The sequence below is a fragment of the Micrococcus sp. GbtcB5 genome, from assembly GCF_019091605.1.
GTDB lineage: Bacteria > Actinomycetota > Actinomycetes > Actinomycetales > Micrococcaceae > Micrococcus > Micrococcus luteus.
In genome coordinates this window covers 1-56,252 of record NZ_JAGXJK010000010.1, presented here as the reverse complement: position 1 = coordinate 56,252, position 56,252 = coordinate 1, and the positions used below count along the sequence as shown (strand labels likewise).

Genomic DNA, 56,252 nt, shown 5'->3' with positions numbered 1-56,252 from the left:
AGCTCACCCAGGTGCAGCTGCTCGTGCTGCGCGCGACCCGGCTCGAGGACGAGGGCCGGCTCACCGGGCCGATGGCGTCCATGGCCAAGTACTCGGCGACGCGCGCCGCGCGGTCCATCGCCGCGAACGCGCGCGACCTGCTCGGTGGCAACGGCATCCTCATCCAGAACGAGGTGGCCCGCCACTTCGCGGACATCGAGGCGATCCACACCTACGAGGGCACCGAGACCGTGCAGGGGCTGATCATCGGCCGCGAGATCACGGGGGTCGGCGCGTTCGTGTGAGATGACGCGAGCGGGGGCGGCGGCGTGAGCCAGAGATTTCTGCTGGTGCGCACGCCCCCCCTGCCGCCGATTCGTCTGGCTCGGCGGCCGATTCGTCTGGCTCACGCAGGCAGAGGGAGCCGCAGGTGGGCGGCGAGGTCGCGCAGCAGGGCGTCGAGGTCCCGCTGGGTGACGACGCTGGCGGTCACGCGCAGCACGATCCACCCCTCGGCCTGCATCCGGCGGTGGCGCTCGATGTCACGGCGCCACTGCTGCGGGTCCGTCCGGTGATGATCGCCCTCGTACTGCACGCAGACACGGGCCTCCCGCCACACCAGGTCTGGCCGGACGGTGGACCCGTCGCTCAGCATCAGCAGCGGATTCACCTCCGGCTCCGGCACACCCGCGTCGGCCAGCGCCAGTCGGAGGAGCGTCTCGGCCCTCGAATCCGCGCCGTCCCTGAGCAGCGGCAGGGCCGCTCGCAGGGTCCGCGTCCCTCGCCTCCCGCGCACCCGCAGCACCTCCGCCTCCAGATCACGCACGGTGCACCGCGGATGCTCGCCGGGGCGACGCCGGCCGGCCGGGCCGTCCGCCCGTTGCAGCAGGCTGTCCCCGGCGGCGACGACGTCGGCCAACGGCAGACCCAGCTGCGCCAGCGCCGCCCAGGTGGCGGCCGGCGTCGTGATCCGCACCCCGGCACGCACCAGCACGGGGTCCTGCGGGTGCAGCTCATGCCCGACGACGCCGCTGCGGCGCGGCGCCCCGCCCTCGGCCCGCGTGCGCGCCAGATGGATGGGGCCGCGCTCCCACTGCCGCGGCAGCCACATCCCCCAGAGGCGAGCGGCGGTGGCGTGGGTGGCCGCGGTGCCGGGGTTCGTCCGCTGGAGGGCGCGGACGACGTCGGCCAGTGAGGGCTGACCCCCGGCGGTGTGCCGCAGCCCGTGGTGCGGGGCGTCGAACCGGGGGCCGCGCAGCTGCGAGGCCGTCAGGCCGGCCTGCAGCCCCGCGGCGACCGGGAAGACGGGGCTGAGGGTGGCGTCGTCGTGCGGAGGAGGGGCGACCATGCCGCCACCTTCTCCTTCCATGGGCGGCCCCGGCGCCGCGACCGCGAGGGCCGTGGAGGGCGAGCCGGGTCGGCGGCCCTGTGCAGGAGCCGCTGAATCGTCTGGCTCACGTCCCCCACGCGTCCGAGCGGCGCCGAGCCAGACGAATCGGTCGTGACAGCCCCCTCAGAACAGCAGAAACGTCTGGCTCGCGCCCGTCGCAGCGTGCTGGCTCCCCCCCGCAGCGTGCCGGCGCACCCAGCACCCCTCAGCCCTTCGGGGCGTAGTACCGGCCGAGGGTCTCGGCCTTGAGCTCGGCGAGCGTGCCATCCTGCATGGCCGCGCGGATCCGGTCCACGAGCGAGACCGTGAACCGCTCGTTGTGGATGGAGAGGAGCGTGTGCGCCACCATCTCCTTCGCCTTGAACAGGTGCCGCAGGTACGCGCGGGAGTAGTGGGCGCACGTATAGCAGTCGCACTCGGGGTCCAGCGGGCCGAAGTCGCGGCGGTACTTCGCCCCGGGCAGGTTGTAGCGCCCGTCGCGGGTGTAGAACGCGCCGGTGCGGGCCACACGGGTGGGGGAGACGCAGTCGAAGGTGTCGGCGCCGTTCTCGACGGCGGTGAACAGGTCATCGGGTTCGGAGATGCCCAGCAGGTGGCGCGGCTTGTCCTCGGGCAGCTCCTGCGCGCACCAGCCCACGATGGTCCCGAGGTTCTCCTTCTCCAGGGCCCCGCCGACGCCGTAGCCGTCGAAGCCGGACGCCACGCCGTCGAGCTCCCCCGCGGCCGGGAACTCGGCCCGCATCGCCGCGAGGTCGCGGCAGGCCTTGCGGCGCAGGTCCTCGTACTGGGCGCCCTGGATCACGCCGAACAGCGCCTGGTACGGCCGCGCCGCGCGGACCCCGGTGAGGCGGGCGTGCTCGTCGAGGCAGCGCTGGGCCCAGCGGCGGGTGCGCTCGAGCGCCTCCTCCTGGTAGCCGCGGGAGTTGTGCAGGGTGGTCAGCTCGTCGAAGGCGAACATGATGTCCGCGCCGAGGTTGTGCTGGATGCCCACGGACACCTCGGGGGTGAACCGGTGTCGGTCCCCGGTGAGGTGGGACTTGAACCAGACGCCGTCGTCGTCGACGTTGGCCAGGCGCTCCTTGCCGGGGGCGACGGCGTCGTCGGCGCCCTGCCCCTCGGGCGCGCCGGGGCCCTTCATGTCGATGACCTTCTTGAATCCCGAGCCGAGGCTCATCACCTGGAAGCCGCCCGAGTCCGTGAAGGTCGGCCCGGGCCAGTTCATGAACGCGCCGAGGCCGCCGGCCTCGTCCAGGAGGTCGTCACCGGGCTGCAGGTACAGGTGATACGCGTTGGCCAGCAGCGCCTGCGCGCCGAGGTCCTTCATCGACTCCGGCAGCACCGCCTTGACCGTGGCCTGCGTGGCCACCGGGATGAACGCCGGCGTCTGGATCCGCCCGTGCGGCGTGGTGATGACGCCCGTGCGGCCCAGCGGGGCGCCGTCGTGCCCGGGGGTCTCCAGGCGGTGGGTCACCTCGAAGCCGAAGTGGTCCGGGTGCGCGGGAACGGCGGGGGGCTGCGGGGTGTCGGGCATGGGATCCAGGGTAGTGGGGGCGTCCAAGCGGGGAGGCGGGGTGGAGCGGCGTGGTCCCGAACGGGATGTCCCTGTCGGGAGTCCTCAGAGGCGAGTACACTGGACATCACGGGACGCGCTTCGGCGTCTTCCGTCCAACCGGACCCCCGCCTTCGAGCGGGGGTTTCGTGTGTCTGCGTTCAAGGGGTCCAGACGTAAGAGTGCTGACGGATCTTGTTCAGCGATCGGCCGATGGCGTTCATTCGGCGAACGGCATCGCGGTGGCGCTCAGTGACATGGCGGCGGCGCTGCTCGAAGTACGTCAGGACGTCCACGGCCTGCAGCAGGCGGCTCTGGTTCGAAGGGCCGAAGTACATCGTGTCCAACAGGTGGTCGAGTGCTCCGTCGGAGAGGCCCTGGACCGAGGCGGCTCGCATGCGTCGGTAGGTCAGACGGCTGTCATCGCGGAGGTGGTGGTCATCGGCGATCACCAGGAGGCCGTCCGCACGCAGGGACGTCCTCCGGTGCACGCGGTTCAAGAGCTGAGCGGACACCACGATGTGCGGTTTGGCGTCTTCCCATCCAGGCCGCTGACGCAGCCTGTCGACGTCGACACCCTGGAAGCCGAACCACGGGGTGTGCGCGGCGATGAGTTCGACGGCGCGTTGGCTGGCCCATGCGCGGACGCCGACGGGGGCGGCAGTCCAGTCGTCCTTGCCGTTAAACACCGCAGGCCATGGAACTCGAGCTGCTCCGGCACCGCCTGCGGGTGGTCGGCTCGGAGCTGTGCATGGAGCTGGTCCAGGTCCCTTGCCTGCCTGTCCCTCAATCAGTCGCTTCAGACTCTTTCCCACTTGTCGCTGAGAGCCGACCCTGGTGGTCGCGGGACCAGCGGTCGCCAGCGGCGTCGGTGAAGGTGAAGGCGGTCACCCGGAACCGTTCGGCGTTGGTCAGCGGCCGGGGGACCACGTCCAGTTCATCCGCCTGGACGCCGTAGCCCCACTCGTTCTTGCTCAGTTCGAAGTAGGTGCGTCCTGGAGGCAGCATGGCGGCGGTGAGATCGGGAACGGGATACTTCGACGCCACCGTGGCCCGTGCCCCGTAGACCGGGACCTGGGAGGAGTTCTCCACGGCGAGGAACCAGCGCCGCGTGGGTGGGGCGCCGAACTCGTCATTGATCCGGGCGGCGACGCACATCCACGCGGCGACCTGGCGTGCCTGTTCCTGCTTTTCGCGCAGGTCCTGCCGCTCGTCGCGGCCCTTCTCGATCTGGCGCAACCGCCACGACTCCACGGCGGACCATGCCGCGGCCAGGAGCGCCAACACGGAGACCACGAGGGCGATGACGTTCGCAGCGTCCATCAGAACATCTCCTCCTGCGCAGTGGAGAAGTCCCGCTTGATCGTCTTGGGAACCTTCCGTTCGGCCGGGGTCGGTTCCGGGAGTTCGTTCGCCGGGATCAGGTCTCCGGCGAGGATCTCGTCCAAGAGGTCTGCCTGGTCGCCACCCAGTGACACGGTCTCGGTCAGCACTCGGAGCAGATCGAGCAGCTCGTCGTTCCACTCGTCTGCCCACTCGGTGGGGCGGATACGGTCCAGCGGGGTGGCTGCCTTGCCGGCGGCGCGGCCGATGCCGGTGGCCGTCCTGGCGCCGAGCCACTTGTCCAGGATGTTCATGCCGGACACGGCGAAGGCCCTGACCTCCGGACTCACGCCGGTGACGACGCCGTCCCCCACCTTTAGCCGCTGGGTTGCAGGGTCGTAGGACACGGCCCGCGGGGAGGCAGGCAAGGCCGTCACGGGGGCTTCCCAACCCAGGCCAGGAATGCGGGGTACGCGGCCGGCGGGGCGGTCTACACCAGTGAACCGCTCCCCGTAGGTCTGCAGCCACAGCAGACGCTTACCCAGCTCCACGGCACGGGCGAACAGGGCCGGGTCGACCGTCAGCGGCACGCGGACGGGGCTGCCTTCGAGGGCTTCGTCGAACCGCTGGACGTAGGCGTCATGGCCGGCGATGCCCATGACGTAGGCGGCCAGGTCTTCCGGCGTGACCTCTCGGCCGTAGCGCTCCCCCAGCAGCGGGAGCAGCCCGCCGGTGACGTTGGGCTGGGCGGCTTCAGCGTCCCGGTAGAGGGGGATGACGTCCTTGCCGCCGTAGGAGCCGACGAAGTAGTGCAGATCTGGCACCGCCGTCGCCACGGTCACGGCGGGGCCACCGCTGATGCGGGCCGTCTTGGGGGAGACAAAGAACAGCTGGCGGTCCGAGAGCGCCTGCCACAAAGCGGGGCGTTCCAAGTTGATCAATCGAGGATCGTCGAAGGTCCACTGGCGGTCGAAGGAGCGCCACGCCACCCGTGTGATCGGCCGGTGCTCAGCGTCGGCGGGCAGCGCCGCCAAGGGGGTCAGGCCGCTCACGGCGGTGTGGATGGTGCGCCCAGAGTGGCCCGTCACATACTTCTCCGCACGGGCGTCCGCGGACGGGTCAGCCAACAGCTCTCGCCACCGCCGTTGCAAGGTGTCCTGATCCGGGGCCACGGGCCAGGCGCGGTTGTACTTGATCCCGGGCTGCTGCCAGGGGAAGAGGTCCGCCAGGGCGGGCATCGCCGCCCAGTCCTCCCCGCCGCTGGCCGGTGCCAAGGGGTCGCCCGCCCCACCGGGCAGGCACTCCCATGTGCCGTCGTCGGGATCCAACCGGGCCACCTCGTCCAGGGCCGCGAACTTCTCCGCGCGCGTGCCCCGGAAGCGCCGGTAGTACACGGACGCTTCCCGGGCGGCCTTGCCGGTGCGCACCAGAGTCACGATCGCCACCGGGGTCTGGATGTCGAAGACGTTCTCCTCCTGGCGTGCCCCGCGGCCCTCGCCGCCAAGGTCCATCACCCAGATCTCACTGGCCGTCCGACGGGCCAGATCGCGCAGACCCACAAAGGCCGGGCCGGTCAGCCACGAGGACGCCGTGATGAAGGAGATGATCGCCTGGTCCCCGGGGTCCTGCTGGAACGCCTTCCAGATGGCCCACCGCCAGAAATACACGTACAGGTTGTACAGCGAGGCCTGGGCGGAGAAGATCACTCCCTGCTCCTGGGCGGGGCCGATCACGTCGTCGAACAGCGCGTCCTCGCCGTCCCCGTGCTCCACCCAGCCGCCGGTGCCGGAGGTCACCCGGTCATAGGGCGGGTTGCCGATGGCCACGGTGATGCGCCGGTCCCGCTTGATCCGGCGGGCCGCCTCGGCGGCCTCGGCGAGGACCCGCGCGTCGCCGAATAGCCCCTCCGCCATGCCCGCCGAGGGGTCCTCCAGGGTGTCCGTCAGGTACACGCCGATCTCCTCCGCCTGGAAGGCGTGACCCTGCGCCTCAGCGAGCCGCTGGCCGATGCGCAGGTGCGCCACCGAGTATGGGCCGGGCAGCAGCTCGAAGGCCAGCAGGTTCTTCGTGAGGTTCTTGGCCACCTGGGCCACCCCCGCCGGGCCGCGTTCCTCCCGGGCCGCTGCCTCCGCGCGGTCGATGACCGCCAGCGGGTAGGTGCCGGAGCCCGTCGCGGGGTCCAGCGTCACCACCGAGGGGGCGCCGAAGCCCAGGGTCTGACCGAAACGTTCCCGCAGCAGCGCGTCCACCACGCGCACCTGGCACTGCACCACACTGATCGGCGTGTAGTAGACACCCGCGCGGTTACGGGCGGCCGGGTCGTAGCGCTGGAGGAAGTCCTCGTAAAACCACAGCCACGGCTCACCACGGGAGTCCGTGGAGCGCTCGATGGCGGCCACGTCCATGCTGGACACCAGCCGCATGATGGCCCCGACCTCCGGGGCGATGTACTCCATGAGCGCCGGGATGCCGATGATCGGTCCGAGGGACGCCGCCAGAACATTGCGGTGGGCCGTCTCCAGGGCGTGCTTGGCCTCCTCGAGCGTCACCACGCCGTCGGCGTTCCGGTCCGCTTGGCCGGAGAGACCGGCGATGGCCATGGAGTAGGCCACGACCTGGGCGACGTCGCCGGCGAACTGGGCGTCCGTGGTCGTGTGATGCACCGTGTGGTCCCAGGCCGCCTTCGCCTCCCGCACCGAGCGGTAGTTGTTGGACAGGCCTTCCTGGAGGCGCTCTCGAAGGAAGCGGGCCAGCGGGGCCAGGCGGTCCGCGAGCTGGCTCACTCGGGTGATCGGCCGGGGCTGGGCCAGGGTGAACTGTTCCAGGACGGTGCGCAGGCGGTCTGCGTCCCAGCCTGCGACGCCGTCGACGGGCAGGAACGCGGTGTCCACAGGGGAGCCGGAGACATAGAGGGCGATCTCGTCTCCGTTCGAGACGAGCAGCGCGTCCAGCTGGGAGAGCAGGTCCCACTGGCCCTTCTCCCGGCCGCGCCACTTCTCTCCGATGACCGTGTGGCCGGGTGCCTTGAGTTCCACCCATCCGCAGGGGCGACCGTCGATCAGGGCGGCGAAGTCCGGGCGCACGCCGTCGAGCTGGGCCTCTCGCAGCAGGCTGAGGTCCCCAATCCCGGTGACGGAGGAGAACGCGCGCAGGAACTCGGAGACCGGGACCGTCAGCTGCGCCTCCGGCTCGGCGGAGACCCCGCTCGTGGAGGCGAGCCGCACGTCACGGGCGTACGTCTCAGCGAGCTGGGCGAGGGGTGCGTCGATCATGTGTCCTGCCTTGCAGTGAAGAGGGTGGCGCGAGTCACTCTATCCAGACGGGGCGTGCTCGACTGGGCTGACACCGCGGAGGCCGGCCGCGCCCCGCTCGTGGCGAGAAATCTGGTCGGGCTCGCCGGCGCCCTCGTCCTCCTCGCCGTCAGTCGCCGGGACACGCCCTCGGTCCGCCAGCTGGACCCGGCCGCCCCGGCTCAGCCCAGCACCTCCCGCGCCACCGCGCTCGCCACCACCAGGTCCTGCCAGGGCATGCCGGTGGTGACGAACAGGGCGGGCGCGCCCTCCCGACGACGCGCGGTCCCGGCCACGAGCTCGGCCAGCGTCACCGTGTCCTCGATCCCGGCCAGCGCGCCGGAGTCGATCGCGAGGGTCACGTCCCCGGCCTCGCGGGCGGCCGAGTCCCGCGACTCCACCGCCACGGTCGCGCGGCGGGCCAGGGCGTCGTCGGTCTCGCGGGCGTCCGTGGTGTGCGAGCCCATCGCCACGACCGTCGCGTGCTCCGGCACGAGCGTCCCGTCGAACAGCGGGGCCGTCGCGGCCGTGCACGTCACCACGACGTCCGCCTCCGCCACGGCCTCCGGGCCCGCGGCGCTCGCGGTCACGCCCAGCTCCGCTTCGATGCGCGCGGCCAGGGCGGCGGCCCGGTCGGCGTCGCGGCCCACCACGGACACCCGTTCCAGCCCGAACACGTCCTGGAAGGTGAGCGCGTGCTCCCACGCCTGCACGCCCGTGCCGACCACGACCAGGTGCCGGGGCGAGGCGTCCGCGAGCAGCCGCACCCCGAGCGCGGACACCGCGGAGGTGCGCAGGCCCGTCAGCTCGACGCCGTCCAGCACGGCCCGCGGTGCCTGGCCGGGGGTGCCCGGGGCGCCGAACAGCACGTAGACGCCCTGGATGACGGGCAGTCCGCGCTCGGGGTTGTCCGGCGTGAGGGTGAGCAGCTTGGTGTCGACCTCGGTCCCGCGCGTCGAGGGCATCTGCAGCAGCTGCCCGGCGGCGGTGGACACGCGGGTGCGGGGGGCGTCGGCCTCCGGGTCCAGGCCGGCGGCGAGGGCCGCCTCCAGCGCGTCGACGGCGGCGCGCGGGCTCAGGGCGGCGCGCACGGCGGGGCCGTCGATCCAGGGCAGGGAAGCGGTGGCGCGGTGCGTGTCCATGCAGCCACGCTACGGGGTGGGCCGGGCGGCTCAGCCGAACAGCGTGCGGAAGTTCGCCAGGATCCGGCGGGGGTGCTCGGGGTCGACGGCGGCCAGCCCCGCCACCGTGGGCTCGTACTCGCCCGGGGCGAAGTACCCGTGCTCGCGGTAGATCTCAAGGCGCTCGAGGATACCGGCCTGGTCCAGCTCCGGGTGGAACTGGGTGGCGTACTGGCGGGTGCCGAGCCGGAACATCTGCACGGGACAGTCGGCGCCCGCGGCGAGCAGCACCGCGCCGGGCGGCAGCGCGCTCATCGCCTCCTTGTGGCCCACGTACGCCGCGAACGTGCGCGGCACCCCGGCCAGCACCGGATCCGCGACACCCTCGTCGGTGAGCGTGACCTCGACGGGCGCGGCCGATTCGCCGTACGCGTTGTCCACGACGCCGCCGGCGTGCCGGCCCAGCGTGCCGACGCCGTAGCAGCAGCCGAGGAACGGCAGGTCGCGGCGCCGGACGACGTCGAGCATCCGGCCCAGCTCCGCCTCCACGGCGCGCTGCACGGGGGACTTGGTCTCCTCGGGATCGGAGCCCGTGAACGGGCTGCCGGGCAGGATCACGGCGGCGACGTCCGCGAGCTCCGCCTCCCAGTCCAGGCCGTGCGTGGCCACGTCCGGGCGCTGCACGACGCGGTCCAGGCGCAGCACCCGCAGCCGGCCCTCCGGATAGCCGCCCAGTCGCTGGACGGCCTCGACCTCGGCGGCCGCGGCGTCGTCTTCGGGGCGCGTCTGGACGAGGAGGAACGGCCGCGGATGCGGGCTCGGGATGGCGCCGGTCGGGGTGGTCATCTCGGCAGACTAGCGGGGCATCGGGCCGGGAGGGCGTGACGGCGTCGCGGGGCGTCGTCGGGGGCGGGTCGCGGTCAGCGGTCGGCCCAGGGGCGGGCGTCGGAGGCCCACGGCAGGGGACGGACGCGTTCCTCGGGCAGCGGGTCCGCGGCCAGCCGGCCGTAGAGGTGCACGTCGAGCCGCCGCCCGCCCGTGCGGAGGCGGCCGCGCTGCGTGCCTTCGTGACGGAGCCCAGCGGCCCGGGCGACGGCCCCCGCCGTCGGGCTGTCCGCCCGGTGGGCCAGTTCGATCCGTTCGAGCCCGCCCTCGGCCAGTTCGGCGTCCGCCACGGTGGTCGCCGCCCGCGACATGATCGCGTCCCCGCGCCAGCCCTGATGCAGCCAGGCGGTGAGCGCGCCGGTGCCGTGCGCCTCGTCGCGCACGACGGCGACCAGGCCGATCAGCGTGTCCGTCCCGCGCTCCACCACGGCGACGGCGTCCGTCCCCTCCGCCTGGACCAGTCCGTCGACGTAGGCGCGGGCGGAGGCGTCGTCGGTGACCTCTGCGGGATCGGCCATGCCGACGGTGCCCGCGTGGAAGGCCGCCAGGACGGCGGGCGCGTCCGTGGCGCGGAGGGGGCGGAGCTGGGCGGGTGCGGAGCCGGTCATGCCGGGAGCATAACCCCGGCAGGGGCTGGAGAGTGAGGTGCGCCACACGAGCCGGACCCCGGAGGGCGTGTCACCGGGGACGGGGCCGGCTCTCGACGCCCGTCCCGCGGCTGGGCCTCACCGGCGCGTGGCTGCCTTCGCCTCGAGCTCGTCGGCGAGGGTGCGCAGCGCGCCGAGCTCCCGGGCGATCCGGGAATCCAGGTCGGCGTCCGTGAGCGTCTCCGAGCCGCCGCGGGCACGCAGGTAGAGCAGCTGGCCGAACCGGGCCCGGCGCCACTGATACTCGGCCTCGGCGTCGCGGGCCTGCAGGGCGCGGGAGATCTCCCGGTCGTAGAGCGGCGGCTCGTTGAGCTGACGCTGGCGCACTTCGAGCACGCGGGACGCCCGGCCCGGCTCGGAGGGGACCTCGTCCGCCTCGAGCAGGCGCCGACCGAGGTTGGCGGCGGCGATGTGCTCGCCCTCCTCGCGCAGGATCAGCGACGCCAGGGACAGCGCGGCCTGGATGGACTTCCACCGCCCCACGGCCCCGTCCCACGGCAGGTTCGTCAGCAGGCCCAGGGTGGCGAGCGTGCCCTCGGTGTCCTCGTGCAGCAGGTAGAGCCGCTCGGCCATGCCGAACACGTCCTCCAGCTGGGAGCCGGAGCGCAGGTTCAACCCGTGGGAGAGCCGGGCCGCGGTGGCGGTCAGCTCGGTGTCGTCGAGGTGGCGCTTGCCGACGGCGACGATCCGCTCCTCGGGGGACCCCGCGTCCACGGGGGAGAAGGTGGTGTCCGGGACGGCCCTGCGCTCCTCCGGGCGGTCCGTGCGGACCCGGATCACGGAGCCGTGGGCGATCTTGACCTCCCGGCCGCCCTCGAGGGTGGCGATCACGAGCGCGGGGGTGCCGAAGTCGTCCCGCATCACCCGGGTCGAGGCCACGGGCGGGGCGGGCTCGCCGCGGCGGGTCAGGAAGCTGTCCCCGGGCTGCACGTCCTGGGACTTCAGATGGCGGAGGTAGCCGCCGACGACCGGTGCCATGCTCAGCGCCCCCATCCCACGTGGGCGAGGGCCTGGCGCACCAGGTCCCCGCGGCCACCGATGAACTCGGCCTGGATGTCCTCGCCGAGGGCCTCCTCGGGGGTGAGCCAGGTCAGCTCGAGCGCGTTCTGGCGCGGCTGGCACTCACCCGTCACCGGCACCACGTACACCAGGGCCACGGCGTGCTGGCGGTCGTCCGTCAGCCCGGTCTCGGACGGCGCCGGGAAGTACTCGGCGACGGTGCAGGGGACCACCGATGGCGGCAGCTGCGGGAACGCGAGCGGGCCGAGGTCCTTCTCCAGGTGGCGCATCAGCGCGGCGCGGATGGTCTCCCGGTACTGGACGCGTCCGGAGACGAACGTCCGCTGGAACGTGCCGGTCTCGTCCGCCACGTAGAGCAGGCCGATCTCGGTGACGTAGCCGAGGGAGTCCAGCCGCACCGGGATGGCCTCCACATACACCATGGGCAGCCGGCGCCGGGCCTCGTAGAGGTCCTCGTCGGACAGCCAGCCCGGATTCGGGTCGGGGGTGCGCACGCTCATGGTTCTGTTCTACCGGAGTTCCGCGCCGGGGGCACACCGGGTCCCGCGTGTTCCGCTCACCACTTGGCGCGGAAGTACTGCCGGGCCATCGGCACCTGCTCCGAAGGGACGTCGAGCGCGAGGGCGGCCGCGGTCGGCCAGTTCGGGTTCGCCAGGGCGGCGCGGCCCACGCAGACGGCGTCGGCGCGGTCCTCGTCCACCACGGCCGCGACCTCCTCGGCGCCGGTCAGCGAGCCGACGGCGGACACCACGATCCCCTCGGTGCCCTCCTTCACGGCGGTGGCCAGCGGCACCTGATAGCCCGGGCCCTGAGGGCCCTCGTAGGTGTCCCCGATGCCCGCGGAGGACAGGTCGAACCAGTGCACCTGCCCCTGCAGCTCCTGCGCCAGGCGGACGGTCTCCTCGATGCTCCAGCCGCCCTCGACCCAGTCCGAGCCGGAGATGCGGATGCCGAGGACCTTGTCCGCGGGCCACACCTCGCGCACGGCCGCCACGACCTCCTTGAGGAAGCGGGTGCGGCCCTCGAAGTCCCCGCCGTACTCGTCGGTCCGGGTGTTGGTCAGCGGCGAGAGGAACTGGTGGATGAGGTAGCCGTGGGCGGCGTGCAGCTGCACGGCGCCGAAGCCGGCACGGTCGGCGCGCTCGGCGGCGTCGGCGAAGGCCTGGACGGTCTCCCGGATCTCGTCCACCCGCATCGCGTGGGTGCGGATCTCCATGGAGTTGGTGGCCACGCCGGAGGGGGAGAGGGTCTCCCAGGAGTCGGGGCCCTCGAGGATCGGCTGCCCGGCGGGCGCGCCCGGGTGCATGGGGACGGTCGAGGCCTTGGCGCCGGCGTGACCGAGCTGGATGGCGGGCAGGGCGCCCTGGGAGGCGATGAACTCGGCGATCGGCGCCCACGCGTCCCGCTGCTCGTCGTTCCACAGGCCGGTGTCCCACGCGGAGATGCGTCCCTCGGGGGTGACGGCGGTGGCCTCGGCCACCACGATCCCGAAGCCGCCGGCCGCGCGGGCGCCCAGGTGCTGGAAGTGCCAGCCGTGGGGGACGCCGTCGCGCGCCTCGCACGAGTACTGGCACATCGGCGGCAGGATCAGGCGGTTGCGCACGCGCACGCCGTTGATCTCGATCGGTTCGAAGATCGCGGGCACGGCGGGGGCGTCGGTCTGCGGGGTGGCGGTCTGAGTCATGCACCCCACCCTACGAGCGGGTCCGGACACGGGAGGGCTCGCGTCCGCCGCGGGCGGAAGGGCGGGCCGGCCCGTGCGACGAGAGAAGTCGTCACCGCTGCTGCGTCCACCCCTACCCTGGGCCCATGCCCTCCTACCGCGCCCGCCTGCAGATCGGCGACCTCCTGCCCGGCCACCGGCCCGAAGAGGTCATGGACCTGGCCGAGGCCGCCGTCCAGGCCACGCACGTGCTCGCGGCCAAGGACATCGAGGTCGTCGCGCGCGTCCCGCGGATCGTGCTGCGCTTCACGGTGCCCGGCTCGCACCGGGCCGGCGAGGACGCCGAGGCCGCCGAGGTGGCGCGGCGGATGGCGGAGGCGGTGGCCGGCGTCGCCGTGACGGGCCGGCTGGACGTGCTCCGGCGCGACGGCGGCCGGTGGGTCCCGGTGCCCGCTGGGCCCGGGCGCTGAACGGGGACGGGCTCAGGCGCCGGCCGGGTGCGGCCGGCGGGCGGCGTCGCGCTCGATCTGGCGGGCCCAGGAGCGGCGCACGGCCGCGGCGGTGACCAGCAGCAGCGCCCCGAAGGCGGCCGCGAAGCCCACCCACGCGCTCTGCTGTGCCCCGAGCGGGCTGGGCAGCAGGCGGGGCAGGGCGAGGCAGAGCAGGGTCCAGGCCATGCCCAGGGCCACACCCAGGCGGCCGCGCCCCCCGAGCACGAGGCGCAGGGCCGCCAGCAGCAGGGCCAGCAGCACCAGCAGGGCGAGCAGCTCGGTCGGGAACCAGTCGACGTGCACACCCCAGGCGTGGAGGGCGGCGCCCACCGCGGTGGGTGCGCCGGCGAGGAGGGTGCCCAGCAGCACGCCGAACGCGCCGTCCTCGGCCACCCGTGCGACGCGGCGGGCCGCCGGGCGTGCGCCGAGCCGCCGGACCACACGGAGCATGAGGACCAGGGCGAGTAGCCACGGGACGACGTCGAGGCCCCCGGGGGCCAGGACGGCCAGGGGGAACCACAGCGCCAGCGCCAGCAGGGTCCCCGCGACCGCCCCTCGGATGCGGCGGTGCCGCGGGGACGCCCCCTGGCCCCGCCCCCACTGCCGGAGCACGTACATCCCGGTCAGCAGCCACAGCACCGGCCAGATCGCCGGGTGCAGCGGGGACAGCCCGAACACGCTCGCGCCGGGGCCGTGTCGGCCGTCGGCGGTGAGCGGGTACGCGCCGGCGTCGAGCGCGGCGAGCCCCGGGACGCGGCCGGCCAGACCGAGGCCCCACGCACCGGAGAGCACGAACAGCGCCCACACGACGGTCAGCAGCGCCTGGCCGCGTCGGTCCGCAGCGGTCGGTGAGCCGGCCGGCTCCTCGGGCGGAGCGGGGGTGTAGCCGGGGATCAGGGGCAGGGCGCCCGTGACCGGCCCCGCCGGGGAGTGGGCGATGGCCTCGGCCCGGACGGCCTGCGCCTTCGTGGAGAGTCGCTGCCGCCGCCGCCACTCGGGCAGGGCCACCCGGGCTCGGGCGAACAGCTCCTCATCGGTGAGCCGCTCTTCCGGGTCGGACAGCAGCGGCCGGTCGGCGGCGGCCGGGAAGACCTCGGGGCCCTCGAGCTCGCGCGCGGCCCGGGCGAGCGCGCGGGACTCCCGCTCCTCGTGCTCGCGACGGCGGCGGGCGGCGTCCTCCGCCGCACGGCGCTCGGCCTCCCGGGCGCGGTCCTCGAGGAGCCGGGCCTGGGCGAGGGCGCGTTCGGCGTGCAGCACGGTGTGGGCGCGGACGCGGGCGGCCTGGCGACGACGTCGCTCGGCCTCGAGGCGGGCGGCCTCCTCCGCCTCGCGACGGCGCCGCTCGGCCTCCTCGGCCCGACGGCGCCGCTCGGCCTCGACGCGTTCGGCCTCGAGGCGACGGCGTTCGGCCTCGGCCGCCTGCCGACGGCGCTCCGCCTCCGCCTCCGCCTCGAGCCGCAGCCGCTCCCGCTCGGCGAGCGCGGCCTCCTCGCGGGCCCGCCGCTCCGCCTGCACGCGGGCGCGCTCGGCGGCGACCTCCGCCTCCCGGCGGCGCCGTTCCTCCCGCTCCCGGCGGCGGGCCTCCGCCTCGGCGGCGGCACGGGCCTTCTCCTCGGCCGCCACCCGACGGCGCCGCTCGGCTTCACGCCGACGGCGCTGCTTCTCCTCCTCGCGGCGGCGGCGGGCCACCCGCGCGGCCTGGGCCCGGCGGGCCTCCTCGTCGAGGCGGGCCCGCCGGCGCTCCTCGGCCGCAGTGCGGCGGCGTGCGGCCTCCGCGGCCTTCTCCGGGTCCCGCCCCGGGGCGGGGAGGATGCGTTCGACCGTGCCGACGAGCGGGTCGGTGAAACGGGCGAGGTCCGGGCTGCCGAGGCGGTCCAGGATCTCGCTGAGGTCGCGGCGTGGGCGCTGCTGGGCGGGAGCGCCCGGAGTGCGCAGTCGGTCCATGGCGCGGTGCACATCCGCGCGGCGGTCCTCGCGCACGCGGCGCTCGGCGGCGGTCTCGGGTCGGCCCGAGCGCAGGGCGCGCTCGTGACGGCGCAGATCGCGGCGGGAGATCTCCCCGGGCGCGGCCAGGGCGCGGCGGGGGCGCTCGGCGGGGGCACGCGTCGCGTCGTCGTCGGGACGGGGCGCCGAGGCGTCCCGGAGGCGCTCGAGGGCGGCACGGGACTCGGAGGACGCGTCCTGCATGCTCACCCCTTCCGGCCCCGGCGACGGTGGGCCATGATCCCCGCGATCATCAACCCTGCAAGGGTACCGAACACCATGCCGACCACCGCGGACGCCCACCACGGCAGGCCGGTGGCCCGGCCGGTGAGCCAGCCGAGCCCCACCATGGACCCGGACCACGCGAGCGAGCCCGCCCCGGACAGCCACAGGAACACGGGCCAGCGGATCCCGCCGATCCCGGCCGCCGCCATCGACGCCGTCCGTCCGCCCGAGACGAACCGCAGCACGGACAGCCCCGCCAGGCTGCCCGCCGGGCCCACCCGCACCAGCAGAGTCCGGATCCCCCGGTGGATCCGCCGCCACCACGCCCAGCGGTCCAGGCGGTCGGCGAGGCCGTGGCGGAACAGCGCGTAGAGGCCGACGTCCCCGGCCCAGCAGCCCAGCCACGCCGCCAGCACCGCGGCCACGGGGGAGACCCGGCCCTCGGCCGCGAGCGCCCCCGAGCCGATGACCACCACCTCCGACGGGACGGGCGGGATCGGGGCGTCCAGGGCCACGAGGAGCGCGGTGAGCGGGTGGAACCACGCTCCGAGCGCGTCCATCAGGGCGGCCGGGTCCCCGCCCGTCACCGCGGTCGCTCCTGCAGCTCAGCGGGGGAGGTGAACTCCCGCTCCTCGCCCGTCACCGGGTCCGTGAAGCGCAGCGACCGGGAGAGCAGCTGCAGGGGACGCGTGACGTCGTCCGGGGCGAGGTCGAGCAGGTCCGGGTAGAACGGGTCGAACGCGATGCCCAGGCCCAGGGCGGCCAGGTGGATGCGCAGCTGGTGGGTGCGGCCCGTGCGCGGGGTGAGCCGCAGGTGCGCCACGCGCCGCCCCGCCAGCGTCCCGGCGGAGACGCCGACGCCCAGCAGCTCCACGCGGGACTCCGCGTTCGCCCCGGCGTGGGGCCGGTTCGACCGCCGGGTCCGCACCGGCGCGCCCGCGCGCCGCCCGGAGGCCGCCGCGGGGATCTCCTCCACCACGGAGCGCAGGACCCCCTTGTCCTTGCGGATCCGGCTGCGCACGGTCAGCGGGAATCGCCCCAGGACGGGGTCGGCCGGGGCGCCGGGGCCGCGGGCGCCGTCGTCGGGGGCGTCCGGCAGGAGCGCCACGGCCTCGTAGGTCTTGGCCACGGCACGCCGCTCGAAGAGCAGGTGGTAGGCGCCGCGGGTGGCCGGGTTCGCGGAGAACATCACGACGCCGGCCGTCGCCCGGTCGAGCCGGTGCAGGGGCACGAGGTCGTCGAGGCCGAGCTCGTTGCGCAGCCGCACCAGCGCGGTCTCCTGGACGAAGCGGCCGCCCGGGGTGGTGGGCAGGAAGTGCGGCTTGTGGATGACCACGAGGTGCTCGTCGCGGTGCAGGAGCGTGTGCGTCACGGGCAGCGGGGCCTCGTCGGGGACGTCCCGGTAGTACCAGAGGTCGTCGTGCACGCCGAGCGGCGTGTCCGCCGGGATGGGGGCGCCGTCCGCGGCCACGACCTGCCCGGAGGCGAAGCGCCGCCGGATGCCGTCCGGGTCCACGTGGCCGAAGCGGTCCAGGACGTACTCCTGGACGGACGCCCAGGGTCCGGAGGCGGGCAGGCGCAGGCGGGTCGCGTTGACGCCGTTACGCAGGGGAAGGGGGGAGGGGACGGCCACGTTCCCGATTCTCCCAGGAGGGGAGGACAGGGAAGCGCGGCCGTCGTCGCGGGCGGCTACGGCGTCGCGGAGTGCGACTCGGGGGAGGCCGGCTCGGCCAGCGTGGTCGCCAGGTCCCGCTTGCGGATCTTGCCGGTGGCGGTCTTGGGGAGGCTGTCCACCACGACCACCTCGCGCGGGTACTTGTACGCCGCCAGGGAGACCTTGGCGTGCTCGATGACCCCCGCCGGGGTCACGCTCATGCCCGGCCGGGTGCTCACGACCGCCACCACCTCGCTGCCGAGGGAGGGGTGCGGACGCCCCACCACGGCCACCTCGGAGACCGCCGGGTGCGTGGCGATGACCTCCTCCACCTCGCGGGGGTACACGTTGTACCCGCCGCGGAGGATGAGCTCCTTCTTGCGGTCCACCACGTAGATGAACCCGTCCTCGTCCCGGTACCCCATGTCCCCGGTGCGCAGCCACCCGTCCACGAGGGTGGCCGCCGTGGCCTCGGGGTTGCGGTAGTAGCCCTTCATGATGGTGGGGCCGCGGAAGAGCAGCTCCCCCACCTGGTCCTCCCCGGGGCCGAGCAGGTGTCCCTCCGCGTCCACCACGCGGCACTCGGTGCCCCACAGCGGCTTGCCGATGGACATGACGCGGCGCTCCTCCCGGGAGACGTTCACCGCCACCGAGCTGGTCGACTCGGAGAGGCCGTACCCCTCCAGGATGGTCGCCCGCGGGAACTTCGCCTCGAAGCGCCGCAGCACCTCCTGGGGCAGGGCCGAGCCTCCGGAGACCACCTGGCTCACGGACGAGAGGTCCCGCCCGGTGTCGGGGTCCTCCACCATGCCGATCAGCATGGTCGGCACGGCGGAGATGCGGGTGATCCCGTGGCGCTCCACCAGGTCGAGCGCGGCGGCGGCGTCGAAGCGGGGGAGCAGGACCATGGTGCAGGCGTGGCGGACGCAGATGTTCAGCACGCTCGTGAGCCCGTACACGTGGAAGAAGGGCAGCACGGCCAGGACCACGTCGTCGGGCCGGATCGGGATGCGCGCGCCGGAGACCGTCGTGTTCATGTAGATGCCGAAGTGGGTGAGCTCGGCGCCTTTGGGGGGGGCCGGTCGTGCCGCTCGTGTAGATGATCACCGCGGTGTCGTCGGCCTGGGTGGGGGCCATGTCCACCGAGGGGCCGGGGGCCAGCAGCTCCGCGAAGTCCCGGGTCCCCGCGGGCCGCTCCCCGGCGCCCGTGGAGACCACGTACACCGTCGGACCGCCGTCGGACCCGCCCGCCTGGGCCGCGCCCTTGACCGCCGCCTCGGCCGCCGTATCCACGGTGATGAGCACGGCCGTGTCCGAGTCGGACAGGTGATGGGCGATCTCGCGCGGCGTCAGCAGGGGGTTGAGGGGGACCATGACGAAGCCGGCACGGACGAGGCCGAAGTAGGCGAACAGGAACTGCGGGATGTCCGGGAGCTGCACCGCCACCGAGGTGCCCGGGGCCAGGCCCAGCCCGCTGAGGTTCGCGGCCACCAGGTCGGCGGCGGCGTCCACCTCCGCGTAGATCCAGGCACGGTCGCCCAGGATCACGCAGGGGCGGTCCGGGTGCTCGGCGGCGCTCTCGCGCAGGAGCACGGAGATGTTGAACGTCATGACGCGTCCTTTCCCGGGCGGAGGAGGAAGAGCGAGTCCGACACGCAGGCCGGCTTCGCCACTCCCTCGATCTCCACGGTGGTGGTCACCATGGCCAGCGCCCCCTGGGGGCCGCGGTCCAGGCGGGTGAGCTCGGCGCCGGCGCGGATGCGCGCGCCGACGGGGGTCGGATGGGGGAAGCGGACCCGGTCCGATCCGTAGTTGACGACCATGGCCATCCCCTCCACCCGGTAGATCTCCCGCACCATCGAGGGCAGCAGCGCGAGGGTGAGGAAGCCGTGGGCGACCGTCGAGCCGAAGGGTCCCCGGGCCGCCCGCTCGGGGTCCACGTGGATCCACTGGTGGTCGTCGGTCGTGTCCGCGAACAGGTCCACCTGCTCCTGGGTGACGGTGCGCCAGCGGCTGTGGCCCAGGTGGGTGCCCACGGCCCGCTCGAACTCGTCCAGTCCGTCGAAGGTCTGCATGGCGTTCTCCTCGTGGGGGGCTCAGGCCTTGGGTCCGCCGGCCACGTAGAGGACCTGGCCCGAGATGAAGGAGGCCTCCTGGCGGGCGAAGAAGGAGGCCGCGGCGGCGATGTCCTCGGGGGTGCCGGTGCGGGCGACGGGGATCTGCTCCGCCGCCTTGGCCACGTACGTCTCGTAGGGGACGCCGATCCGCTCGGCGGTGGCCCGGGTCATGTCCGTCTCGATCAGGCCCGGCGCGATGGCGTTCACCGTGATCCCGAAGCGGCCCAGCTCGATAGCGACGGACTTGGTGAAGCCCTGGATCCCGGCCTTGGCCGCGGCGTAGTTCGCCTGCCCCCGGTTGCCCAGCGCGGACGTGGAGGAGATGTTCACGATCCGCCCCCACCCCTGCTCCGTCATATGGCGCTGGGCGGCGCGGGTCATGAGGAAGTGCCCGCGCAGGTGCACGTCCATCACCGTGTCCCAGTCCTGGGCGCTCATCTTGAACAGCAGGTTGTCCCGGAGCACGCCCGCGTTGTTGATCAGCACGGCGGGCGCACCCAGCTCGGCGACGACGGCGTCCATCACCTGGGCGACCGACTCCTCCCGGGCGACGTCGGCGGCGAAGGCGCGGGCCGTCCCGCCGGCCTCCTCGATCTGCCCGACGACGTCGGCGCACGCCTCGGCCGAGAGGTCGACGGCGGCGACGGCGAAGCCGTCCTCCGCCATGCGTCGGGCCAGGGCGGCGCCGATGCCGCGCGCGGCTCCGGTGACGACGGCGATGCGGGGCTCGGTCATGGGGTTCCTCCGGGAGGGTCGGTGCGGGTGCGGGTGCGGACGGGGCGGGAAGGACTCAGGACAGGCGCTCGATGACCATCGCCATGCCCTGGCCGCCGCCGACGCACATGGTCTCGAGGCCGATGTGCTTGTCGTGCTCGCGCAGCGAGTTCAGCAGGGTGGCGGTGATCCGGGCTCCGGTCATACCCCAGGGATGGCCCAGCGCGATTGCCCCGCCGTTGACGTTGAGCTTGTCCAGGGGGATCCCCAGGTCCTCGGCGGAGGGGAGCACCTGCGCCGCGAACGCCTCGTTGATCTCCACGAGGTCGACGTCGTCGATGCTCATCCCGGCCCGCGCCAGCGCCTGCCGGGACGCCTCCACGGGGCCCAGGCCCATGATCTCGGGAGAGAGGGCGGAGAGGCCCGTGGACACGATCCGGGCGAGCGGGGTCAGCCCCAGCTCGGCGGCGCGAGTGTCGCTCATGACGACGAGCGCCGCGGCGCCGTCGTTGAGGGGGCAGGCGTTGCCGGCGGTGACGGTGCCGTCGGGCCGGAAGACGGGGTTCAGCTGGGAAACGGCCTCGAGCGTGGTGCCCGCGCGCGGGCTGTCGTCCCGGGTGACCCGGATGCCGTCGGGCAGGACGAGCGGGGAGATCTCCCGGTCCCAGAAGCCGGAGGCCTGGGACTTCTCCGTGAGCTGCTGGGAGCGCACGGCGTACTCGTCCTGGGCCTGGCGGGAGACGCCACGCAGCTGCGCCACGTTCTCAGCCGTCTGGCCCATGGCGATGTAGACGTCCGGCAGCTCGCCCTCCTCGGCGGGGTCCGTCCACACGGGGGCGTCGCCCTCGGCCCGGCGGGCCGAGCGCTCCCACGCGGAGCGGAACGCCGGGTTGCGGGTGTCCTCGTCGGAGGCGCCGCGGTCCAGCCGGCTGGCCGACTCGACGCCGGCGGAGACGAACACGTCCCCCTCCCCGGCGCGGATGGCGTGGAACGCCATGCGGGTGGACTGCAGGCTGGATGAGCAGAAGCGGGTGATGGTGGTGCCGGGCACGGAGGGCAGGCCGGCCAAGACCGCGACCACGCGGCCGAGGTTGCCGCCCTGCTCCCCGCCGGGGGCGCCGCAGCCCAGGATGAGGTCCTCGACCTCGGCGCGGTCCAGCTCGGGGACCCGGTCCAGGGCGGCGGTGACCATCTGGGCGGCCATGTCGTCGGCGCGCAGGTCGCGGAGGGACCCCTTGCGGGCGCGGCCGATGGGGGAGCGGACGGCGGAGACGATGACGGCTTCAGGCATGGTGGTGCTCCTTCGGGAAGGGGGGCGGGGAGAGGGCGGGGAGGTCTCAGGCGAAGGCCGACACGCCGGTGATGGCGCGGCCGACGATCAGCGACTGCATGGAGTCGGTGCCCTCGTAAGTGTAGACGACCTCCATGTCCGTCAGATGGCGGGCGACGTGGTTCTCCAGCAGCAGCCCGTTCCCTCCCAGGATGTCCCGGGCCATGGAGGTCACCCGGCGGGCCTGGCGCGCGGCCGACATCTTCGCGAGCGAGGCCATCGGGCCGGTCAGGCGACCCTGGTCCTGCAGCTCCAGGAGGCGGAAGCACGTGAGCTTGATGTTGGTGACGTCGGCCAGCATGGTGGCCAGCTGCCCCTGGACCAGCTGGTGGCCGGCGATCGGCTTGCCGAACTGGACGCGCTGCCCGGCGTAGGCGACGGCGGCCTCGTACGCGGCGACGGCGTGGCCGAGCGTCTCGACGGCCACGCCGCCGCGGGTCGTGCTCAGGACGCGGTTGACGTCCTTGAAGGAGGAGCAACCGGGGAGCCGGTCCGCCTCGGGGATGCGCAGGCCGGAGATCACGATGTCCGGCTGGAGGATCGCGCGCTTGCCGATCTTGCCGGTGATCACGGTCGGCTCGAAGCCGGCGGGGAACTCCGTGTCCGGCTCCCGCTCCAGCACGAACGCCTTCACCTGGCCGTCGGCCACGTCGCGGGCGTAGATGACGATGACGTGGGCGTAGGAGGCGTTGCCGATCCAGCGCTTCGCGCCGTCGAGCACCCAGGTGTCGCCCTCTCGGCGGGCGGTGGTCTCGAGGGCCACCGAGTCGGACCCGTGGTCGGGCTCGGTGAGCGCGAAGGCGCCGATCATCTCCATCCGGGCCATCCGGGGCAGCCAGCGCTCCTTCTGCTCGTCCGAGCCGAAAGCGTTGATCGAGCCCATCGCCAGCCCGGAGTGCACCCCGAAGAAGGTGTTGAAGGATCCGTCCCCGCGGGCCAGCTCCATCGACACCAGGGCTCCGGCCATGCGGCTCATGCCGGGGCAGCCGTACCCCTCGATGACGGTGCCCGCCACGTTCAGCTCCGCCAGCTTGGGCACGAGCTCGAACGGGAACTCGGCGCGCTCCCAGTAGTCGTTGATGACGGGCATGAGCTCGGCGTCGACGAACGCGCGGACGCGGTCGCGCACCTCGCGCTGCTCCTCCGTCAGCTCGTCGTCGAGGAGGTAGATGTCGTGGTCGGGCAGGACGCCCGAGCGGGTCTCGCTCATGTCGGCTCCTCTGGGGGGGCTCGGGTGGGATGGGTCCGGGTGCGGACGAGGTCTCCGCCCACCGTATGACCGGCGCCACAGTGGCACTATGGGCACGGAGCACAGAGTCGGTTGTGCAGCCAGGACACGAGTCCCGCCCGGCCGGACGCCGCCGGCGGGGGCGGCGAGGAGGACGGCATGGTGCAGGAGGCAGGGGTCCCCGAGGAGTCCGGGGACGCGGAGCGCCGTCTGCGGGAGGCCTGGTCGGCGCTGCTGGAGGACGCCGACCGGATCGCCGACGAGATCGCCGCCGCCACGCTGGGCGGCGACCAGGGCGGGGCGTGGTCCACGCCGGAGCTGCGGGCCAGGCTGCGTCGTAGCACGCGGGAGCACGTCCGTCGGGGCCTGCGGGGCCTGGCCGGCGTGCCCTCCGGGGAGGGCGCGGGAGGGCGCCTGGTCGACACGTGGCGGGCCACCGGCGTCGAGCGCGCCCGCCAGGGGGTGCCCCTGGAGACCGTGATCTCCACCTACACCTCGGGCAACCGGCTGCTCTGGGAGGAGCTGGGACGGCGGGTCCGCGAGGGCAGGCTCGACATCACGACCGAGGAGCTCCTCGAGGCGGGGCGCCGGCTGTGGGAGGACCTGAGCGTCACGGGCGAGGTCCTCAGCGCCGCCTACCGGCGGGAGACCGCGCGCCTCACCCTGCGCGACCTGCGCCGTCAGGAGGACTGCCTGGCCGGGCTGCTGGAGGGGAAGGGCGCGGACCCCGTCTACGCGGAGCAGGCCGAGGAGATCCTGGGCGTCCGGGCGACCGCCCCCCTCGCCTGCGTCGTCGCCCTCGCCGAGGACCCGGGGAGCGACGTGCTCCATCACCCCGAGGACCGCATGGGGCGACTCGGGGCGACGTCCCGCTGGGCTGTGCGCGAGGGGGCGCTCTACGGTGTCGTCGAGCCTCCCTCGACGGACGAGGAATGGCTCACGGAGGCGCTGGGCCCGCTGGTCGAGGGCCAGGTGGGAGTGGCCTGGGCCCGGCAGGGGATCCCCGAGACGGCGGCGGCGTTCCGGCTGGCGACGCGGGCGGCGCACACGCTCCCGCCGGGCGAGCGGCGGCTCGCCTGGGCCTCCCATCGGCTGCCGGAGGTGCTGCTGGAGTCCAGCCCGGAGGTCGCCGCGCTGCTGGTGGAGGAGGTGCTGGGACCGCTCCGGGCGCTGCCCGCGGACCAGCGCGCCACTCTGATGGAGACCCTGCGGGCGCTGCTGCGCCGCTCGGGCTCCGCGACCCTCGCCGCGGAGGACCTGATCTGCCACCGCAACACCGTCATCTACCGCACCAAGCGCCTGGTGGAGCTGACGGGGTGCAGCCTGCAGGACCCGCGGGGACGCCTGATGCTGGAGCTGGCCGTGCTCGCCGCAGACCGGGCCGGCGGGCCGGTCCGGAGGGCGCGGCCGATCAGTCCCTGACGGGGGCGCCCGAACCGGTGGTCTCGTCCGAGGAGGCGGGCCCGCGCTCGCCCGGCTCGAGGACCACGACCTCGTCGGCCGGCTCCGCGCGCCCCGTGGCGCCCTCGGCCGGGATGGCGGCGCCGACGTCGGCGATCACCGTGTCCAGCACCGCGCCCGAGGGCACCGTGCACTCGCCCAGCAGGATGCTCCCGCGCACCACGGCGCCGGCCTCGACCACCACGCTGGGGCCCACGACCGAGTCGGTCACCTCGCCCTCGATCCGGCAGCCCGGGCTGAGCAGCGAGCCGGAGACGCGGGCGTCCGGGGCCACCCACGCCGGCGGCGCCTGGTGGGGGTTGGTGATCAGCGGCCAGCCCTCGGCGGCGACGTCCAGGCCGGTGCCGTCGAGGATCTCCCGGTGGGCGCGGACGTACGCGTCCAGGGTGCCGATGTCCCGCCAGTACCCGACGAGGCGGTGCTCCCGCACGCGTCCCCGCGCCACGAACGCCGGGATGATGCTCTCCCCGTAGTCGCCGAGGGAGGAGCCCACGGGGTCGCCGTCCTCATCGGTCTCGCCCTCGTCCTTGGTGGCCGCCTCGTCCTCGCCCGCCACGAGGTCGCCGACCACCTCGGAGAGCGCGGCGACGTCGAACACGAACACCTCGGTGGCCACGAGTGTGCCCGCCGGGTCCTCCGGCTTGTAGGCGTAGTCGGTCACGGCGCCGTCGTCGTCCACCTGGACGACGCCGAAGCGCGAGGGGTCCTCGTCCGTCTCGGTGGTGACCACGGTGAGCTCGGCGCCGGAGCGGGTGTGCTCGGCCAGCACGGGGCGCAGGTCCAGCTGGTACAGGTGATCGGCGGAGAGCACGACGACGGTCTCGGCGCCGAACTGCTCCAGCAGCGGCAGCTGCTGGGCGATCGCGTGGCCGTTGCCGCGGGCGAAGCCCTCCTCGGCGCGGCCCTGCGCGGGGGGCAGGAGCCGCAGGCCGTGGCGGGTGCCGTCGAGATCCCACGGCCGGCCGCCGGCCAGGTGCTGGTTGAGCGTGAAGGGGCGGTACTGCTCCACGACCCACACGTCCCGCAGGCGCGAGTGGGCCAGGTTGGACAGGACGACGTCGATCAGCCGGTACTGGCCCGCCAGCGGCACCATCGGCTTGGCGCGGGCCGCGGTGAGCGGCATGAGGCGGCCGCCGGTGCCGCCGGCCAGCACGAGCGCGACGACGGCGCCCTCCGGGTCCTTCGGGAACGGGTCGGCCATGACTTCTCCTCGGGTCGGGGGCGGGTTCAGCGTAGGGAACGGGGACGACACGCGGCCACCGTTGGGGCGCGTCCGGCTCAGCGCTGGCAGTGCGGGCACCACCACAGCCGCCGCGCATCGTCCTCGGGGGAGCCGTAGTCCTCCTGGCGGACGGGGCCGCGGCAGCGCAGGCACGGGGTGCGGTCGTGCCCGTAGACCCAGTACGACGGCGTCCCCCCGCCACGCGCGCCGGGCGTCCGGCCGGGTGCCGTGTCGGGTGACGGACCGGCCGGGACCAGCACCTCGACCCCGAAGGGTCGCGCCGGGTTCGGACGCACGCCCGTGGTCCGGCGCCGGGCGCCCGCGGCGGGGGCGGCGGGCGGGACGTTGGCGCGCAGCAGGTCCCGGGCGAGCAGCACGAGTCCGGCGACGTCGTCGACCTCGCCGATCGGCCGGTGCGGGTCGATGCCGGCCAGCAGGAGGGTCTCGCAGCGGTAGATGTTGCCGATCCCGGAGACGAGCCGCTGGTCGAGCAGGGCCAGGCCGACCGGCCGCTCGGGCCGGGCCGTGAGCCGCCGCACGCCCTCGGCGAGCAGCGCGGCGCCCTCGTCGGGCGTGTCCCAGGCCGGGTCCAGCAGGTCGGGGCCGAGATGGCCGAGGACGGTGGCCTCGTCGGCGGTGGGCACGAGGGTGAGCAGGCCCAGCTGGGCGCCGAGCACGCGGTGCTCCGCCGTCTCCAGCACCGCCCGCACCTGCCAGGCGGGGGCGCCCCACCGCGCGTCGAGGGCCGAGACGAGCCAGCGCCCCTCCATCTTCAGGTGCGAGATGAGCGTGAGCGGCCGGGCCCCGGGGCGGGCCGCGGGCGGGGTCAGCCGCATCAGCAGGTACTTGGCGCGCGGCAGGACCTCGGCCACCGTCCAGCCGATCAGGTCCGCGGTCGCGTGGCGGGGCACGCGCAGATCCGCGTGCGTCAGGGGCCGGCCCTCGAGCACGGGGCGGATCCGGTGCGCGACGCGGACGAGGGAGTCGCCTTCAGGCACGGGCCGTCACCGGCTCAGGCCGCGTTGAGCTGCCAGGTCACGCCGAAGCGGTCCCCGACCCACGCGAAGCGGCGGGAGAAGCCGTAGTCGTCGGGCGGCATGTAGTCACGGCCGCCGCCGGCGAGGAGCGCGTCGTGGATCGCGTCCACCGCGGTGGCGTCCGGCAGCTCGACGAACAGGCTGATGGCCGGGGTGAATGAGAAGCCGTGCGGGGTGAAGGAGTCGAAGAAGCGCAGCCGCTGGCCGGCGATCTCGAGCTCGCCGTGCAGGACCTTGCCCGCCCATGCGGCGCCGCGCGGGGAGGAGTCGTCGAAGAGGTTGCGGCGGACCTCGGTGACCGGCAGGTATTCCACGAACGCGGTGAGGTAGGCGTCCATGGCCGCACCGGCGTCACCCTCGAACAGGAGGAACGGGGTGACGGAGGGGTCCGAGGGGTGCGGCAGGGCGTCCTCGAGGGCCTCGGGGGCCGGGGAGGTGCCCGTGGGGGCGGTGCCCCCGTCCTCGGGCGGGGCGGCGTCGATGCTCATGGGCCGAACCTACCCCCGGGCCCCGCCTCCGCGACAGGGCCACCCCGGGCAACGCGGGTTGAGTTGTCGCGGGTGTTCGACGGCGGGACCCGTGACAACTCAACCCGCGTTGCGGACGGGCGGACGGGCGTGGGTTCTCAGTTCCGGAACCGGATGCCCGACGGGCTCGAGTAGAACCCCGCGGCCAGCAGCGCCTCGGCCAGCGGCGTGCCAAGCACGGGCCCGCCGTTGACCTTCTCCAGGCTCAGCCGCTCGGTCCGGCCGGTCCGCAGCGCCCACACGAGCGCCTCCGCCGCGGCCCGCAGCTCACCCGGCTCCTCCGTGAACGCGAGCAGCGTGCGCCCGCCGCGCTCCATGTAGAGCGCCAGCCGCCCCGCGATCAGCACGACGACGGCGCCCGCCTTCCGACCCGGGCGGTGGCCCGTGGGCACGACGCCGTCCGGCCCGGCCGGCACGGATGGCCAGTCCAGCGCGGCGCCGTAGGGATTCGCCGGATCCGTCGCGGCCAGGGCGAGGGCGAGGGGGGCGGCGTCGACGGCGGCGTCCTCCTCGTCCCGCTGGAACCCGCGCAGCCGATCCACCACCGCGCCGGTGGAGAACTGCGCGCCGCCCAGCCCGTCGACGAAGTGGCCGCGGCGCACCTGGCCCGCATCCTCCATCCGGGTGAGCAGCCGGTACTGCCCCGCGAACCCGCCGGGGACCTCCTCGGCCACCACGGAGCCGCGCGTGATCACGCCGTACCGGTCCAGCAGCAGCTCGGCGGTCGCGTGGGCGCGGATCGTGGGGTCCTGCTCAGCGGCGGGCAGCAGGGACCAGCGGCCGGCCGAGCGGGCCTGCTCCGCGGCCGAGAGCCCGACGGTCCCCGCCGTGAGGCCGGCCGAGCCCCGGGCGCCGCCCTCGGGCGAGGTGAGCCCCGCGTACCGGCCACGCCCGCGCACCCCGGCCAGCCGCCCGCCGAGCCCGCGCCCGGCCGCCGCCCCCGCGGCCCCGCCCGTCCGCGCGGTGCGGGCCCGCGGCGTCTGCCGGCCGGTGCGGTGCGCGGTCTTGCCGAGCGAGAGCAGGCCGCGGACGGGGGCGAACGTGTCGTTGCCGACCCGGCCGTCCCACACCAGGCCCCACAGCGCGCCCAGCACCGCGGGGCCGCGGGCCAGGTCGGCCGGGTCGCGGTGCGGGTCGGGGCCGCCCGCCCCGCCTGCGCCACCCGCGTCGCCGCCCGCCGCCTGCACCGCCCGCACCCGCTCCACGAGCTGGGGGAAGAACCAGGCCCCGCCGCCGGCGAGCACCTCGAGCACGGCCGCGCGCAGGGCGGCGTCGGCCGGCGTCTCCTCCGCGGGCTCGGGCCGGCGCAGCGTGAGGTCCACGGCGTCGGCGGGGTGCAGGGCCACCCAGCCGTCGTTGCCGGTGGCCTCCCCGACGCCCGACCACACGTATTCGCCCGTGGCCAGCAGCTCGTCGAGCAGGGCGGGGGCGTAGTCCCGCACGCGGGCGGGCAGCACGAGGGACTCCCACGCGCTCGCGGGCAGGGGCGTGCCGGCCAGCTGGTCCAGGACGGTGGCCACCCCGTCCACGCCCTCGAGCGTGGCCGGCGGCCGCCAGGCCCCGTCGCGCCCCGCCCGCGGCCGCAGGTGCTGCCAGTCGGCGAGGAACCGGGCGTAGGCGGCCTGGTCCACCGGCTCGACCTCGGCGCGCAGCGCGGCGAGGGAGCGCATGCGGATCCGCCGCAGCACCTCGGCGTCGCACCACTCGGCGTCCAGGCCGGTGGCCCCGGGAGTGCCCTCCGGCCGGAACGCGCCCGTGCTCACGCGGCGCTCGGTGGCCAGGCGCTGCAGCACCGAGAGCACGACGGCGCCCCCCAGCCCCAGCGCGGCCCCCGCCTCGGCGGCGGTGAAGGGGCCGTGGGTGCGGGCGTAGCGGCCCACGAGGTCCCCGAGCGGGTCGTCGACCGGATCGAGGAATGCGGTGGGCACTCCGTGCGGGATCGGCGTGCCGAGCGCGTCCCGCAGGCGGGCGGCGTCCTCGACGGCGGCAAACCGCTCGACCCCGTCCTGGCGCAGGCGGAATGCGCGGCCGGCGCGCTCGAGCTCCACCAGCATCCCGGCGACGGCGGCCTCGTCCGCGGCCTCCTCCGCCTCCCCCTCGGCCCGTGTGCGCCGCGCGGCCTCCGCCACGGACAGCGGTCCCAGCAGGCGCAGCAGGTCCGCCACGCCCTCGACTCCGCGGGCGCGCCGGTCGGGCGCGAGCCGCTGCAGCTGGGCCTCGACCTCCGCGATGACCCCGGCGTCGAGCAGCTCGCGCAGCTCCTCCGTGCCCAGCAGCTCGGACAGCAGCGCGGGGTCGAGGGAGAGCGCGGCGGCGCGGCGCTCGGCCAGCGGGGAGTCGCCCTCGTAGATGAACTGCGCGATGTAGCCGAACAGGATGGACTGGCTGAACGGCGAGGGCGCCGTCGTCGTGACCTCCACGAGCCGGACGGCCCGCGAGGACACCCGCCCCGCGAGCTCCTTGAGCGCAGGGAGGTCGTAGACGTCCTGGAGCACCTCGCGCACGGTCTCCAGGATCACGGGGAACCGCGGGTGCTTCCGTGCCACGTCCAGCAGCTGCGCGGACCGCTGCCGCTGCTGCCACAAGGGGGTCCGCCGCCCGGGATCACGGCGCGGCAGCAGCAGGGACCGGGCCGCGTTCTCCCGGAACCGGGCGGCGAACAGCGCGGACCCGCCGACCTCCGCCGTGACGATCTCGTCCAGCTCCTCGGCCGTGAACTCGAACAGCTCCGCGCCCGGCGGCTCGGCGTCCATCAGCGGGATGCGCAGCACGATCCCGTCGTCGGCGGCCATCGCCGCGCCCGAGCCGGTCTCCAGCCCGTACCGCTGCGCCAGCCGCGCCCCCACCGCGAGCGCCCACGGGGCGTGCACCGCCATGCCGTAGGGGGAGTGCAGCACGACGCGCCAGTCGCCGAGCTCGTCCGTGAACCGCTCCACCACGAGCGTCTGCTCGGTGGGCAGCACACCGGTGGCCTCGCGCTGGTCCTTCAGGTAGGCCAGCAGGTTGTCCTGCGCCCACGGGTCCAGGCCCGCGGCCTCCAGGCGGGTGCGGCCGGCCTCGGGGTCCGCGTCCAGCTCGCGGCGGAAGCGCCCGACGGCGTCGCCCAGCTCCGCCGGCCGGCCCGCGGCGTCGCCCCGCCAGAACGGGAGCTTGCCGGGCTGCCCGTACGCGGGCAGCACCAGGACGCGGTCCGCGGTGATGTCCACGATGCGCCAGCTTGTGGCGCCCAGCAGGATGACGTCCCCCACACGGGACTCGTAGACCATCTCCTCGTCGAGCTCGCCGACCCGGCGTCCGCCGGAGCGGGCCGAGCCCGCGGACGCGGTGCCCGCCGACTCGGCCGTGTCCCCGGCCGCCGCGCCGCCGGGGGTGCCATCCGCGCCGCCGTCGGAGGCCAGGAACACCCCGAACAGGCCGCGGTCCGGGATGGTGCCGCCCGAGGTGACCGCGAGGCGCTGGGCGCCGGGGCGGGCGGCGAGCGTGCCGTTCTCCCGGTCCCACAGGATGCGCGGGCGCAGCTCGGCGAACTCGTCCGAGGGGTAGCGGCCGGCCAGCAGGTCGAGCACGGACTCGTAGGCGGAGAACGGCAGCGTCGCGAACGGCGCGGACCGGCGCACGAGGTCGAACCACTCCTGTGCGTCCAGGTCCGCGACGGCGACGGCGGCCACGGTCTGCTGGGCGAGGATGTCCAGCGGGTTGGCGGGGATCCGCAGCGACTCGATGCGCCCGGCCGTCATGCGCTCGGCCACGACGGCGGTGTCCACGAGGTCGCCCCGGTGCTTGGGGAAGAACACGCCCCGGGAGACCTCGCCCACCTGGTGGCCGGCGCGGCCCACGCGCTGCAGACCGGAGGCCACCGAGGGCGGCGACTCCACCTGGATCACCTGGTCCACCGCGCCCATGTCGATGCCCAGCTCCAGCGAGCTCGTGGCCACGACGCAGCGGATCTGGCCGGTCTTCAGCGCCTCCTCGACGATGGCGCGCTGCTCCTTGGACACGGAGCCGTGGTGGGCGCGGGCGAAGTCGGAGACGGTGCCCGATCCCGTGCCGGTCTGCCCGGCCACCTGGGCGGGGCCGTGGAAGCCGGTCGGGTCCGGTGTGCGGAAGCCGGGGACGGCGTCCGGGTGCTCGGCCGCGGCGGCCGCCTCGGCGCGGGCCTCCCAGATCTCGTTGAGCCGGCCGGTGAGGCGCTCGGCCAGGCGCCGGGAGTTGGCGAACACGAGCGTGGAACGCCGCTCGGCCACCAGGTCCACGATCCGCTCCTCGACGTGCGGCCAGATGGACCCGCCCGTCACCGCGCCCTCGTCGCCGAGCCCGCCCGTCGAGGAGCCGGGTCCCAGGTCGTGGGCTGCGGCGGGGGAGGAGAGGTCCGTCAGGTCCGGCACCGGCACCGTGACCGTCAGGTCCCAGCGCTTGGCCGAGGCGGGCCGCACCACCGTCACCGGCTGCGTGCCGCCGAGGAACCGGGCCACCTCGGCGGCCGGCTCGACCGTGGCGGACAGGCCGATCCGCTGCACGGGGGCGTCCAGCAGGGCGTCCAGGCGCTCGAGGGAGACGGCCAGGTGGGCGCCGCGCTTGGTCCCGGCCACGGCGTGCACCTCGTCCACGATCACCGTGCGGACCCCGGCCAGCGCCGCGCGGGCCTGCGAGGTGAGCATGAGGTACAGCGACTCGGGCGTGGTGATGAGGATGTCCGGCGGATCCTGCTGCAGGCGCCGTCGCTCGGCCGCCGGGGTGTCTCCGGAGCGCACACCCACCCGGACGCGCGGCACGGGCCTGCCCTGGTGTGCGGCGGTCTGTGTGATGCCCACCAGCGGGGCCCGCAGGTTCCGCTCCACGTCCACGCCGAGCGCCTTCAGCGGCGAGACGTAGAGGACGCGGGTGGCCGCCGTCCCCTCGGCGGCGGGCTCGCGCACGAACGAGTCGAGCGCCCAGAGGAAGGAGGAGAGGGTCTTGCCTGAGCCGGTCGGCGCGATCACCAGTGCGTGCCGCCCGGAGGAGATCGCGTCCCACGCGCCGAGCTGGGCCGGCGTCGGGGCCTCGAACGCGCCCGTGAACCAGGCGCGCGTGGGCTCGGTGAACCGGCCCAGGACGACGTCGGCCGCGGGCGTGGCCGTGCCCGCTGCGGTCTCCGCGGGCCCGCTCATGCGTGGTGGTACGGTCGGCCGGCGGAGATCTCCTGGGCTCGGTAGACCTGCTCCGCCAGGATCAGCCGCACGAGCTGGTGCGGGAAGACGAGCGGGGACAGGGACCAGACGCGGTCCGCGCGGGCGTGGACCCGGGCGTCCACCCCGTACGCGCCTCCGATCACCATCGTCACCGGGGCGCCGACGTCGAACCGGCTCTGCAGGTGCCGCGCCAGACCCGGCGAGTCGAACGCCGTCCCCCGCTCGTCCAGCAGGATCAGGTGCTCGTCCGCGCCGACCGCGCCCAGGATCCGGTCCGACTCCTCCGTGCGCGCCGCCTCCTCCTGCCGCGCGGAGTGCGGCAGCAGACGCCACGAGAGGTCGTAGGGCCTCTTGAGGCGCCGCTCGTAGCGGTCGATCCCGTCGACGACCCACGCCTCATGCTTCTTGCCGATGGCCAGCACCCGAACAGACATGGCCCCATGATCGCACCGGCCGCGGACACGGTACGGGGGTCGGCCCCCGCCGCTCGGTTACGCTCGCCGGGGCGGGGTGCCTGGCTCCGCACGGGAAGGGGCCCATGACGTCGACCGCACGGTCCCCGCGGGTGTCCCGCCGCGCCGCGCTCGGCCTCGGGGTCGGCGCCCTCGCGGTGGGTGGGGTGGCCGTCGTCACCGACCTGGCCGGCGCGACCGCCGGGCCGCTGGGCGCCAACGCGCCGGCCCTGTACGACATGCGCAGCTCCACCGGGCACACGTACGCGGCCCTGCCCGGGCGCGCCGGACGCATCGACGTGTACCGGCCGCCGGGCCAGGGCCCGTTCCCGGTCCTCGTGTGGAACGCGGGCTCCGGCTGGCGCAGCGATCGCGGCTACAGCGACGGTGTCGACGTCGCCCGCGGCCTGGTCCCGCACGGCTACGCCGTCGCCGCGTTCTCGGTGCGCAGCTCCAGGCAGGGCACGTTCCCCGCCCAGGTGGAGGACGCGACGGCGGCGGTCCGCTGGGTGCGGCGCAACGCCCCGGGCCTGCAGCTGGACGCGGGGCGGGTGGCCGTGGCCGGCTCGTCGTCGGGCGGTTGGAACGCCCTCATGGCCGGCCTCACGGGCGGACAGGACCTGGACCGCGAGCAGGTGCCGCTGCCCGGCCGGGAGGTGCCCGACGGCGGCCACGCGATCCCGGAGGAGGACCGCGTCCAGGCGATCGTGGACTTCTTCGGCCCCACGGACTTCCTGACGATGAACCGCCAGATGCTCCCGGGCGCGTGCGCGGACTACAACCGCGCGAACCGGCTGGAGCACTGCCACCTCGACGACCGCAGCACCAAGTCGGACATGCTGGGGGTGCCGGTCCTGGCCTCGGGCGGCCTGACCCGGCTGGCCTCCCCGATCGCGCACCTGCGCCCGGACTCGCCGCCCCTGCTGGTCGTCCACGGGCGCAAGGACGTCACGGTGCCGTGGGGGCAGAGCCTCGAGCTGTACCGGGCCGCCGAGGCCGCCGGACTGCGCACCGCGTTCTACTCGGTGGCCGAGGGTGGCCACGACCTGGGCATGATGACCGCGAAGACCCGCAGCGCGGAGGTGCTCCGCAGCGGTGTGCCGGCCAGCGCCGTGCACGCCACCATCTCGTGGTCCGCGGTGGCCTCGTTCCTGGACGCCGTCCTGCCGCGCTGAGGCGGCGGCCGGCCCTGCCCCGGCATGGCGAAAGCCCGGGAGCACGAGGCTCCCGGGCTTCACATCTGGCGGTGACGGTGGGATTTGAACCCACGGTACGGGGTTACCGTACACAGCATTTCGAGTGCTGCACCTTCGGCCGCTCGGACACGTCACCAGACCAGGACACCCTACCCGAGCCGTGGCGGCGCGCCCAAACCGGCCGCCCGCCGTCGTCGGGCACGGGCGCGTTCAGTCGCGCTGGGCGGCGAAGAACCCCCGCAGCAGCGCCGCGCTCTCCTCGGCGCGGACGCCGGCGCGGACCTGCACCTGGTGGTTGAAGCGGGGGTCGCGGACCACATCCAGCACCGAGCCGCACGCGCCCGCCTTCGGGTCCCACGCCCCGAACACGACGCGCGGGATGCGGGCCAGCAGCAGCGCACCGGCGCACATGGGGCAGGGCTCGAGGGTCACCACGAGGGTGCAGTCCGTCAGGCGCCAGCCGTCGCCCGCCCCGGCGGCGGCCCGCAGCTCCGCCCCGCGGCGCAGCGCGAGGACCTCGGCGTGGGCGGTGGGGTCGTGGTGCTGCTCGCGCTCGTTCCCGACGACGGCCAGGACGGCCCCGTCGCCGGCCACGAGGGCGGCTCCGATCGGCACGTCGCCGGCCGCTCCGGCCACGCGGGCGGCCCGGAGTGCCAGGCCCATCCACGCGTGCTCCTGCTCGGCCGTGGGCGCGGGGGAGGGGACGGGGGCGGACACGCGGCCAGCCTAGCGGCGGTGTCGGCGCCCCCGCGGGCGCGGGGACGGGCGCAGGGGCGCGCGTGGGCGGTACCGTGGGCGCCATGCGCGTCCACATCGTCGACCACCCGCTCGTGGCCCACAAGCTCAGCGTCCTGCGGGACAAGAAGACCCCGTCCATGATCTTCCGGCAGCTCACGGAGGAGCTCGTGATGCTGCTCGCCTACGAGGCGACGCGCGACGTGGCCATGGAGGAGGTGCGGATCGAGACCCCGGTGACCGAGACCACCGGCTTCCGGCTGGCCCGGCCGCGTCCGCTGGTCGTGCCGATCCTGCGCGCGGGGCTCGGGATGCTGGAGGGGATGACCAAGATGGCGCCGTCCGCCGAGGTCGGGTTCCTCGGCATGGCCCGCAATGAGGAGACGCTGGACATCGTCACCTACGCGGAGCGGCTGCCGGCCGACCTGTCCGGGCGTCACGTGTTCGTCCTGGACCCCATGCTGGCCACGGGAGGCACGCTGATCGAGGCCATCCGCTTCCTCTACCAGCGCGGCGCGGCGCGGGTCACGTGCCTCTGCCTGCTCGGAGCGCCCGAGGGCATCGAGCGGCTGGAGGCCTCGCTGGGCGACGTCGAGGTGGACCTGTACCTGGCCGCCGTCGACGAGCGCCTGGACGAGCGGTCCTACATCGTCCCCGGCCTCGGTGACGCCGGCGACCGGCTCTACGGCCTGGCGGAATGACCTGATCGGACCTCCGCGTCCGCCGCGAGACGACCACGGTTCCCGCCCCCACCGGGCGGGGACCGTGGTCGTCTCACGGGAGCGTCTCCGGCGGGGACGTCAAGCGGAGCCGCGAATGTGTCGTCCATTTAGTGGACGTCATGGCCCGCTGTGACCCGTCATTATGGCGTCATATGGAATGCCTGGAAGTCGCCTGCATAAATATTCCGCATACGCACTGGTCCTGCGGTGCACTCTCCCCTGTCGAACAATGAAAAGAGTCCCGCGGGTGAGCCGAGTGGCGGCGCGACGCTATTCCGGCCCGCGAATAGTGACGTTGAACACATTCAGGACTCTTCTTCTCAAATAGTGAGACAAAAGCGCGAACGTTACTTGCCAGTCCCCTCGGTGAAGTCACATTCTTGTCATGTGACGCCTCGTCCGCCGCATCGACCGAGCGGTGGAGGGGCCATGAGCCGAAAGAGGAGTGGTGGCCATGGGTCAGTCCGCCGGATACGTGCACATCTCCGTCCGCAACGCGCAGCGCCGGGCCGACGGCATGTCCCGCCGAGGCCAGGCCCGCGCAGGCCTGCGGCTGGCAGGTGGCACCGACGCCCCCGACTCCCAGACGGCACCGACGCCGGTCCTGGCGCCGAACGGCATCCCGGGTCCCCAGGCGGTGGCCCGGGAGAACGAGGCCCGCGGGTTCGTCATCTACGTGGGCATGGACGAGCTGGCCGCCTCGGCCGCCGGCACCTCCCTCACGCGGCTGGCCAACGAGCTGCGCCACTACGTGGAGTCCCTCGTCCCCGGGGCGGAGTCGCACGCCGCCGTCGCCCTGGCCCCCGCCGGGGCCGAGGGCCGCGACCTCGAGGTCGTGCGCCAGGTGCTCGGCGATCCGACCGTGCAGGGCGGTGCCAGTCCCGACCTGGCACAGGCGCCGGCCCCCGTGTCCACGCGCCAGCCCGGTGTGCTGATCGACCTGTCCCGGCGCGAGGTGCAGCTGGACGGCGAGTCGCTGAACCTCACCTTCAAGGAGTTCGAGCTCCTGAACTACCTCGTGGAGAACGGTGAGCGCACCGTCGGCCGCGAGGAGCTGCTCGACGCCCTGTGGCGCAACGCCGACGAGGTGCCCAACGAGCGCACCATCGACGTGCACATCCGCCGACTGCGCGCCAAGCTCGGCCGCCTCGCGAACACCGTGCGCACCGTGCGCGGCCAGGGCTACCGCTTCTACCGCCACCCCGAGGTGGTCGTGTGGGCGGCGCCGGAGTACTGCATCTGACCCGCGCCCGCCCGTGTCCGGCGACGGCCCCCGCTCACCCGAGCGGGGGCCGTCGCCGTAGCCTGGCCGCATGAGCACCGCCGACGCGAAGACCCTGATCGTCCTCCGGCACGCCAAGGCCGGCTGGCCCGACGCGGCCGACGACCATGCCCGCCCGCTCGCCGAGCGAGGCCACGCCCAGGCGCCCGCCGCCGGCGACTGGCTCCGCGAGCACGACCTCGTCCCGGACGCCGTCGTGTGCTCCGATGCGCTGCGCACCCGTCAGACGTGCGTGTGGGTGTGCGAGCGCCTGGGCGAGCTGGCACCCACGCCCTACCTGGACCCGCGGCTCTACGGCGCCGACGCGGCGCGGGCCCTGGCCGTCGTCAACGAGACGGAGGAGACCACGCGACGGCTGCTGGTGGTGGGCCACATGCCGTGGGTGCAGGAGCTGGGCATGCGGCTGATGAGCCTGGACTCGGACCAGGACGCGGCGCTGCGCATGAGCGAGCACTACCCGACGCTCGGGATGCAGGTGTTCCGGGTGGAGAAGCCGTGGGCCGAGCTCGACGGCCGCGACGCCGCCCTGACGCACTTCGTGGTTCCGGGGCGCTGACCTCCGCGGCGGCGCGCGTGGCAGAGGCGCGCCGACATGACGAAGGCCCCGCTCCAGCAGGAGCGGGGCCTTCCGATCGTGCGCCCAAAGGGATTCGAACCCCTGACCTTCTGTTCCGTAGACAGACGCTCTATCCAGCTGAGCTATGGGCGCATCATCCGATCCGCCGGAGCGGCTCGAACTCGTAGAACACTACAGGACCTCGCCGGCGAAGTGCAAATCGACGGTCTGCGGCGGTCTGTGTCGGGGGTGTGGCGGGGGCGCGGCCATGATAGCCGGGCTCGGGTACCATGGCAGGACCGTGCGGCCACAACGATGTGGTGCGCGCTTCGGCGGTGCACGCATCGGAGTGGACGGGACGGAACGGCCCCGGACCCCAATGGGAGGACTCTCCACCATGGCTGACAACGCCACCACCTCGTTCGCGGATCGCGCCCTGGCGGACGCGCCCACGGACTACGCCCAGCTGCGCGAGTGGGTCGCTCAGATCGCAGAGCTGACGCAGCCGGACTCCGTCCAGTGGGTCGACGGCTCCGAGGAGGAGCGCGACCGCCTCGCGGACGAGCTCGTGGCGGCGGGCACCCTGACCCGCCTGGCCGAGGACAGGTTCCCCCACTCCTTCGCCGCGTTCTCCGATCCCGCCGACGTCGCCCGTGTGGAGGACCGCACCTTCATCTGCTCCGAGAAGGAGGAGGACGCCGGCTTCACCAACAACTGGATGGACCCGGCGAAGATGCACGGGATCCTCGACGACGCGTTCACCGGCGCCATGCGCGGCCGCACCATGTACGTGATCCCGTTCGTGATGGGCCACCTCGACGCCGAGGACCCGAAGTACGGCGTGGAGATCACCGACTCCGCCTACGTGGTCCTGTCGATGCGCATCATGGCCCGCATCGGCCAGGACGTGCTGGACAAGATGTCCCGCGAGCAGGCCTTCTACGTGCCGGCCGTGCACTCCGTGGGCGCCCCGCTGGAGCCGGGCGAGCAGGACGTGCCGTGGCCGTGCAACGAGACCAAGTGGATCGTGCACTTCCCCGAGGAGCGCTCCATCTGGTCCTTCGGCTCCGGCTACGGCGGCAACGCCCTGCTCGGCAAGAAGTGCTACGCGCTGCGCATCGCCTCCGTGATGGCCCGGGACGAGGCCTGGCTCGCCGAGCACATGCTGATCCTCAAGCTGACCAACCCCGAGGGCCGGTCCTACCACATCACCGGCGCCTTCCCCTCGGCCTGCGGCAAGACCAACCTCGCCCTCATCGACCCCACGATCGAGGGCTGGAAGGCCGAGACCCTGGGCGACGACATCACCTGGATCCGCGCCGGCAAGGACGGCGAGTTCCGCGTGATCAACCCGGAGACCGGCTACTTCGGCGTCGCCCCCGGCACCGGCTGGTCCACCAACCCGAACGCCATGCGCGCGATCTCCAAGGGCAACTCCATCTTCACCAACGTCGCCCTCACCGACGACGGCGGCGTGTGGTGGGAGGGCATGACGGACGAGGTCCCCGAGCACCTCACCGACTGGCGCGGCAACGACTGGACGCCCGAGTCCGGCACCCCGGCCGCCCACCCGAACTCCCGGTTCTGCACGCCCATCGAGCAGACGGACATGCTGGCCGACGAGTACCGCGACCCGCGGGGCGTGAAGCTGGACGCCATCCTGTTCGGCGGCCGCCGCAAGACCACCGTGCCGCTGGTGACCGAGGCCTTCGACTGGGAGGACGGCATCCTCAAGGGCGCCACCCTCTCCTCGGAGACCACCGCGGCCGCCGCCGGCGCCGTGGGCGTCGTGCGCCGCGACCCGATGGCCATGCTGCCGTTCCTCGGCTACGACGCCGGCGACTACCTGGCCCATTGGGTCAGGGAGTCCGGCAAGGCCGACCCGGAGAAGCTGCCGCGCATCTACCTGGTCAACTGGTTCCGCCGCAACCGCGACGGCGGCTTCGCCTGGCCCGGCTTCGGCGAGAACTCCCGCGTCCTGAAGTGGGTCGTGGAGCGCCTCGAGGGCAAGGCCGAGGCCGAGGAGACCCCGATCGGCTTCACCCCCACCCCCGAGTCCCTCGACCTGACCGGCCTGGACGTGTCCGACGCGGACCTCGAGGACGCCCTCAAGGTGGACCGTGAGGAGTGGGCCGAGGAGAACGAGCTCATCGAGCAGTGGCTCGGCCGGTTCGGCGAGTCCCTGCCCCAGGCCATCCGCGATCGCTTCGAGGCCCAGAAGCGGCGGTTCGCCCAGGCCTGACCGGCCCGGCCGACCACGACGGCCCCCCACCTCCGCGCTGAGGTGGGGGGCCGTCGTCGCGCCCGGGGTGACGCCGGGGTGGGTGAGCCGTCTCCCACTGCCGCCGGATTTCCTGCGCTCTTGCTCTGACGTGGACGTCCTTTCAGAATCTCGTTCGGTTTCCTCCCAGGAAACGAGGCGTATAAATGTGCCCGTGCGTGGGCCGTTCCGACCCCGCCGGGCACACCTCATGAAGGAGCACACATGCATCTGCAGCCCAAGGACCTCGAGAAGCTCCTGGTGGTGGTGGCCGCCGACCTGGCGCGCCGTCGCCAGCAGCGCGGCCTCAAGCTGAACCATCCGGAGGCGATCGCGATCATCACCTATGAGCTGATGGAGGGCGCGCGCGACGGCCGCAGCGTCGCCGACCTCATGAGCTGGGGCAGCACCATCCTCACCGTCGACGACGTCCAGGAGGGCGTGGCCGACATGATCTCGATGGTCCAGGTCGAGGCGACCTTCCCCGACGGCACCAAGCTCGTCACCGTCCACGACCCCATCCGCTGAACCGGACCCAGGAGGAGACCATGAAGCCCGGAGAGTACGTCCTCGCCGACGCCCCCGTCGTCTGCAACCCCGGCCGTGAGGCTGTCGAGCTGTCCGTCACCAACCGGGGCGACCGCCCCGTGCAGGTCGGCTCGCACTTCCACTTCGCCGAGGCCAACCGCGCCCTCGACTTCGACCGTCAGGCCGCCCTCGGCTGCCGCCTGGACATCCCGGCCGGCACCGCCGTGCGGCTCGAGCCCGGCGACGAGACCACCGTCAAGCTCATCCCCCTCGGCGGCGACCGCGTCGTCTACGGCTTCCGGGACATGGTCGACGGTTCGCTCGACCCCCACGAGGCAGCCGGCCTCCACGCCGCGCCCGCCGCTCCCGCCACCCCGGCCCGTCACGAGTCCGCCGCGGGCGACGCCCCGTCGCCGCTGAAGGAACGCGCCGGCTTCGACAACGAGACCCGCTGAGTCCGCAGAGAGGACACACCATGAGCTTCGAGATCAGCCGAGAGCAGTATGCGAGCCTCTACGGACCCACCACCGGCGACGCGATCCGCCTGGCGGACACCGAGCTGTTCGCCGTCGTCGAGGAGGACCTGACCACGCCCGGCGAGGAGGCCGTCTTCGGCGGCGGCAAGGTCATCCGCGACGGGATGGGCCAGAACAGCCAGCTCGTCCGCGACGTCGGCGTCCCCGACCTGGTGATCACCAACGTCGTGGTCATCGACTGGACCGGCATCTACAAGGCCGACATCGCCGTGCGCGACGCGCACATCGTGGCCATCGGCAAGGCCGGCAACCCACACACCATGGACGGCGTAGACATCGTGATCGGGGTGGCCACCGACGTCATCTCCGGCGAGGGCAAGATCCTCACCGCCGGCGGCATCGATACCCACGTGCACTTCATCAGCCCGGACCAGATCGAGACCGCGCTCTCCTCCGGTCTGACCACCATGATCGGCGGCGGCACCGGTCCCTCCGAGTCGTCGAAGGCCACCACCATCACCCCCGGCGAGTGGAACATCCACACCATGCTCCGCTCGTTCGAGCACTGGCCCATGAACTTCGGCCTGCTCGGCAAGGGCCACGGCTCCTCCATCTCCCCGATGGCCGAGCAGATCCGTGCCGGCGCCATCGGCCTGAAGGTCCACGAGGACTGGGGCGCCACGCCGTCGTCCATCAACACCGCCCTGCAGGTGGCGGACGAGTACGACGTCCAGGTGGCCATCCACACGGACACCCTCAACGAGTCCGGCTTCGTGGAGGACACCCGCGCCGCGATCGACGGCCGCGTGATCCACACGTTCCACACCGAGGGCGCCGGCGGCGGCCACGCCCCGGACATCATCGAGCTGGCGCAGTATCCGAACATCCTGCCCGCCTCCACCAACCCGACCCTGCCGTACACGACGAACACGGTCGAGGAGCATGTGGACATGCTCATGGTGGCGCATCACCTGAACGCGGACCTGCCGGAGGACGTGGCCTTCGCTGACTCCCGCATCCGCCAGGAGACCATCGCGGCCGAGGACGTCCTGCAGGACATGGGCATCTTCTCCATGACCTCCTCCGACTCCCAGGCGATGGGCCGCGTCGGCGAGGTGCTGATCCGCACGTGGCAGGTCGCGGACTCCATGAAGCGTCAGCGCGGCCCGCTGCCCGAGGACGAGGGCACCGCGGGGGACAACCACCGCATCAAGCGCTACGTGTCGAAGTACACCATCAACCCCGCCATCGCCCACGGCATCGCCGATTCGGTCGGCTCCGTGGAGGTCGGCAAGTTCGCCGACCTCGTGCTGTGGGAGCCGCAGTTCTTCGGGGTGAAGCCGGACCTGGTCATCAAGGGCGGGCAGATGGCCTACGGGGTCGTGGGCGACCCCAACGGCTCCATCCCGACGCCACAGCCCCGCTGGTACCGCAGGTCATTCGGCGCGTACGGCCAGGCCGTGCACACCTCTGCCATCACCTTCATGTCCGAGGCGTCCATCCGGGCCGGCGTGCCGCGCGCCCTGGGGCTGCAGAAGACCATCCGCGCCGTGCACGGCATCCGCGACCTCACCAAGGCGGACATGCGCCACAACGGCGAGACGCCCCGCCTCGAGGTGGACCCGGAGACGTACGAGGTCTGCGTGGACGGGGAGCCCGTCACGTGCGAGCCGCAGGACGTCCTGCCCATGGCCCAGCGCTACTTCCTGTTCTGAGAGAGGGGACCGCATGATCGTCACCGAGATCCTCGGCAACGTCCACGACGACGCCGGCGCCGCCCTAGTGGGCGACCGCCACCGGGAGCAGGTGCACCTCGAGGGCTCCGCCCTCGTCAAGCGCATCCAGCGGCTGCGCACCGACCACGGCAACGAGTACGGGCTGCGTCTGCCCGCCGGGTCCCCGGACCTGCGGGACGGCGACATCCTGACCGTGGACGACGAGGGCGAGCGCGGCAACGCCGTGATCGTGCGCGTGCTGTCCACGGACGTGCTGGTGATCTCGGCGCGATCGCTGCGCGAGATGGCGTTCGTGGCGCACAGCCTGGGCAACCGGCACCTGCCGGCCCAGTTCTTCGACGCGGACGGGCCCTTCGGCCGGGACGCGATGGTGGTGCAGTACGACCACACCGTCGAGGACTTCCTGCGCGCCCACGACGTGCCCCACGAGCGGCAGGAACGCGTCATGGACGTGCCCTTCCGCCATGCCGAGCACACCCACTGACATGGCCGGGACCACCCCCACGGCGACGCCGGGCGTCCCGTCCGGCGTCGCCCTCCTGGGGATGCTGCAGCTGACGGACTCCGCGCTGCCCACGGGCGCCTTCAGCCACTCCCTGGGCCTGGAGACCTACATGAGCGACGGCCGGGTCGAGGGCGAGGAGGACTTCGCCGCCTGGCTGGAGATGTTCGTGGAGCAGCAGCTCACGTTCACGGACGCGCTGGCGGTCCGCCTGGTCTACGCGGCGGAGGACTTCGACTCCGTCGCGGACCTGGACGAGCTCGTCACCGCGCAGGCGCTCCCCGCCCAGATCCGCGAGGCGGGGCGCACGATGGGGCGGCGACTGCTGCGCATCGGCGCCCCCGCCTACCCGGGGGACTGGGTCCGCCGCTACCACGAGGGGGTCGAGGCGGGCACGCTCGACGCCCACCAGGCCCTCGTCTGGGGCGTCATCGCCCGGGAGATCGGGGTGCCCGTCGAGGAGGCGGTGGCCGCGCACCTGTACGCCTCCGTCATGTCGCTGACGCAGAACGCCGTCCGCGGCATCCCGCTGGGCCAGGACGCGGGCCAGCGGGTCGTCCGCCGGGCCCAGGAGTGGGTCCTGCGGGCCGTCGAGGTCTCCCGTGGCCTCCACCCCGACGACCTCGGGGCCATCGCCCCGGGGCTGGAGATCGCCCAGATGCGGCACGAGCGGCAGCGCGCCCGCATGTTCATGAGCTGAGCGGCCCGCGCACCGCACCGGGCCGTGCCCCGCGCGGGGCACGGCCCGGCACCACCGACACACACAGAAGGAGAACACCATGGATCCCGTGATCATCGGCATCGGAGGCCCCGTGGGGGCCGGCAAGACCCAGCTCGTGGAGCGCCTCACCCGCGCGATGAGCGAGGAGATCTCGATGGCCGCCATCACCAACGACATCTACACGATCGAGGACGCCAAGATCCTCTCCCGCACCTCGGTGCTCCCGGAGGAGCGGATCGTGGGCATCGAGACGGGCGGCTGCCCCCACACCGCCATCCGCGAGGACACCTCCATGAACGAGGCGGCCATCGAGCAGCTCAAGGCCCGTTTCCCGGACCTGCAGGTGATCTTCGTGGAGTCCGGCGGCGACAACCTCTCGGCGACCTTCAGCCCGGAGCTCGTCGACTTCTCGATCTACATCATCGACGTCGCCCAGGGTGAGAAGATCCCGCGCAAGGCCGGCCAGGGCATGATCAAGTCGGACCTGTTCATCGTCAACAAGACGGACCTGGCCCCGTACGTGGGCGCCGACCTGTCCGTCATGGAGTCCGATTCGAAGGTGTTCCGCAAGGACCGCCCGTTCGCCTTCACGAACCTCAAGACCGACGAGGGCCTGGACGTCGTCATGGACTGGATCCGCAACGACGTGCTGATGGCAGACCTTGGCTGAGGGCCTCACCGGCGAGCTGCGCCTGCGCGTCGCCGTCCGCGGCGGCCGCTCCGTGGCTGCCCGGCAGTTCCACCAGGGGGCGCTGCGCGTGCTGCGCCCCCATTACCTGGACCGGTCCGGGCAGGTCTCCTACACCGTGATCAACCCCGGCGGCGCCTACTTCGGCGCCGACCGGTACGGGATCGAGGTCGACGTCGAGGAGGACGCCTCCCTGCTGCTGACCACGCAGTCCGCCACGAAGGTCTACCGCACCCCGCAGGGCCCCGCCCGGCAGGACATGACCCTGCGGCTGGGACCCGGCGCCGTCCTCGAGTACGTGCCCGACCAGCTGATCGTGTACCGGGGCGGGTCCTATCTGCAGGACACCCGCGTGGTGATGGACCCCTCCGCCTCCGTGCTGCTGGCCGAGGTGATCACCCCCGGGTGGTCTCCCACCGCCGAGCCGTTCCGCTACGACCGGCTCGGCATGCGCACGGAGGTGACCGTCGATCCCGGCGGGGACCCCCGCCGGCTCGTCGTGGACCAGCTCCGGCTCCACCCCGCGGAGGGTCAGGGCCTGACCGGGATGGGCATGCTCGAGGGCCACTCCCACACCGGGCAGCTGCTGGTCGCTGACCGTCGGCTGGGCGCGGACCTCGTCGCCGAGCTCACGGAGGTCGTCGACGCCTCGGACACGGTCTCCGGCATCACCCGGGCGGGCACGGGCCGCGCCCACGGGGTGGACTGCGTGAGCGTGCGCTCCCTCGCCGCCTCCACCGCCCGCATCACCGCCCTGCACCACGCGCTCGCGGACCTGCTCCGTGCCCGCTGGCGGGACCAGTCCCCGCTCGCCCTGCGCAAGTACTGACCCACCCCATCATCCGTGCCCGCCGAGGAGGAGGACCCCCTATGAGCCATGCCGTCCCGACCGCCGTGACGCCCCACAGCACAGCCGCCCCAGAGCGACCGCTCCGGGTGCGGGTGGCGGCCGTCTACGCAGTGGTGGTGGCGCTCCACGTCCTCGCCGCGGCGCTGCTGCTGGGCGGGTACGGCGGAGCGTCGCCCTCGCCCGTGCTCCTGGCCGCGCTCGTCACCGCCTACGGGGCGGGGCTCAAGCACAGCTACGACTGGGACCATATCTCCGCGATCGACAACTCGACGCGCAAGTTCGTCTCCGAGGGCGGCAGCCCGGCCGGCGTGGGCCTGGCGTTCAGCCTGGGCCACTCCCTCGTGGTGACGCTCGCGGCGGTCCTGGCCGTCGCCGGGGCGGGGCTCATGCAGGGGGCCTTCGCCGACGGGTCGCCGGCGAACCGGGTGCTCGGACTGATCGGCACCGGCGTGTCCGGTGGCTACCTGCTGCTGCTCGGCGTGTACAACGGCGTCTCGGCGCTGCGGCTGCGTCGGGCGTCCGCAGTACGGCATCCGGGCCCGGCGGAGGAGCCCACGGGTCTGGTCACGCGCCTCCTGCGGGCCCCGCTGCGCCGTGTGCGCTCCCCGCGGGACATCTTCGTCATCGGGTTCCTCTTCGGCCTGGGCTTCGACACGGCCACGACCATCGGCCTGCTGCTGCTGGCCGTGTCCGTCTCCGCCGCCGGCATCCCCCTGGTGACCCTGCTGGCGCTGCCGGTGGCGTTCACCGCCGCCATGACGCTCTGCGACACCACCAACGGGTTGGGCATGATGCGGCTCTACTCGAGCGCTCTGCAGCAGTCCGAGCGCCGACGCCGCTTCAACCTCGTCGTCACCTCCGTGTCCGCGGTCTCGGCCCTGTTCATCGCGGTGCTCACCCTCGGCGCGTTCGTCCATGAGCTGCTGGGTCTGACGGACCCGGTGACGACCTGGCTGGCGGAGGTGGACCTCGGCCACGCGGGACTGGCGCTCGTCGGCGTCTTCGCTCTCATCTGGCTGTGCGCCGCCCTGCTCGAGCACCGGCACGGCCGGGTCCGCCCCGTGGGGGATGCGGCATGACGACGTCGACCACGGCCCCGTCCCGATCCCCCCGTGCGCCGCGCCCCCTCGGGACGGCCCTCCGCACGGTGCTGCGCGGGGTGTCCCAGATCTTCTTCCTGGAGAACTCCCTGAGCGGCGCGCTGATCCTGGGCGCCCTGGCGCTGATGCACCCCTGGGCGGCGGTGACGACGGCACTGGGCTCCGCCATGCAGGCGCTGTGCTCGGCCGTCCGGCACCCCGACGAGACCGAGGACGACCTGCGGGCCCGGGCGGTCGTGCTCGGTGACGAGGCGCGGCACGGGATCATGGGCTACAACGGCGCGCTCGTGGGGGCCGCCGCGGCGCTCGTCTTCGCGCCCACCCCCCTCACAGCCGTGCTGGCCACGGTGGTCGGCGCCGCGGCCTGCGTCCCCGTGCACGTGCTCGTGGCCCGGCTCTTCGCGACCCGGCCCCTGCGCTCCGCGGGACTCCCGGTGTCCACCGCCCCGTTCTGCCTGACCGCGGGCATGCTGACCCTCCTCACGGCCGACCTCGCCGGGCCCTCCGCCCCGCTGACCTCATCCGGGTCCCCGTGGCCCGGTCTCGGCCTGGGGCTGCTCAACAGCTTCGCGGAGGTGGTCCTGGCGGACGGCGCCCTCCCGGGCGCGCTGATCCTGGCGGCCCTCTTCGTGGGGTCCTGGCGGGTGGGGCTCTACGGGCTGTTCGGCGCGGTGGCCTCCTTCGCCGCGGCCCGTCTCATCGTGGGGCACGAGCTCACGGACGTGTCCACGGGCCTGTGGGGGTACAACTCCGTGCTCGTCGCCATCGCGCTCGGCGCGGTGGTCCAGGGGCTCGGCGGCTGGCGACGGCGGGTGCCGCTCGTCGTCGTCGGCGTGGCGCTGAGCCTGGCCTTCCAGCACGTGCTGGTGGAGACCGCGATCCCGGTGTTCACCTGGCCTTTCCTGCTGGGCATGTGGGCCACGCTGCTGCTGGTCGCCGGGGCGCGGCGGGCGGCCGGCCGGGGCTGAGACCCGACGTCCGGAGGAGGGCCGGATCAGGCGGCGAGCCAGAGGTCCGGGCCGAAGATCTCGTAGCGGATGGACGTCGCGGGCACGCCGGCGTCGATCAGCTTCGAGCGGGTGGACTGCATGAACGCGAGCGGGCCGCAGAGGATGACCTCGGCGCCGGAGGGGAGCTCGATCTCGGAGGGGTCCATGCGGCCCTCGTGGACGGTGATGCCCTCGGGCGCCTGCTCCGGGGCCACGCCGAGCCACAGGTGGGCCTGGGCGTTCGGCAGCGCGGAGAGCGACTCCGTGAGCTGCCCGAGCAGGGCCACGGACTCCAGGGAGGCATCGGCGTGCAGGACGACGACCTCACGGTCGGACCCCTGTTCGGCCAGCGAGCTCAGGATGGAGGCGGCCGGCGTGATGCCGATGCCGGCGGTCGCCAGGACCAGGGGAGCGGTGGAGTCCTCGTACTCGAGGGTGATGTCGCCGTAGGGGTTGGACAGCTCGATGACGTCGCCGACCTCCACGTTCTGGATGAGCACGGGCGAGACCTCGCCGCCCTCGTCCAGCTTCACGGTGATGACGCGCTCGGTGGCGGACCCGGCCTTCTCGGAGAGGGAGTACTGGCGGCACTGGCGCAGGCCGTCCTCGACCTTCAGTCGTACGGACACGTAGCCGCCGGCCTTGCCGCGGGTCTGCGGGGTGTCGTCGGCCGGCTCGAAGCGGAAGGTGACGGCCGCGTTGCCGGTGGGCTCCTTCGCGACGACCTTCCAATCCGTCCACATCCTGTCGTTGGCCTGCTGGGCGTAGAGGCCCTTCTCGATCTTGATGAGGGCGTCGGCCATGAGCCAGTAGACCTCGGTCCAGGCGTCGGCCACCGCGGGGGTGACGGCGTCGCCGAGCACCTCGCCGATGGCCCAGAAGAGGTTCTCGTAGACGATCGGGTACTGCTCCTCGACGATGCCGAGGGCGGTGTGCTTGTGGGCGATGCGGGACAGGACGGCCTCGGGCAGGGTGCCCGGGTTCTCGAGCAGGTGCACCGCGAACTTCACGATGGATCCGGCGAGGGCCTGGGCCTGCTCGCCGTTGCGCTGGTTGGCGCGGGAGAAGACGCCGTCGAGGAGCTCGGGGTGGGCCTCGAACATGTGGGCGTAGAACAGGGGCGTGATCTCCGGCATGTGCTCGGCGACGACGGCGGCGGTGGCCTCGATGACGGGGCGGGACTTCTCGGACAGCACGGGGGTCTCCGTCTCCTCGGTGGGGAATCTTGCGCCGATTTTGCCAGATTACACCCGGCCGTCGCCGCCGGGAACTCGCCCCCGGCCCGTTCCGTCAGCGCGCCACGGGGATCTCCGGCAGGCCCAGCAGCACGGGCCCGCCGACAGGCCCAGCGCTCACCAGATCCCGGATCCGCACGGTGTCGAGCTCGGCGAGGAAGGCCTCGCGTGCGCGGTGCAGGGCGCCGCGCAGGCGGCAGTCGCCGGCGTAGGGGCACGCCACCCCGGAGTCGCGCCCGGCGCAGTCGATCACCTCGTCGCGGCTGCTCAGCGAGCGCACGAGCTCGCCCACACGCTGGTCCAGACCGGCCGCGGCGATCATGGCCCCGCCGTGCCGACCGCGCAGCACCTCGATGGTCCCGCGGCGGCGCAGCTCGGCGACCGCCTTGATCACGTGGTTGTAGGGCACCTGGATCCGGTCCGCGATCTGCTGGCTGGTGAGCCGTTCGCCCTCGGCGGCCGCGAGCGTCATCAGCACCCGCAGGCAGACGTCGGTGTAGGCGCTCAGCTTCATCCCCCCATCATCCCACCGGTGCACGGCCCCGCCGCGCCTGCGGTGTCCGGGCCGGTTGGCATACTGACGCCATGGACGCCACCTCGCACCCCGACGCCGGCCCCCGCCTCCCCGAGACCTCCGCACCGGGGGGCGACGCCGCGCTGCACGAGGAGGCCCTGGCCGTCCTGCGTCGGCTCGTGGACCGGCCGGACGCGCGATTCAAGGACGGGCAGTTCGAGGCGATCGAGGCGCTCGTGGCCCACCGCCGCCGCGCCCTGGTGGTGCAGCGCACCGGCTGGGGCAAGTCCGCCGTGTACTTCGTGGCCTCCCTGCTGCTGCGCGCCCGCGGCGCAGGGCCCACCCTGATCGTCTCCCCGCTGCTCGCGCTCATGCGGGACCAGGTCGCGGCCGCGGCCCGGGCGGGCGTGCGCGCGGTGTCCGTGAGCTCGGCGAACGCCACGGAGTGGGACGAGGTCCGCGCTCGGCTCGCGGCGGACGAGGTGGACGTGCTGCTGATCTCGCCCGAGCGCCTCACGAACCCCCGGTTCCGGGACGAGCAGCTGCCGGACCTCGTGGCGCGCATGGGCCTGCTCGTGGTGGACGAGGCCCACTGCATCTCCGACTGGGGCCACGACTTCCGGCCGGACTACCGCCGCATCCGGGACCTGATCGGGCTGCTTCCCGCCGAGGGGCCGCGCGCGGTGCCCGTGCTGGCCACCACCGCCACGGCCAACGCCCGTGTGGTGGCGGACGTGGTGGAGCAGCTCGGCGTCGCCTCCGAGCAGGACGTGTTCGTGCTCCGCGGCCCCCTGGCCCGCGCCTCGCTGCGCCTGGGCGTGCTGCGCATGCCCAGCCCGGCCGCGCGCCTGGCCTGGCTCCTCGACCACCTCGAGGACCTGCCGGGCTCCGGGATCGTCTACGCCCTCACCGTCTCCGCCGCCGAGGACACGGCGCGCGCCCTGCGCGAGGCGGGGCACGAGGTGGTCGCCTACACGGGCCGCACAGACCCGGAGCGTCGCGCCGAGATCGAGGAGGACCTCAAGGCCAACCGGGTGAAGGCCGTCGTGGCCACCTCGGCGCTCGGCATGGGCTTCGACAAGCCGGATCTGACGTTCGTGGTGCACCTCGGTGCGCCGGGCTCGCCCGTGGCGTACTACCAGCAGGTCGGCCGCGCCGGCCGTGGGACGGACCACGCGGACGTGCTCCTGCTGCCCGGGCCCGAGGACCGTCGCATCTGGGAGTACTTCGCCACCGCCTCCATGCCGGACGAGGAGCAGGCGCGCGCCGTGCTGGGGGCGCTCGCGGACCACGGCGGGGCCCTCTCCGTGGCGGCGCTCGAGCCGGACGTGCGGATCAAGCGCACCTCCCTGGAGCTGCTGCTCAAGGTCCTCGCCGTGGACGGGGCGGTCGAGCGGGTGGGCGGCGGCTGGCGCGCCACCGGGCGGGAGTGGACGTACGACGCCGAGCGGTACGCCCGCGTGGCCGAGGCCCGCCGGGCCGAGGAGCGGCTCATGCTCGACTACCAGACCACGGACCGGTGCCGCATGGAGTTCCTGGCCCGCACCCTGGACGACCCCACCGCCGCGCCGTGCGGCCGCTGCGACGTCTGCGCCGGCCCCTGGTACCCCACGGGATCGGACGGGGCGGCGCGTGAGCGCGCGGAGGCCGCCCTGCGCCGCACCGGTGTGCCGATCGAGCCCCGTCGCATGTGGCCCTCGGGCATGGACCGGCTGGGCGTGCCCGTCAAGGGGCGCATCGCGCCCGAGTCGCAGGCCGAGGAGGGTCGCGCGCTCGCCCGCCTGACGGACCTCGGGTGGGGCACCGTCCTGCGGGACCTGCTGGACCGGGAGGACGCCCCGGTGCCGGAGGAGGTCCTGCGGGGCGCCGTCGACGTCCTGGCCGGCTGGGGGTGGCGGACGCGGCCGATCGCCGTCGTCGCGATGCCCTCACGCACGCGCCCGCAGCTGGTGGGGTCGTTCGCCGAGGGGATCGCCCGGATCGGCCGGCTGCCGTTCCTCGGCTCGCTCGAGCACGCGCGCGGCGGCCCCACGGCCGGGCCGGGCGGCAACAGCGCCTACCGGCTCGGGTCCGTGTACGGCCGGTTCGCCGTCCCCGAGGCGATGGCGCAGATGCTGCGCACCGCCCCGGACGCCGGCCGCCACGGCCCCGTGCTGCTGGTCGACGACCTCGTCGACTCGCGGTGGTCGCTCGCCGAGGCCGCGCGGGTGCTGCGCGAGGCCGGCGCCCAGGGGGTGCTGCCGCTCGTCCTCGCCCAGGCCGGATGAGCCGCCGAGGTCAGCGCTCCGCGCGGACGATCGCCAGCACGGCGTCGCGGAGCGCCTCCATGGTGGCGGCCGTGCGGGCCTCGCCGTTGTAGCGCAGGAACGGCTCCGTGTTGGACGGGCGGAGGTTGAACCACCACGTGCCGTCCTGGGCGGCGACCGTGGTGCCGTCCATGCGGGTCACCGTGGTGGCCACCCCGGCGAAGTCCTCGTGTACGGCCCGGCCCTCGCCGACGCCCTCGCCCACGGCGGGGGCGAACTGCGCCACCACCGCGGCCACGGCGGCGTCCTTGTCCGCGACCTGCGAGTTGATCTCTCCGGAGGCCACGTACGGCTCGTACTCCTCGGCCAGCTCGGACAGCGGCTGCTCCTGGCCGCCCAGGGCCGCCAGCACGTGCATGGCCGCGAGCATGCCGGTGTCCGCGTTGAAGAAGTCGCGGAAGTAGTAGTGCGCGGAGTGCTCACCCCCGAAGACGGCGGACTCGGCGGCCATGACCGCCTTGATGAAGGAGTGGCCCACGCGGGTCTCCACGGCCCGGCCCCCGTCGGCCGCCACGAGCTCGGGGACGGCGCGGGAGGTGATCAGGTTGTGGATGACCACGGGGGTCTGCTCACCGTCGGCCTTCGCGCGGGCGATCTCGCGGCGGGCCACCAGGGCGGTGACCGCGGAGGGGGAGACCGGGGCGCCCTGCTCGTCGATCACGAAGCAGCGGTCGGCGTCGCCGTCGAAGGCCAGGCCGATGTCCGCGCCGTGCTCCACGACGGCGGCCTGCAGGTCCCGCAGGTTCTCCGGCTCCAGAGGATTGGCCGGGTGGTTCGGGAAGGTGCCGTCCAGTTCGAAGTAGAGCGGCTCGATCTCCAGCGGCAGGGCGGCCAGCTCGGCGTCGCCGAGGACGGCCGGGGTGGTCTTGCCCGCCATGCCGTTGCCCGCGTCCACCACGACCTTCAGGCGGCGCACCCCCGTCAGGTCCACGAGCGAGCGCAGGTACGCGGCGTAGCCGGGGAGGATGTCCTCCTCCGTCACGGTGCCGGTGGTCTCGGCCGCGGGGATCTCACCGGCGTCGAGGTACGCCTGGGCCGCGTCGCGGATCTCGAACAGCCCGGTGTCCGAGGAGACCGGCACGGCGCCGGCCTGGGCCATCTTCATGCCGTTGTACTCGGCCGGGTTGTGCGAGGCGGTGAACACCACGCCCGCGGCCTGCTTCACGCCCGCCGCGTAGTAGAGCATGTCCGTGGAGATCAGCCCCAGGGTGACGACGTCGGCGCCGCGGCGCGTGGCGCCCTCGGCGAAGGCCGTCATGAACGCGGGCGAGGAGGGGCGCATGTCCCCGCCGACCAGCACGGTCTGACCGGCCAGGCCCAGCACGTCCACGAAGGCCGCGCCCACCGCGCGGACGCTCTCCGCCGTGATGGACTCGCCCACGATGCCGCGGACGTCGTACGCCTTGAAGGAGTCGTGCAGGTCGAGGGAGGGGGTCGAGGTAGTCACCCGACCGATCGTAGTGGACAGCCTGGATACAGTGAGGGCGTGCCCCCGACCACTCCGCCCCCGAGCGCGGGGCCCCCGGCCGTCCCGCCGTCGGGACCCGCGCCGGCCGCTCCCGGGGAGCCCGCGTACCGCAGGCTGCTGATCGGGCTGTTCCTGGCGGGGGTGGCCACGTTCGCCCAGCTCTACTCCCCGCAGGGCCTGCTGCCGCTGGTCAGCGACGACCTGGGCGTCCCCGCGGACCGTGCCGCCCTGCTCGTCTCCGCCAGCACACTCGGCCTCGCCCTGTCGGTGGTGCCGTGGTCCGTGGCCGGGGACCGGTGGGGCCGCCGACGCGCCATGGTGGTCTCGATGGTCTCCGCCAGTGCGTGCGCGCTCACGGGCGTCCTCGCACCCACGTTCGAGGCCATGCTGGGCCTGCGCCTGCTCGAGGGCATGGCGCACGGGGGTGTCGCGGGACTCGCCGTGGCGCTGCTGGCGGAGGAGGTGGTCCCGCACGCGGTCGCGGCGGCCGCCGGCACCTACATCGCCGGCACCACCCTCGGCGGGCTCTCCGGCCGGCTCCTCGCCCTGCCCGTCGCGGAGGCGTCCTCGTGGCGCGGCGGGATGCTGGCCGTCACCGTGGTCGGGGTGCTGTGCACGGTCGGCTTCCTGGCGATCACGCCGCGTGCCCGACGTTTCACGCCGTCGCCCACCTCCCCGGCGACGCTCGTGCGCATCGTGCGCGGTCACCTGCGCTCGCCGGAGCTCGTCGCCGTCTACCTGCAGGGGGCGCTGCTGATGGGCGGGTTCGTGGCGCTGTACAACTTCGTGGGGTACCGCCTGCTCGACCCGCCGTTCTCCTGGACGCCGACGGCGGCCGGCCTCGTCTTCCTCGCCTATCTCGCGGGCACGTGGTCGTCGCCGCGCGCGGGTCGGCTGGCCGCGCGGGTGGGCCGGCTGCCCGTCCTGGCCGGCGCGACGGCGGCCATGGCGGCGGGCGTCGCCCTCACGTCGGTCCCGCATCCGGCGGTGCTGGTGCCCGCCCTCGTGCTCGTGACGGGCGCGTTCTTCGCCGCCCACGCCGTGGCCTCCGCGTGGTCTGGGACGGCCGCCCCCACGGGCCGCGCCCAGTCGACCTCCCTGTACAACTTCGCGTACTACGCCGGCTCGAGCCTCTTCGGCTGGCTGGGCGGCGTGTTCCACGAATCCCATGGGTGGCCGGGGACGGTGCTGATGGTCCTGGCCCTGGTGCTGACCGCCCTGGCGAGCGCCGTCGTCGTGCTGCGCGGGCGCGGGACGGCCCCGGCGCGCTGAGCCGGGGCCGTCGTGGGGGCGGGTGTCAGCGGGCCGACCCGCGGGTCACCAGCCGAGGGCCTCGGCATCCGTGCCGGTGGCGGACCGGGCCTGGTCGCGCCAGGCGGCGAGGACCTCCGGGTCCTGCAGCTCGAGCCACGCGATCATCTGCTGGTAGGTCACGCAGTAGGTGTCCTCCTCGACGCAGACCTCGCGCATGACCTTCTCCACAGCCGGGTTGAACGCGTTGAGACCCCAGTCGTTGAAGTGGTTGCCGAAGACCAGCGGGGCGCGGTTGCCCGCGAACGCCGAGTCGTACATGTAGCGGTAGGTGCGGTACTGGAAGTCGGTGAGTCGGGCGACGTCCTCCGGGATGTCCTTGCCGCCGTTGCCGGAGATCCAGAAGTTGTAGTCCATCGCCATCACGAACGGGCTGGCCGCGTCCTTCTCGGCGAGCACGGGGGACCAGGTCATCGGCATCTCGAACTCCCAGATCCCGTCCTCCTGGTAGGGCCAGGCGACGCCGGAGGCGGCCGCGGCACGCGACGTGTCGTACTCGAGTCCGTTGTCCTTCCACATCGGGACGAGCTGGTCCCACTCCCCGTCGAGGCAGGGCAGACGTCCGCCCTTGACGTCGTCGGGGGTGACCTCCAGCGCCGGCAGGGAGCTGCCCGGGTTGTAGGCGCCGGGGTCGGAGAGGATGTCCGTGAACGAGCCGTACTCCTGCTTCCATTCGGCCGTGGACCAGTGGTCTGCGCCGTACCTCGTGGGCGCGCACAGGTGACCCGCGTAGTGGGTGCCGATCTCGTGGCCGGCGGCGTGGGCCGTGTTGATGTTCTCGATGCGCTGCGCCACCTCGGCCTCGTCGCCGCCGAACTCCGTGCCCACGTAGCCGGGCTCGTTGCCGGGCGCCGTGTAGTTCTCCCGGTTGGCGGTCTCGATGAGGTTGATCGCGGACTGGAACACCGTGAACTTCGCGTCGGAGTCCGCCGCCGCGTCCAGGAAGGTCTTCCAGCGAGCATCCTGACGGCCGCCGTCGAAGGAGAAGAGGACGAACTGCGGCGGGCGCTCCTCCGCCGTGAAGGCCCGCATCGGCACGCCCTCGTGGGAGCGGGCGGCCAGGGCGAGCGCGGGGTCCGCGGGGTCTGCGGCGGCCGACGGCGAGCCCCCACCGGACGACGCCGCAGCCGGCGAGGAGGCCGCATCCGAGGACCGTCCCTGTGACGACGAGGCCTCGGATCCGTCCGCAGATGCGGGCGACGAGACGGCCGCGTCCGTGGCGCCGGAGGACCCGGCCGCCGTCCCCTCGTCCCCCTGCGGGGCGGCACAGCCGGCCAGCACGAGGGCCAGGGCCACCGACGTCCCCCACCAGCGGCGTCGCCGGGGCGAGGGGGTGTCGACGGTGCGGGCGGACCGGCGGGGGAAGGACATGCGGTCTCCTGGCTCGGTCGAGTGGCGGGCGGAGTGTCTCCTCCATGGCCGCCGTGACCAGACACGGAGGACTCCACGTTCCACCGTAGGGGAGGCCCTCGGTGACTCTGGAGCCCCGGCAGAACTGTGACCAGGTTGTGATGTGGCGCCGCGGCTGCCGACATGGCCCTCGCGGGCCACATCTAGACTGGAGGCATGGAATATCTCGTCCCTGTCCTCGCGGTGGTCGTCATCGGCGCCCTCGCGTTCGCCGCCGCCCGGTGGATGTCGGCCGGTCGAGCGCGTCAGGCGGCGGACCAGCGCACGCCGTCCGGTCGCGGGCTGGACATCGGACCGGAGCGGGCGCGTCTGGCAGCGGGGCTGCTGGACGAGGACGCCCATCGGCGCGTGTACGGGCACATCGCCCAGAGCCGCGTGATGGAGGCCGTGCGCGACTACCGCGCCCACACGGGACGCGGCCTGAAGGACGCCGTCATGGACGTGCAGTCCCTCGCCGTGCATCCGCAGGTCTACTCCGAGCCGGTGCAGGAACCGGACGCCACGTCCGCCGGAGTCGCGGGGCCCGTTCCCGGCGGCCATGGGGAGCCCCATCGGGACGACGCGGCCCCGGCCGACACCCCCGGGCCGAAGCGGCCCGGACAGGATTCGAGCGGGCGGGGGGAGCCGGACGCCCAGACGCCCGATCGCGAGACCTCTGACGCCGTGGCCGAGGACGACGCCCGGCAGGACAGCGACCACGCCTCGGCCGCGCCGCGTCCGACGGCGCCGTCCGCCGACGAGTTGACGACCCTGACCGTCCCGGCCGAGTGGACCGCCGCCCCCGCTGAGGAGGAGCTCCCCTTCGAGGTCGAGGTGATGCGGGGGACGGAGTCCGTCCGGCTCTCCTCGCGGGACCTGCCGCCGTGGCTGCGCGACCAGCTCGCCGCCATGGTGCGGGACGGCAACCTCGAGTCCGCCGCCGTCCAGCTGTCCAGCCACTCGGAGCTCTCCGTGCCGGAGGCGTACGAGCTGCTGCGCCGCATGCGCGAGCGTCGCGGGGAGGGCTAGTTGTTGCGGGTCATGAGGTTCTTGGCACGAGGGCCGGACTGAGATGAGACGAGTGGGCCTCTCCCGCAGGATGGAAGTTCCTACACCACCCATCCGCGCAAAGAGACCCACTCATGACTCACGCTAATGCACCCCTGACTCCCACCGGCCGTCTCAGGATGGTCCACCGCCACCTGCACGACG

49 protein-coding genes, 2 tRNA genes and 1 pseudogene (1 of these 52 running past the window's edge) are annotated in these 56,252 nt (G+C 73.7%); 20 read left to right on the top strand and 32 right to left on the bottom strand.

The features are described from left to right. Positions 1–284: the end of an acyl-CoA dehydrogenase family protein gene (locus tag KVS67_RS05240; RefSeq protein ID WP_217564892.1), read on the top strand. 931 nt of this gene lie to the left of the window's left edge; 284 of the gene's 1,215 nt are visible here — the last part of the coding sequence; its start codon lies off the left edge, out of view; its stop codon occupies positions 282–284. 101 nt (positions 285–385) lie between these two features. Here KVS67_RS05240 and KVS67_RS05235 read toward each other — a convergent pair whose 3' ends face one another. The 11 genes from KVS67_RS05235 to KVS67_RS05185 all read right to left on the bottom strand — a co-directional run bounded on the left by KVS67_RS05235 (position 386) and on the right by KVS67_RS05185 (position 12,888). Beyond that, on the bottom strand, positions 386–1,327 hold the full coding sequence (locus KVS67_RS05235) for an endonuclease domain-containing protein (protein ID WP_217564890.1): 942 nt from the start codon (positions 1,325–1,327) through the stop codon (positions 386–388). 247 nt (positions 1,328–1,574) lie between these two features. Further along, complete coding sequence (gene tgt, locus KVS67_RS05230; RefSeq protein ID WP_036316101.1) at positions 1,575–2,900, bottom strand: tRNA guanosine(34) transglycosylase Tgt; 1,326 nt, start codon at positions 2,898–2,900, stop codon at positions 1,575–1,577. Positions 2,901–3,079: 179 nt separating this feature from the next. Continuing rightward, positions 3,080–3,607, bottom strand: a complete 528-nt coding sequence (locus KVS67_RS05225) for a DUF3800 domain-containing protein (protein ID WP_012750724.1) — start codon at positions 3,605–3,607, stop codon at positions 3,080–3,082. A 97-nt stretch (positions 3,608–3,704) separates the two neighbouring features. Further along, positions 3,705–4,241: a hypothetical protein gene (locus KVS67_RS05220; protein ID WP_036316098.1), complete on the bottom strand. Its 537-nt coding sequence runs from the start codon at positions 4,239–4,241 to the stop codon at positions 3,705–3,707. Then, positions 4,241–7,513, bottom strand: coding sequence for a type ISP restriction/modification enzyme (locus KVS67_RS05215; protein ID WP_051995282.1), 3,273 nt, complete (start codon positions 7,511–7,513; stop codon positions 4,241–4,243). Before KVS67_RS05215 ends, KVS67_RS05220 begins: the two co-directional genes overlap by 1 nt. 200 nt (positions 7,514–7,713) lie before the next feature. Further along, a complete protein-coding gene (locus tag KVS67_RS05210) occupies positions 7,714–8,673 on the bottom strand; it encodes an ornithine cyclodeaminase family protein (RefSeq protein WP_036316096.1) in 960 nt (319 codons plus the stop codon). A 30-nt stretch (positions 8,674–8,703) separates the two neighbouring features. Continuing rightward, entirely contained in the window at positions 8,704–9,498 is a 795-nt protein-coding gene (locus KVS67_RS05205) for a glutamine amidotransferase (protein WP_063189935.1), read from the bottom strand. Between the two features lie 74 nt (positions 9,499–9,572). Continuing rightward, positions 9,573–10,145 carry a GNAT family N-acetyltransferase gene (locus KVS67_RS05200; protein WP_063189932.1) on the bottom strand — a complete coding sequence of 191 codons (573 nt, stop codon included), beginning with the start codon at positions 10,143–10,145 and terminating at the stop codon, positions 9,573–9,575. A gap of 117 nt (positions 10,146–10,262) precedes the next feature. Continuing rightward, positions 10,263–11,162 (bottom strand): DUF6707 family protein, encoded by a 900-nt coding sequence (locus tag KVS67_RS05195; RefSeq protein ID WP_230297492.1) that lies wholly within the window; start codon positions 11,160–11,162, stop codon positions 10,263–10,265. Positions 11,163–11,164: 2 nt separating this feature from the next. Further along, the gene (locus tag KVS67_RS05190) at positions 11,165–11,704 is read right to left on the bottom strand and encodes an NUDIX hydrolase family protein (protein WP_036316089.1); all 540 of its coding nucleotides are present in this window, start codon (positions 11,702–11,704) and stop codon (positions 11,165–11,167) included. 56 nt (positions 11,705–11,760) lie between these two features. Further along, positions 11,761–12,888 (bottom strand): NADH:flavin oxidoreductase/NADH oxidase, encoded by a 1,128-nt coding sequence (locus tag KVS67_RS05185; RefSeq protein WP_036339859.1) that lies wholly within the window; start codon positions 12,886–12,888, stop codon positions 11,761–11,763. 125 nt (positions 12,889–13,013) lie between these two features. On the opposite strand from KVS67_RS05185, the gene KVS67_RS05180 reads away from it, so the two are divergent. Continuing rightward, the gene (locus tag KVS67_RS05180; protein WP_063189930.1) at positions 13,014–13,337 is read left to right on the top strand and encodes a hypothetical protein; all 324 of its coding nucleotides are present in this window, start codon (positions 13,014–13,016) and stop codon (positions 13,335–13,337) included. A 12-nt stretch (positions 13,338–13,349) separates the two neighbouring features. Here KVS67_RS05180 and KVS67_RS05175 read toward each other — a convergent pair whose 3' ends face one another. The 9 genes and pseudogenes from KVS67_RS05175 to KVS67_RS05135 all read right to left on the bottom strand — a co-directional run bounded on the left by KVS67_RS05175 (position 13,350) and on the right by KVS67_RS05135 (position 22,591). Beyond that, on the bottom strand, positions 13,350–15,545 hold the full coding sequence (locus KVS67_RS05175) for a hypothetical protein (protein WP_063189928.1): 2,196 nt from the start codon (positions 15,543–15,545) through the stop codon (positions 13,350–13,352). A gap of 2 nt (positions 15,546–15,547) precedes the next feature. Then, positions 15,548–16,153 carry a DedA family protein gene (locus KVS67_RS05170; RefSeq protein WP_036316081.1) on the bottom strand — a complete coding sequence of 202 codons (606 nt, stop codon included), beginning with the start codon at positions 16,151–16,153 and terminating at the stop codon, positions 15,548–15,550. Beyond that, positions 16,150–17,199 carry a pseudouridine synthase gene (locus KVS67_RS05165; protein WP_063189926.1) on the bottom strand — a complete coding sequence of 350 codons (1,050 nt, stop codon included), beginning with the start codon at positions 17,197–17,199 and terminating at the stop codon, positions 16,150–16,152. The genes KVS67_RS05170 and KVS67_RS05165 overlap by 4 nt, the downstream gene beginning before the upstream one ends. A gap of 56 nt (positions 17,200–17,255) precedes the next feature. Then, entirely contained in the window at positions 17,256–18,257 is a 1,002-nt protein-coding gene (locus KVS67_RS05160) for an AMP-binding protein (RefSeq protein WP_196488485.1), read from the bottom strand. Between the two features lie 97 nt (positions 18,258–18,354). Beyond that, positions 18,355–18,831: pseudogene (locus tag KVS67_RS14340) on the bottom strand (AMP-binding protein); the annotation flags it as partial. Next, positions 18,828–19,295 carry a MaoC family dehydratase gene (locus KVS67_RS05150; RefSeq protein WP_020625414.1) on the bottom strand — a complete coding sequence of 156 codons (468 nt, stop codon included), beginning with the start codon at positions 19,293–19,295 and terminating at the stop codon, positions 18,828–18,830. The gene KVS67_RS05150 and the pseudogene KVS67_RS14340, both read right to left, overlap by 4 nt. Positions 19,296–19,316: 21 nt before the next feature. Further along, positions 19,317–20,072, bottom strand: a complete 756-nt coding sequence (gene fabG, locus KVS67_RS05145) for a 3-oxoacyl-ACP reductase FabG (RefSeq protein WP_020625413.1) — start codon at positions 20,070–20,072, stop codon at positions 19,317–19,319. Between the two features lie 55 nt (positions 20,073–20,127). Beyond that, positions 20,128–21,342: an acetyl-CoA C-acetyltransferase gene (locus KVS67_RS05140; RefSeq protein WP_020625412.1), complete on the bottom strand. Its 1,215-nt coding sequence runs from the start codon at positions 21,340–21,342 to the stop codon at positions 20,128–20,130. Positions 21,343–21,388: 46 nt separating this feature from the next. Continuing rightward, positions 21,389–22,591 carry an acyl-CoA dehydrogenase family protein gene (locus tag KVS67_RS05135; RefSeq protein WP_036316076.1) on the bottom strand — a complete coding sequence of 401 codons (1,203 nt, stop codon included), beginning with the start codon at positions 22,589–22,591 and terminating at the stop codon, positions 21,389–21,391. Positions 22,592–22,768: 177 nt separating this feature from the next. Here KVS67_RS05135 and KVS67_RS05130 point away from each other — a divergent pair, with 177 nt between their 5' ends. Beyond that, positions 22,769–24,031, top strand: coding sequence for a CdaR family transcriptional regulator (locus KVS67_RS05130; RefSeq protein ID WP_020627988.1), 1,263 nt, complete (start codon positions 22,769–22,771; stop codon positions 24,029–24,031). On the opposite strand, the gene KVS67_RS05125 is transcribed toward KVS67_RS05130, so the two are convergent. The 5 genes from KVS67_RS05125 to KVS67_RS05105 form a co-directional block, all read right to left on the bottom strand. Next, positions 24,021–25,271 (bottom strand): glucose-1-phosphate adenylyltransferase family protein, encoded by a 1,251-nt coding sequence (locus tag KVS67_RS05125; protein ID WP_217564888.1) that lies wholly within the window; start codon positions 25,269–25,271, stop codon positions 24,021–24,023. The genes KVS67_RS05130 and KVS67_RS05125 overlap by 11 nt on opposite strands. A 77-nt stretch (positions 25,272–25,348) precedes the next feature. After that, entirely contained in the window at positions 25,349–26,290 is a 942-nt protein-coding gene (locus tag KVS67_RS14395; protein ID WP_063189924.1) for a DNA-formamidopyrimidine glycosylase family protein, read from the bottom strand. 14 nt (positions 26,291–26,304) lie between these two features. Continuing rightward, the gene (locus KVS67_RS05115; RefSeq protein ID WP_063189922.1) at positions 26,305–26,817 is read right to left on the bottom strand and encodes a VOC family protein; all 513 of its coding nucleotides are present in this window, start codon (positions 26,815–26,817) and stop codon (positions 26,305–26,307) included. 137 nt (positions 26,818–26,954) lie between these two features. Continuing rightward, on the bottom strand, positions 26,955–32,003 hold the full coding sequence (locus KVS67_RS05110; protein ID WP_217564886.1) for an ATP-dependent helicase: 5,049 nt from the start codon (positions 32,001–32,003) through the stop codon (positions 26,955–26,957). Continuing rightward, complete coding sequence (locus KVS67_RS05105) at positions 32,000–32,458, bottom strand: 23S rRNA (pseudouridine(1915)-N(3))-methyltransferase RlmH (protein WP_169577790.1); 459 nt, start codon at positions 32,456–32,458, stop codon at positions 32,000–32,002. Before KVS67_RS05105 ends, KVS67_RS05110 begins: the two co-directional genes overlap by 4 nt. A 104-nt stretch (positions 32,459–32,562) precedes the next feature. Here KVS67_RS05105 and KVS67_RS14335 point away from each other — a divergent pair, with 104 nt between their 5' ends. Continuing rightward, a complete protein-coding gene (locus KVS67_RS14335; RefSeq protein ID WP_206481589.1) occupies positions 32,563–33,651 on the top strand; it encodes an alpha/beta hydrolase in 1,089 nt (362 codons plus the stop codon). A 66-nt stretch (positions 33,652–33,717) separates the two neighbouring features. On the opposite strand, the gene KVS67_RS05095 is transcribed toward KVS67_RS14335, so the two are convergent. Together KVS67_RS05095 and KVS67_RS05090 are read right to left on the bottom strand one after the other, a co-directional pair. Beyond that, positions 33,718–33,808 (bottom strand) — tRNA-Ser (locus tag KVS67_RS05095). Between the two features lie 74 nt (positions 33,809–33,882). Continuing rightward, positions 33,883–34,389 carry a nucleoside deaminase gene (locus KVS67_RS05090; RefSeq protein WP_206481588.1) on the bottom strand — a complete coding sequence of 169 codons (507 nt, stop codon included), beginning with the start codon at positions 34,387–34,389 and terminating at the stop codon, positions 33,883–33,885. Between the two features lie 83 nt (positions 34,390–34,472). Here KVS67_RS05090 and upp point away from each other — a divergent pair, with 83 nt between their 5' ends. From upp to KVS67_RS05075, 3 genes are all read left to right on the top strand, one after another. Then, positions 34,473–35,108 carry a uracil phosphoribosyltransferase gene (upp, locus tag KVS67_RS05085; protein ID WP_010079486.1) on the top strand — a complete coding sequence of 212 codons (636 nt, stop codon included), beginning with the start codon at positions 34,473–34,475 and terminating at the stop codon, positions 35,106–35,108. A 475-nt stretch (positions 35,109–35,583) separates the two neighbouring features. Continuing rightward, complete coding sequence (locus tag KVS67_RS05080) at positions 35,584–36,372, top strand: winged helix-turn-helix domain-containing protein (protein WP_036341497.1); 789 nt, start codon at positions 35,584–35,586, stop codon at positions 36,370–36,372. A gap of 70 nt (positions 36,373–36,442) precedes the next feature. Further along, on the top strand, positions 36,443–36,967 hold the full coding sequence (locus tag KVS67_RS05075) for a histidine phosphatase family protein (RefSeq protein ID WP_002854135.1): 525 nt from the start codon (positions 36,443–36,445) through the stop codon (positions 36,965–36,967). Positions 36,968–37,046: 79 nt separating this feature from the next. Here KVS67_RS05075 and KVS67_RS05070 read toward each other — a convergent pair. Next, positions 37,047–37,120, bottom strand: a tRNA-Arg gene (locus tag KVS67_RS05070). A gap of 244 nt (positions 37,121–37,364) precedes the next feature. Here KVS67_RS05070 and KVS67_RS05065 point away from each other — a divergent pair. The 10 genes from KVS67_RS05065 to KVS67_RS05020 all read left to right on the top strand — a co-directional run bounded on the left by KVS67_RS05065 (position 37,365) and on the right by KVS67_RS05020 (position 46,796). After that, the gene (locus KVS67_RS05065; RefSeq protein ID WP_206481583.1) at positions 37,365–39,209 is read left to right on the top strand and encodes a phosphoenolpyruvate carboxykinase (GTP); all 1,845 of its coding nucleotides are present in this window, start codon (positions 37,365–37,367) and stop codon (positions 39,207–39,209) included. A gap of 243 nt (positions 39,210–39,452) precedes the next feature. Next, a complete protein-coding gene (locus KVS67_RS05060; protein ID WP_002854142.1) occupies positions 39,453–39,755 on the top strand; it encodes an urease subunit gamma in 303 nt (100 codons plus the stop codon). A 20-nt stretch (positions 39,756–39,775) separates the two neighbouring features. Then, positions 39,776–40,210 carry an urease subunit beta gene (locus KVS67_RS05055; protein ID WP_098093639.1) on the top strand — a complete coding sequence of 145 codons (435 nt, stop codon included), beginning with the start codon at positions 39,776–39,778 and terminating at the stop codon, positions 40,208–40,210. A gap of 20 nt (positions 40,211–40,230) precedes the next feature. Beyond that, positions 40,231–41,946, top strand: coding sequence for an urease subunit alpha (gene ureC / locus KVS67_RS05050; RefSeq protein ID WP_100056464.1), 1,716 nt, complete (start codon positions 40,231–40,233; stop codon positions 41,944–41,946). Between the two features lie 13 nt (positions 41,947–41,959). Continuing rightward, positions 41,960–42,451 carry an urease accessory protein UreE gene (gene ureE / locus KVS67_RS05045; RefSeq protein WP_002854147.1) on the top strand — a complete coding sequence of 164 codons (492 nt, stop codon included), beginning with the start codon at positions 41,960–41,962 and terminating at the stop codon, positions 42,449–42,451. A gap of 1 nt (position 42,452) precedes the next feature. Continuing rightward, positions 42,453–43,169: an urease accessory protein UreF gene (locus tag KVS67_RS05040; RefSeq protein ID WP_036339822.1), complete on the top strand. Its 717-nt coding sequence runs from the start codon at positions 42,453–42,455 to the stop codon at positions 43,167–43,169. Positions 43,170–43,248: 79 nt separating this feature from the next. Then, positions 43,249–43,860: an urease accessory protein UreG gene (gene ureG, locus KVS67_RS05035; RefSeq protein ID WP_002854154.1), complete on the top strand. Its 612-nt coding sequence runs from the start codon at positions 43,249–43,251 to the stop codon at positions 43,858–43,860. Then, a complete protein-coding gene (locus tag KVS67_RS05030) occupies positions 43,853–44,707 on the top strand; it encodes an urease accessory protein UreD (RefSeq protein WP_217564884.1) in 855 nt (284 codons plus the stop codon). The genes ureG and KVS67_RS05030 overlap by 8 nt, the downstream gene beginning before the upstream one ends. A 137-nt stretch (positions 44,708–44,844) precedes the next feature. After that, the gene (locus KVS67_RS05025; protein ID WP_230260186.1) at positions 44,845–45,807 is read left to right on the top strand and encodes a HoxN/HupN/NixA family nickel/cobalt transporter; all 963 of its coding nucleotides are present in this window, start codon (positions 44,845–44,847) and stop codon (positions 45,805–45,807) included. Next, positions 45,804–46,796, top strand: a complete 993-nt coding sequence (locus tag KVS67_RS05020) for an urea transporter (protein WP_036339813.1) — start codon at positions 45,804–45,806, stop codon at positions 46,794–46,796. Before KVS67_RS05025 ends, KVS67_RS05020 begins: the two co-directional genes overlap by 4 nt. 26 nt (positions 46,797–46,822) lie before the next feature. Here KVS67_RS05020 and KVS67_RS05015 read toward each other — a convergent pair whose 3' ends face one another. Beyond that, the gene (locus KVS67_RS05015) at positions 46,823–48,013 is read right to left on the bottom strand and encodes a globin domain-containing protein (protein ID WP_206481582.1); all 1,191 of its coding nucleotides are present in this window, start codon (positions 48,011–48,013) and stop codon (positions 46,823–46,825) included. A gap of 94 nt (positions 48,014–48,107) precedes the next feature. Next, on the bottom strand, positions 48,108–48,566 hold the full coding sequence (locus KVS67_RS05010; RefSeq protein ID WP_036339809.1) for an Rrf2 family transcriptional regulator: 459 nt from the start codon (positions 48,564–48,566) through the stop codon (positions 48,108–48,110). A 71-nt stretch (positions 48,567–48,637) separates the two neighbouring features. Between KVS67_RS05010 and KVS67_RS05005 the strand changes: the two genes are divergently transcribed. Then, positions 48,638–50,833 (top strand): RecQ family ATP-dependent DNA helicase, encoded by a 2,196-nt coding sequence (locus tag KVS67_RS05005; RefSeq protein ID WP_036339806.1) that lies wholly within the window; start codon positions 48,638–48,640, stop codon positions 50,831–50,833. Positions 50,834–50,843: 10 nt separating this feature from the next. On the opposite strand, the gene KVS67_RS05000 is transcribed toward KVS67_RS05005, so the two are convergent. Continuing rightward, a complete protein-coding gene (locus KVS67_RS05000) occupies positions 50,844–52,319 on the bottom strand; it encodes a phosphomannomutase/phosphoglucomutase (RefSeq protein WP_170748172.1) in 1,476 nt (491 codons plus the stop codon). 141 nt (positions 52,320–52,460) lie between these two features. On the opposite strand from KVS67_RS05000, the gene KVS67_RS04995 reads away from it, so the two are divergent. Next, positions 52,461–53,612 carry an MFS transporter gene (locus KVS67_RS04995; protein WP_256748653.1) on the top strand — a complete coding sequence of 384 codons (1,152 nt, stop codon included), beginning with the start codon at positions 52,461–52,463 and terminating at the stop codon, positions 53,610–53,612. A 45-nt stretch (positions 53,613–53,657) separates the two neighbouring features. Here KVS67_RS04995 and KVS67_RS04990 read toward each other — a convergent pair whose 3' ends face one another. Further along, positions 53,658–55,022: a hypothetical protein gene (locus KVS67_RS04990; RefSeq protein WP_217564868.1), complete on the bottom strand. Its 1,365-nt coding sequence runs from the start codon at positions 55,020–55,022 to the stop codon at positions 53,658–53,660. A gap of 195 nt (positions 55,023–55,217) precedes the next feature. Here KVS67_RS04990 and KVS67_RS04985 point away from each other — a divergent pair, with 195 nt between their 5' ends. After that, a complete protein-coding gene (locus tag KVS67_RS04985; protein ID WP_036316053.1) occupies positions 55,218–56,069 on the top strand; it encodes a hypothetical protein in 852 nt (283 codons plus the stop codon). Positions 56,070–56,252 lie beyond the last annotated feature (183 nt).

Excerpts from the sequence above, each read along its gene's own strand:
- KVS67_RS05235 (WP_217564890.1), bottom strand. The coding sequence starts at position 1,327 with ATGGTCGCCCCTCCTCCGCACGACGACGCCACCCTCAGCCCCGTCTTC.
- tgt (WP_036316101.1), bottom strand. The coding sequence starts at position 2,900 with ATGCCCGACACCCCGCAGCCCCCCGCCGTTCCCGCGCACCCGGACCAC.
- KVS67_RS05220 (WP_036316098.1), bottom strand. The coding sequence starts at position 4,241 with ATGGACGCTGCGAACGTCATCGCCCTCGTGGTCTCCGTGTTGGCGCTC.
- KVS67_RS05215 (WP_051995282.1), bottom strand. The coding sequence starts at position 7,513 with ATGATCGACGCACCCCTCGCCCAGCTCGCTGAGACGTACGCCCGTGAC.
- KVS67_RS05210 (WP_036316096.1), bottom strand. The coding sequence starts at position 8,673 with ATGGACACGCACCGCGCCACCGCTTCCCTGCCCTGGATCGACGGCCCC.
- KVS67_RS05205 (WP_063189935.1), bottom strand. The coding sequence starts at position 9,498 with ATGACCACCCCGACCGGCGCCATCCCGAGCCCGCATCCGCGGCCGTTC.
- KVS67_RS05200 (WP_063189932.1), bottom strand. The coding sequence starts at position 10,145 with ATGACCGGCTCCGCACCCGCCCAGCTCCGCCCCCTCCGCGCCACGGAC.
- KVS67_RS05195 (WP_230297492.1), bottom strand. The coding sequence starts at position 11,162 with ATGGCACCGGTCGTCGGCGGCTACCTCCGCCATCTGAAGTCCCAGGAC.
- KVS67_RS05190 (WP_036316089.1), bottom strand. The coding sequence starts at position 11,704 with ATGAGCGTGCGCACCCCCGACCCGAATCCGGGCTGGCTGTCCGACGAG.
- KVS67_RS05185 (WP_036339859.1), bottom strand. The coding sequence starts at position 12,888 with ATGACTCAGACCGCCACCCCGCAGACCGACGCCCCCGCCGTGCCCGCG.
- KVS67_RS05180 (WP_063189930.1), top strand. The coding sequence starts at position 13,014 with ATGCCCTCCTACCGCGCCCGCCTGCAGATCGGCGACCTCCTGCCCGGC.
- KVS67_RS05175 (WP_063189928.1), bottom strand. The coding sequence starts at position 15,545 with ATGCAGGACGCGTCCTCCGAGTCCCGTGCCGCCCTCGAGCGCCTCCGG.
- KVS67_RS05160 (WP_196488485.1), bottom strand. The coding sequence starts at position 18,257 with ATGAACACGACGGTCTCCGGCGCGCGCATCCCGATCCGGCCCGACGAC.
- KVS67_RS05150 (WP_020625414.1), bottom strand. The coding sequence starts at position 19,295 with ATGCAGACCTTCGACGGACTGGACGAGTTCGAGCGGGCCGTGGGCACC.
- fabG (WP_020625413.1), bottom strand. The coding sequence starts at position 20,072 with ATGACCGAGCCCCGCATCGCCGTCGTCACCGGAGCCGCGCGCGGCATC.
- KVS67_RS05140 (WP_020625412.1), bottom strand. The coding sequence starts at position 21,342 with ATGCCTGAAGCCGTCATCGTCTCCGCCGTCCGCTCCCCCATCGGCCGC.
- KVS67_RS05135 (WP_036316076.1), bottom strand. The coding sequence starts at position 22,591 with ATGAGCGAGACCCGCTCGGGCGTCCTGCCCGACCACGACATCTACCTC.
- KVS67_RS05130 (WP_020627988.1), top strand. The coding sequence starts at position 22,769 with ATGGTGCAGGAGGCAGGGGTCCCCGAGGAGTCCGGGGACGCGGAGCGC.
- KVS67_RS05125 (WP_217564888.1), bottom strand. The coding sequence starts at position 25,271 with ATGGCCGACCCGTTCCCGAAGGACCCGGAGGGCGCCGTCGTCGCGCTC.
- KVS67_RS05115 (WP_063189922.1), bottom strand. The coding sequence starts at position 26,817 with ATGAGCATCGACGCCGCCCCGCCCGAGGACGGGGGCACCGCCCCCACG.
- KVS67_RS05110 (WP_217564886.1), bottom strand. The coding sequence starts at position 32,003 with ATGAGCGGGCCCGCGGAGACCGCAGCGGGCACGGCCACGCCCGCGGCC.
- KVS67_RS05105 (WP_169577790.1), bottom strand. The coding sequence starts at position 32,458 with ATGTCTGTTCGGGTGCTGGCCATCGGCAAGAAGCATGAGGCGTGGGTC.
- KVS67_RS14335 (WP_206481589.1), top strand. The coding sequence starts at position 32,563 with ATGACGTCGACCGCACGGTCCCCGCGGGTGTCCCGCCGCGCCGCGCTC.
- upp (WP_010079486.1), top strand. The coding sequence starts at position 34,473 with ATGCGCGTCCACATCGTCGACCACCCGCTCGTGGCCCACAAGCTCAGC.
- KVS67_RS05080 (WP_036341497.1), top strand. The coding sequence starts at position 35,584 with ATGGGTCAGTCCGCCGGATACGTGCACATCTCCGTCCGCAACGCGCAG.
- KVS67_RS05075 (WP_002854135.1), top strand. The coding sequence starts at position 36,443 with ATGAGCACCGCCGACGCGAAGACCCTGATCGTCCTCCGGCACGCCAAG.
- KVS67_RS05065 (WP_206481583.1), top strand. The coding sequence starts at position 37,365 with ATGGCTGACAACGCCACCACCTCGTTCGCGGATCGCGCCCTGGCGGAC.
- KVS67_RS05060 (WP_002854142.1), top strand. The coding sequence starts at position 39,453 with ATGCATCTGCAGCCCAAGGACCTCGAGAAGCTCCTGGTGGTGGTGGCC.
- KVS67_RS05055 (WP_098093639.1), top strand. The coding sequence starts at position 39,776 with ATGAAGCCCGGAGAGTACGTCCTCGCCGACGCCCCCGTCGTCTGCAAC.
- ureC (WP_100056464.1), top strand. The coding sequence starts at position 40,231 with ATGAGCTTCGAGATCAGCCGAGAGCAGTATGCGAGCCTCTACGGACCC.
- ureE (WP_002854147.1), top strand. The coding sequence starts at position 41,960 with ATGATCGTCACCGAGATCCTCGGCAACGTCCACGACGACGCCGGCGCC.
- KVS67_RS05040 (WP_036339822.1), top strand. The coding sequence starts at position 42,453 with ATGGCCGGGACCACCCCCACGGCGACGCCGGGCGTCCCGTCCGGCGTC.
- ureG (WP_002854154.1), top strand. The coding sequence starts at position 43,249 with ATGGATCCCGTGATCATCGGCATCGGAGGCCCCGTGGGGGCCGGCAAG.
- KVS67_RS05020 (WP_036339813.1), top strand. The coding sequence starts at position 45,804 with ATGACGACGTCGACCACGGCCCCGTCCCGATCCCCCCGTGCGCCGCGC.
- KVS67_RS05010 (WP_036339809.1), bottom strand. The coding sequence starts at position 48,566 with ATGAAGCTGAGCGCCTACACCGACGTCTGCCTGCGGGTGCTGATGACG.
- KVS67_RS05005 (WP_036339806.1), top strand. The coding sequence starts at position 48,638 with ATGGACGCCACCTCGCACCCCGACGCCGGCCCCCGCCTCCCCGAGACC.
- KVS67_RS04990 (WP_217564868.1), bottom strand. The coding sequence starts at position 55,022 with ATGTCCTTCCCCCGCCGGTCCGCCCGCACCGTCGACACCCCCTCGCCC.
- KVS67_RS04985 (WP_036316053.1), top strand. The coding sequence starts at position 55,218 with ATGGAATATCTCGTCCCTGTCCTCGCGGTGGTCGTCATCGGCGCCCTC.